The sequence below is a fragment of the Kutzneria chonburiensis genome, assembly GCF_028622115.1.
GTDB classification, from domain to species: Bacteria; Actinomycetota; Actinomycetes; order Mycobacteriales; family Pseudonocardiaceae; genus Kutzneria; species Kutzneria chonburiensis.
Genome location: NZ_CP097263.1, coordinates 8,854,025 through 8,911,373 on the forward strand (window position 1 = coordinate 8,854,025; position 57,349 = coordinate 8,911,373).

Below are 57,349 nucleotides of genomic sequence, written 5' to 3' on the forward strand. Positions count from 1 at the left end.
CGGCGAAGGAGCGGAACCGCTCGGGGTACTTGGCCACGATGCCGGCGTACTCGTCGTTGACCAGCTGGGCGGCCCGCACGGCGCCGGCCTCGTCGGCCACGTGCGGCGAAACGGGTGGCACGGACAGCACTTGACGGTCCACACCGGCGGCGTCGAGCTGGGCGAACCGGTCGGCCAGCTCGGCCTCGGTCGACCCGGCCCCGGTGCCGCGCTGGGCCTGCGTGGGCACGCCGAGCTCGGTCATCAGGTCCAGGTAGCTCTCGCTCCACAGGTGGGCGTGCACGTCGATGCGCATCTCAGGCCTCCGTTCAAATGAACTGTGCCGTACAGTTCACTTACGTGGTTGACGGTACGCTCAACGGCAGTGCTGTCAAGTGGGGGAGCAGACGTGACTGACGCTCGCGTGGACACGGTGGTCGACACCGTATTCGGACACCGGCTGGCCGACCCGTACCGGTGGATGGAAGAGGGGGCGGAGCTGCGCGAATGGGCGCTGGCCCAGGGGGCGAAGACCGCCGAGCACCTGGCCGGCCTGCCGCTCCAGCAGGAGCTGCGAGCCCGCATGGACGAGGTCACCAGCGACACGGTCGAGGTCACGGGCTTCGCGATGGCCGGCGACCGCGTGTTCTTCCTGCGCCAGACCGGCGCCGTGCCGGTGCTCGTGGTCCGTGAGGGCGACGAGGAGCGAGTGCTGCTCGACCCGGCCACGATCGAGGGCGACGAGCACACCACGCTCGAGTTCTTCGCCCCGAGCCCGGACGGCCGGCTGGTCGTCTGCGGCCTGGCCCAGGGCGGCTCGGAGCAGTGCCACGTGCACGTGCTGGATGTGGCCACCGGCGAGCTCACACCGACCGAGATCAGGCATTCGTTGCATGGCCACCCGGAGTGGCTGCCCGACAGCTCAGGCTTCTTCTGCCACCGCTACTCGACGCCGGACCCGGCAGTGCCGCCCGGTCGCCGCCGTGACGACAGCGCCACCTGGTTCCAGCCGCTCGGCGGCGAGCCGACGATCGCCCTGCGGCGCGGGCACAATCCGACGCTGCCGATGGAGCCGGTCGACCGCCCGTACATGCTGCTGCCCAAGGACTCCGAGCTGGTGTTCGCGCTGGTCTCGCACTCGGCGTCGAGCGGATCGACCACCGAGGAGCTGACCGCTTTCTCCTTGTACGCCACCGAGCGGGCCGGCCTGGCCGACCTCACGTCCTGCCCGTGGCGCAAGATCATCGACCGGACCGATGAGGCCAGCGCGTACGCGATCCACGGCGACACGATCTACGTTGTCACCCACAAGGATGCCCCGCGCAGCGAGGTGCAGGCGTGGTCGCTGACCGACGGCACGCGCCGGACCGTGGTGCCCGGCGGCGACCGGTCCGTGATCGGTGTCAAGGTCATCGGCGACCATCTGGTGATCCGCGACATTGAAGCCGGAACCGCCCGCATGCGGCGAATGTCGTTGAACACCAACGAGATCGAGGACGTTCCGCTGCCGGAAGGCGGCATGGTCGCCCAGTGGACGGCCCACCCCGACGGCAAGTCGGCACTGATCGTCTTCAGCTCCTGGACCCGGTCGGCCACCGCCTACCGCTACGACGGCGAGCTGCACGACACCGGCTGGATCCCGAAGTCCACAGTGGACTTCTCCGGCATCGAGATCACCCAGCTGCGCGCACCGGCCCGTGACGGCGTGCTGATCCCGATGACTGTGTTGCACCGCAAGGGAATCTTGCTCGACGGCAGCAACCCGACCATGATGAGCGGCTACGGCTCGTACGGCATCCTGCTGCGCCGTGCGTTCAATCCCCGGCTGCTGCCGTGGCTGGAGCGCGGCGGCGTGTACGCGCTGGCCGGCATTCGCGGCGGCGGTGAGTACGGCGAGGAGTGGCACCAGGCCGGCCGTCTGCTCAACAAGGAAAACACCATCACCGACTTCGTCGACTGCGCCGAGCACCTGATCAACACCGGCTACACCAGCTCGCGGCGGCTGGCCGGCCACGGTGGCAGCGCCGGCGGCATTCCGACCGGCGGCGCGCTGGTGCGTCGGCCGGACCTGTTCGCGGCCATGGTGTCCGAGGTGGCCGTGTTCAACTGCACCCGCAAGGAGTTCAGTGCGAACGGGCCGGTCAACGCGCCGGAGTTCGGCTCGGTGAGTACCGAGGACGGCCTGCGGGCGCTGCTGATCATCGACAGCTACCTGCGCGTCGTGGACGGCACCGAGTACCCGGCCGTGCTGCTCACCGCCGGTCTGAACGATCCTCGGGTGGCGGCGTGGCAGCCGGCCAAGATGGCGGCTCGGCTCCAGGCGGCGACCTCCTCGGACCGGCCGGTGCTGCTGCGGGTCGAGGAGCACGGCGGGCACGGTCTCGGGTCGACCCGGGCCCAGCGCAATGGCGTCATGGCCGACATCTTCGCGTTCCTCGCGACCGAACTCGAGCTTTAGTGGAATTCACCTCAAGAGTGGCAGCCTCGATTATCCAGGCCCGGTCGAGACATATCGGCGGCTCGTCGCTGAGCGTATCGGATCGTGCCGTGAAAAGTGCGGCCACCGGCCGCTGTAAACGAGGAAAACGCGAAGGTTGCGGCCATATTCGCAGGTAATCGGGCTGCGTAGCGTCACGTCGGACCCCGCCACGAACACCGTTCGTGGTGCGGGCCCGCGGCGTGACACCCCGCTGTCCGCTGTGGCATCCTTTCTCGTAGCCGCAGGTGATGGGCTATGTCCGGACACAAATCCGGGATGTTCCATCCTTCCGCTGAAAGGGTGGATCTGGGGGAGGAAACGGTATGGGCGTGCAGCTGCTCGGCCCGCTCGAGTTGGTGGTCGACCGTCGACCGGTGGACATCGGAAGTCCGCGCCAGCGCGTCGTGCTGGCCATGCTCGCGCTGAACGCCAATCGGGTGACGACCGTCGACCAGCTCATCGACGCGGTCTGGGACGACGCGCCGCCGGCCTCGGCGCGCAGCCAGATCCAGATCTGTGTTTCGGCGCTGCGCAAGCTGATGAGCCCGGAGTTCACCATCACCACCCGGCCGCCGGGCTACCTGCTGGAGATCGACCGGGCCGAGCTGGACAGCGAGCGGTTCACCCGGAAAGTGGCCGCGGCCAAGCAATTGGCCGAGGACGGAGAGCTGACCGAGGCGGCCGACGCCCTGCGAGCGGCGCTGGCGCTGTGGCGCGGCCCGGCGCTGGCCGGCGTGGACAGCGACGTCGTGCAGCGCGACGCGGCCCGCCTCCAGGAGCGGAAACTCCTGGCCGAGGAGGAAAGGCTCCGCATCGAGCTGGCGCTGGGCCGGCACGAGCAGATCACCGGCGAGCTCAAGGCCCTGATCGACGACCAGCCGTTCCGTGAGCGCCCGTACGCCTTCCTCATGCTGGCCCTGTACCGCGCCGGTCGGCAGACCGAGGCACTCGAGGTCGGCCGGCGGGTCCGGGCCACGCTGATCGAGGAGGTCGGCATCGAGCCCGGCCAGGAGCTTCAGGACCTGGAGCGAGCCATCCTCAACCGCGACCCGGTGCTGCTGCTACCAACTCCCGCCGTGGTGGCGTCGCCGAAGGCGACGGTGACCCCGCGCCGCACCGCCGACCCGGCCATCCCGCGCCTGCTGCCGGCCGGCATCGCCGACTTCACCAGCCGCGAGGACACGGTCGCCGAGATCAAGCAGGTGCTGGCCGACGGCGACGACGTGGCGCTGCGCATCGTGGCCATCTCCGGCATGGGCGGCGTCGGCAAGTCCAGCCTGGCGATCCGGGCCGCGCACGAGCTCAGCGACACCTTTGTCGACGGTCATCTGTATGCCGACCTGCGGCCGACCGGGGCCGACGAGGACACCGCCGCGCTGCTGGCCCGGTTCCTGCGGGCGCTGGGCGTGGCCGGCTCGGCCATCCCGGACGGGCTGGCCGAGCGGGTGGAGATGTACCGCAGCAAGGTGTTCGGCAAGCGGCTGCTGGTCGTGCTGGACGACGTGACCAGCGAGCCGCAGATCCGGCCGCTGCTGCCGGGCAGCCCGACCTGCGCGGTGATCGTCACCAGCCGCACCCGGCTGTCTGAACTGTCCGGTGCACATCGCGTCGACCTCGACCTGTTCGACGAGGAGCAGTCGCTGCGCATGCTGTCCCGCATCGTCGGGTCCGAGCGCATCGACGCCGAGCCGGAGCACGCCCGCGAGCTGGTCAACTTCTGCGGCCGGCTACCGCTGGCGCTGCGTATTGCCGGCGCGCGGCTGGCGTCCCGCCCGCACTGGCGGGTGGTCAGCCTGACCCGGCGGCTGCGCAGCGAGGCACACCGGCTGGACGAGTTGACGCATCGCGGCCTGGTGCTGCGCACCAACATCGGGCTCACGTACCGCAGCCTGTCCCGTAGCGCCCAGCAGCTGTTCCGGCGGTTCGCGCTGGTCCAGGCGCCGGACTTCCCGGGCTGGGCGGCGGCCGCGCTGCTGGACACCGACCTGTTCGAGGCCGAGGACATCCTGGAGACGCTGGTCGACGCCCAGATGCTCGACACCGTGCTGTACCCGGGCGAACAGTTGCCGCGCTACCGGTTCCACGACCTGATCCGGGTGTACGCCGCGGAACAGCTGTTGGCGGTGGAGAGCGCCCAGGAGCGGGAAGACGCGCTCGGGCGGCTGCTCGGCGCCTGGCTGGCGCTGGCCGAGCAGGCGCACCGCATGGAGTACGGCGGCGATTTCACCGTGCTGCACGGCGATGCGCCGCGTTGGACGCCGCCGGGCGAGGCCGAGATCATCGACAACGTCGTGACGTGGTGGGAAACCGAGCGCCGGTCGCTGGTCGCGGCGATCAAGCAGGCCGCGGCGGCCGGGCTGGACGAAGTCAGCTGGGACCTCGCGCACACCGCCGTCACCCTGTTCGAGACCAAGGGCTACTTCGACGACTGGCGCGAGACCACCCAGCTGGCGCTGGAACTGGTGGAGCGCAAGGGAAACGATCGCGGCCGCGCGGCGATGCTGTACTCGCTGGGCACGTTGCACATGTCGCAGCAACGATTGGACGAGGCCGACGCGTGCTTCACCACGGCGCTCGGCCTCTTCGACGCCGTCGGCGACGTGCACGGGCGGGCCATGGCCCTGCGCAACATGGCCTACGTCGACCGCATGTCCGGGCGGCTCGACCGGATCCGGGCCAAGTACACCGAGTCTCTTGAACTGATGCGTTCAGTTGGCGACCGGGTCGGCGAGGCCCACGTGCTGTGCAACCTGGCCCGGATCCACGTGGACGACGGTGACCTGGACGGTGCCCGTGAGCGGCTGGAGCTGGCGTTGCGGATCAGCCAGCAGGTGCGCTGCCTGCGCATGGAGGCGCAGGTCCTCAAGCAGTTCTCGACGCTGTACGGGCACACCGAGGACTTCGAGCTGGCCCGGCAGATGCTGCACCGGGTGCTGCGCATCGTGCGGGACGTGGGCGACTGGATCGGCGAGGCGCACGCCCTGTACAGCCTTGGCCTCGTCCGGCACGGAGAGGGGCGGCTCGACCTGGCCGAAACCACGCTCCAGCATGCCTTGACCGCGTCTCGACGTGCGGCGCAGGAAAAGCTGGAGACTGAGGTGGTGCACGCACTGGAGCGGCTCGCAGCGGCCATGAGCGATCGTCCCGAGGCGATAACCGCAGCTCAGGGCACGTGATAGTCACGCGATAGCGATCGCACAGCGCGTCCTTCCAGAGTCGTGGCCATAGATCCCTGGTTCCAGCGGGGAGGGCCTCGGCAAGGGGAGGAACCCAGTCATGTCGCACCGACTCTGCACGTCGCCGCACTGCTCCGTGCAGCCGCGCCACGCGGCGCCCGGCCGGAACCTGTGCACGCCCTGCCGTGACCAGCTGGCCGACGTGCTGACCGTGCTGGCCGACCACTACGACGAGTGCGCGCACGAGCTGCGGCTGGGCTGGCGGCGCAGCGGGGAGCGGGTGCGCGGCGGCATGATCGGCGGCATCCGCCTGTCCGACGCCATCCTGGACGTGCGGGCCGACATCCTGTCCATCCTCACCAGCTGGACCGCGATGACCGTGCACGAGCGGGGCCTGCCGGCGCCGAGCCGGGACGTGCACGCGATGACCGCGGTGCTGCGCCGCAACATCGACTGGCTGGCCGCGCATCCCGCGGCCGGCGACTTCGCCGACGAGATGACCGACCTGCTGGCCTGCGCCCGCGAGGTGGTCAACCCGGACCGCGCGCCGCTGCTGCACCTCGGCCCGTGCCCGCAGCCGGGCTGCGAGCGGCCGGTGCACGCGACCGTGCAGACCAAGGACCGCACCTCGCGGCCGGTGATCAGCTGCGCCGCCGGCCACACCTATGACGCCGACCAGTGGCGCGCGCTCGCGGCCTGAGAGGGGAGACCGTTATGACCATTGTGGACATGGGGATCGCCGGTTTCGGCCTCGCGTTCGGGCGGGACCAGAGCGTGGCCGACACCGCGCCGCACTACGTGCCGGACCCGGAGCGGGTGCTGAAGTGGGGCTGTCACACCTATCACCGCGCCGACGACGACGTGCACGCCACCGATCTGGCCGCGGCCGCCGCCGAGGAGGCGATGGCCCAGGTTTCCGTTACGCCGGACCAGGTCGACCTGGTCGTGCTGGCCATGTCGGAGATGCCGGAGTACGCGCACTACGACAGCGCCGCCGCGCTGGCCCGCAAGCTGAAGATCGAACGCACGCAGACGTTGCTGCTCAACGAAGGCTGCGGTTCGGGGATCACCGGCCTGTACTACGTCGCCTCGTCCATGGTGATGCAGCCGGAGATCCAGACCGCGCTTTTTGTTGCCGTGAACCGGGTCGGGGAGTTCCACCGGAACCGGATGAACGTCAACAACTCCGTGCACAGCGACGGGGCGGTGGCGACTCTGGTGCGGCGTGGGCATTCCTCGTACCGGTGGCTGGCCACCGAACAGTTCACCGACCCGGAGTACTGCGACCTGCTGCGCACCGACTTCGGCGGGACGCGCTTCCCGACGCCGCCGGACGGGCGGTTCGGCGTCGACACGCCGTCCGGCTACGAGAAGATCCACGAGCACTTCGACCGGGACCCGCGTCGGCTGCGCAAGTTCCTGACCCAGCGCAACGAGCGGATCCTGGAGATGATCGACCGGGGCTGCGAGCGGGCCGGCATCAGCCGGTCCGACGTCGACCACGTCATCTACGTCAACGACAGCGAGCAGGCCATCGCCGCCATCGCCGACCCGCTGGGCATCCCGCCGGAGCGGACCAACGCAGCGATGTCCCCGGCGCACGGTCACATGGGAGCGGCCGACCAGCTGGTGTCGTTGGCGCTCAAGGCTCGTGGTGACGAGCTCAAGCCGGGGGAGATCGTCGCGCTGTGCGGCATGTCGACCGGAATGCACTGGTGCGCAACGCTCATCCAGGTCTAGGGGGACCGATGGAACTGCTCGACACGCTACGCGAAGCCGTCCGCGACGGCCGCGCACCGGACGCGGCCACCCGGGCCGCGCTGGCGCAGGTGACCGATCCGGCGGTGCTGCGGCGCGCCGGGAAGACGTTGGCCGGCTTGGGATCCGAGGTGTCGGGGTTGCGGCCGTTCCGGGTGGCGGTGCTGTGCACCGGCACGATCGGCCCGTACGAGCCGATCCTGCGGGCCACGCTGGTCGCCGCCGGCCTGCTGCCGAGCATCGAGCCCGGCCGCTACAAGATGTTCGAGATGTCGTTGGGCTCGGCCGAGTTCGGCGATCCGGATCTGGTGTCGTGCCTGCTGGACGAGTCGTACTTCCTGCCGTCACAGTGGTCGGCCACCGACATCGAGGGCCTTGGCGAGTACGTGGCGCAACGGCTGGTGTCATTGAGGTCCACTTTGGACGCCGCGACGGACCGTTCACCGGCGACGATCCTGTTGCACACGCTGCCGTTGCCCGGCACCATTCGGGACGCGGTGATCAGCTGGCGGGACCGGGCCCGGCTGAGCCGGATCTGGCACCAGCTCAATGGGGAACTGCTCGCCCTGGTCGACCAGAATCCGCAGGTCGCGGTGCTGGACCTGGTGAGTGTGCTGGGCGACAAGGCCGTCGCGGCCCGCGACGACCGGCTGCACCGCTACGGTGACCTGCCGTTCAGCGACGGGGCACTGGCCCTGATCGCCGACCAGACCCGGCGGTTCGCCCAGGCCAAGTCCGGCCTGTCGCGCAAGGTGCTGGCGCTGGACCTGGACAACACGTTGTGGGGCGGGGTGATCGGGGAGGTGGGTGCGCAGGGCGTGCAGCTCGGCGGCCTCTACCCGGGCAACTGCTACCGGCAGCTCCAGGAAACCGTGGCCACGCTGCGGGATCAGGGCGTGGTGCTGGTGCTGGCCAGCAAGAACGACGCCGACCTGGTGGACCGGACACTGGCCGAGCACCCGGAGGCGGAGCTGCGGCCGGAGGCGTTCTCGGCGCGGATGGTGAACTGGCAGCCCAAGGCGGCCAACCTCGCTACCGCGGCGGACACCCTCGGCTTGGCGGTTGGCTCGTTCGTGTTCATGGACGACTCGCCGTTCGAACGCGGCCAGGTCGCGTCGGAGCTGCCGGAAGTCGCGATCCTTTCTGCTGAAGGCGATCCGGCGCATCACGTGAGGACATTGGTCGAACACGGGTGGTTCGACGTGCTGGAGCTGACCGACACCGACCGCAAGCGGCCGGAGCTGTACCGGACGAAGGCGCTGCGCGCCGACTTCTCGTCCTCGTTCGGCTCGCCGGCCGACTACCTGCGGGCGCTGGACATCGAGCTCACGCCGGCCGAGGCGACCGAGTTCACCGTGGCCCGGATCGCGCAACTTGCCGGTCGTACCAACCAGTTCAACCTGACCGGCATCCGCTATGACGAAGCGACGACGGCTGCGCAGAGCGTCAGCCCGGACCACCTGGTGGCGTCCTTCTCGGTGCGCGACCGGTTCGGTGACGAAGGCGTGGTCGGCGCGGTGTGGGTGGACTGCGGCCCGGATGTCTGGGCCGTGACCAACCTTGTGCTCAGCTGCCGCGTGCTCGGACGTGACGTGGAAATCGCGCTGGCCGCGTGGATCGCGGCCAGGGCGCAGGCGGCCGGTGCGTCCATTGTGGAGGGACGGTTCGTGCCGTCCGGCCGCAACGGGGTGGCCGCCGATTTCTGGACCCGTGCGGGCTTTCACCGCACCGACAACGACGAGATCTTCCGGCTCGGTGTGGGCGACACCGTGCCCGCGCCGGACTGGGTCTCGATTTCCGAGAGGAGCGAAGTTCACTCATGACCACCTCGACCTCCGTCGAGCAGACCGTGCTCGACGTGCTCAGCCAGATTCTCGACACCACCGCCGACGAGCTGCGCGCACAACCGGCGCTGGCCAGCCACGACTGGGACAGCTTCAGCTCCCTGGAAGCGCTGGCCCAGCTGGAGTCTGCCCTCGGCGTCCGTTTCGACCTGCGGACGTTCAATGCAGCGGTCACCGTCCACGACGTGATCGCGCTAGCTGCTTGATTCTGTTCTAGCCAAACCGAAAGAGGCGTGACATGTCAGTCACGAAGACCACCAATCCGTGGACCGCGCTGGCGGCCCTGTGCGTCGGCTTCTTCCTGATCATGATGGACACCACCATCGTGAACGTCGCGATCCCCGACATGCTGGCCGACCTGAACGCGGACCTGAACGGGATCACCTGGGTCAACAGCGTCTACCTGCTGGCCTACGCGGTGCCGCTGCTGGTCGCCGGCAGACTGGGCGACCAGCTGGGCCGCAAGCGGGTGTTCGTGGCCGGCATGGCGGTGTTCACCGCGGCCTCGCTGTGGTGCGGCCTCTCGACGGGCGTCGGCATGCTGGTGGCGGCGCGGGCCGTGCAGGGTCTCGGCGCCGCCATCATGGCCCCGCAGACCATGGCGTTCATCGGCATTCTGTTCCCGGCCGAGCGGCGCGGGGCGGCGCTGGGCGCCTGGGGCGCGGTGGCCGGCGCGGCCACGACCGCGGGCCCGCTGCTCGGCGGGTTCCTGGTCAGCAGCCTGGACTGGCACTCGATCTTCCTGGTCAACGTGCCGATCGGCATCGGCGGCATCGTCGCCGCGCTGCGGCTGCTGCCCGGTCAGCAGGAGAAGCGTTCCCACCGGTTCGACTTCCTCGGGACCGTCCTGTGTGGACTCGGCTTGCTGGCGCTGGTGTTCGGTCTCCAGAACGGGGCCCAGTACCACTGGGGAACGGTCGTCGGACCGTTCACCGTGCCCGAGTTCATCGGTGTCGGCGTGCTGCTGTTGGTGGCTTTCGTGTTCTGGCAGCACAAGAACACAGCCGAGCCGCTGATGCCGCTGGGGCTGTTCCGCTACCGCAACTTCAACGCCGCGGTGGTGGCCACCACCACGATCTGCTTCTCCCTCATGGGTTTCTACCTGCCGCTCACGCTGCTGTTGCAGTCCGTGCTGTTGCAGACACCATGGCAGGCCGGCTTGTTGATGGTGCCGATCGCGGTCGGGGCCGGTGTGATGGGGCCGATCGCCGGCACGCTGTCCGACAAGATCAGCGGCAAGTGGGTGGTGCTGACCGGGTTCGTGCTGTTCGCGGTGGGCATCACCATGATCGCGCTGACCGCTTCACCGGGTGCGAACCTGGTGGTGCTGGTGGTTGCCCTGGCCATCTGCGGTATCGCCACCGGTATCGCGTTCGCGCCGATCGCCAACGTGGCCACCGGTGACCTGCCGCCGCAGCTGATGGGCGCGGCTTCCGGCGTGTTCAACCTGACCCGTCAGGTCGGCAGCGTCGTCGGCACGGCACTGGTCAGCGTGCTCCTCCAGGCCGAACTGGCCGGTGCACCGACAACGGATGTGGCGGCACGGCAAGGACTTGCGCACGCGGTCGGCAGCTCGCTGCTGCTGCCGGTGGCGGTGCTGGTCGTCGGATCGCTGGCCTGCCTGGCGATGACCGCCCGCAAGAAGGTCGAAGTTGTTGTGCCGACCCAAATCCCGGCGAAGGCCTCCGCCTGACGCCGATCCCGACTCCACGGAGGCCGATCGCCATGACACGTCAACTGTTGCCACCAACCGAGACCGTGCCCAGCAGCGAAGATCTGATCGCCCGCGCCGAGGCGCTGCGCGAGCAGCTGTGGGCGGACGCGCCGGAAGCCGACCGCACGCGGCGGCTCACCGACGCGGCCGTGGACGCCGTCACCGCCGCCGGGTTGAACCGGCTGATGACACCGCGACGGTTCGGCGGCTACGAGACCGACGTCCGGACGGTGCTCGACGTGAGCATCCAGATCGGCAAGGGCTGCGGCAACTCGGCCTGGGTCAACGCCGTGCACAACAGCGGCAACTTCGTGGTCGGTATGTTCCCGGACCAGGCAAGGGAAGACGTGTGGGGCGACAACCCCGACGCCCGCACGTCCATGGTGCTGGTCGCGCCGTCGGCCACCGTGGAGCCGGCCGACGGCGGGCTGGTCGTCACCGGCAAGTGGGGCTTCGCCTCGGGTTCGCTGCACGCCGAGTGGATCCTCGTGCTGGCCGGACAACCCGACTCGCAGCTACTGCTGATCCCGTTGTCGGACTTGACGATCGACGACACCTGGCACGTCGCCGGCATGCGCGGCACGGGTTCCAACACGGTGGTCGCGGACCGGGTTTTCGTGCCGCAGCACCGAGCTGTGCCCTACCGGCCGATCCTGGACGGGCAGCTCCCGGTGGTCCGCGAGGACGAGCCCCTGTACCGCACCACGCTGTCCGGTGTGCTCCAGGTGTTTCTGCTCGGCGGCATGATCGGCGAGGCGTCGGCGGCGCTGGACTTCGTGCTGGACAAGGCACCCAACCGGGCGATCGCGTCCTCCACGTACGCCAGTCAGTCCGATTCCGTGCCGTTCCAGGTGTTGGTCGCCGAGGCGGCGGCGCTGATCGACACCGCCCGGCTGCACGCCACCCGCGCCGCCGACACGATCGACGCCCGTAGGCCGCTGGATGTGCCCACCAGGGCCCGGATGCGGATGGACGCCGCGTGGACCGTGCAGAAGTGTCGCGAGGCCGTCGATCTGCTGATGACCGCGCACGGGACTTCGGCCTTCGCGGAATTCAATCCGCTGCAACGGATCTGGCGGGACCTGGGCGTCGGCAGCCGCCACGGCGGCTTCGGCGGCCAGATCCCGCAGGAGGTCTACGGCAAGGCACTGCTCGGGCTGGACCCGCGGCAGGCCAGCTACCTGCTCTGATCGGAGGTGACACGATGATCGTGCGCATCGACCACGTCGGCTTCGCCACCGACGACCCCGCCGGCCTGGCCGGTCTGATGACCGACCTCGGCCTCGGCCTGACCGACGAGGGCACCGCCGACGAGTACGGCGTGGCCTGCGAGTTCTGGTGCGACCCCAAGGGAACCGCGCTGGAGCTGGTCAGCCCGACCCGGGACGACTCGGCCATCGCCGGCCGGCTGGCCGGTGCCGGCCCCGGCCTGTACCACCTCGCCCTCGAGGTCGACGACCTCGAGTCCGAAATGGACCGTCTGCGCGGCGCCGGCCTGCTCCAGGTCGACCGGCAGCCGTGCCAGGGCGCCCGCCCCGGCATGCGGGTGGCCTTCCTCTACGCCAGGCGACCGGCGGGACTGCTGGTCGAGCTCGTCCAATACCCCGCTACCACGAGGAGCTGACCATGACCACGCAGTACGACTTCGCCCGCGCCGACTTCAACTCCGTCTACCTGGGCGGCCAGCTCATCGAGGGCGCCGGCATCACCCGCGTGCCGTGGGACATCGAGGCCGAGCAGCCCGCGGTCGTCGACTTCCACAAGCTCGGCCGGTTCCGCGGCGAGATCCTCGACGTCGGCTGCGGTCTCGGCGACAACGCGATCTACCTGGCCCGCCTCGGCCACAAGGTGACCGCGATCGACGCCGCGTCGGCCGCCATCGAGCAGGCCCGGGTGCGGGCCGCCGGCCTGGACATCGAGTGGGCCGTCACCGACGCCACCGACCTGTCGGAGTACACCGGTAGGTTCGACACCGTGCTGGACAGCGCCCTCTACCACACCCTGGATGCCGTCAACCGCAAGCTGTACGTGGCGGCCATCCACCGGGCCACCGCGCCCGGGGCCCGGCTCAACCTGCTGTCCTTCGCCGCCGTGCCCGGCGGCATGCCCGAGCCGCTGGCTGTCGCCGAGCAGACTTTGCGCGACGACCTGGCCGAGGCCGGCTGGAAGATCACCTCGCTCGGGCAGACCCGGTTCGCCGGCGCCACCGAGGCCGTGATCGGCTTCCTGAACAAGGTCGGGGCCGAGCCGGTGTTCGACTCGCTCGGCCGGGTGACCTTGCCCGTGTGGACCGTGCAGGCCGACCGCGCCTGAGCTATCGCTTATCCAGAAAGGAAACCACTGCCGATGAGGGAACTCGCCGACCACGTGCGGGGCCCGGTGTTCCAGCGCGGGCAGGACGGGTACGACGACGAGCGCGCCGGCTTCCAGACCGCGTTCCACCACTCGCCCGAGGTGATCATCGGCGCGCTGGACGCCGAGGATGTGCAGGCGGCCGTGCGCTACGCGGCGGCCAACGGCAAGTCGGTCGCGGTGCAGTCCACCGGGCACGGCGTGTCCGTGCTGGCCGACGACGGCGTGCTGATCACCACCAAGCGGCTGGACAGCGTGCGGATCGATCCGAAGTCGCGGACCGCGGTCATCGGCGCCGGCGCCAAGTGGGCGCAGGTGGTCGAGAAGTCCGAGCCGCACGGCTTGGTGCCGGTGAGCGGCTCCGCCGGTCACGTCGGGGTCGTCGGCTACACGCTGGCCGGCGGTCTCGGGCTGCTCGGCCGGGAATTCGGTTACATGGCCGACTGGGTTCGCTCGGTCGACGTCGTGACGGCCGACGGCTCGCTGCGCCACGTGACCGCCGCGACCGACCCGGACCTGTTCTGGGCGTTGCGCGGCGGCCGGGACAACTTCGGTGTGGTGACATCGATCGAGGTCGAGCTCCAGCCGGTCAACGGCATCTACGGCGGCGGGTTGTACTTCGACTTCGCCGACGCGCCAAGGGTGTTGGAGTTCTTCCGGTCGTGGACCGCCGATCTGCCCGACACGATGACGTCCTCGCTGGGCACGATGGGCTACCCGCCGCTGCCGGTCTTCCCGGAGCCGTTGCGGGGCAAGCACATCGTGCACATCCGCTTCGCCACCACCGACAAGGAAGCCGGCCCGGCGCTGGTCGCCCCGTGGCTGGACGTCGCGCCGGTGCTGTTCAACCACCTGGGCGAGATCGCCTACAAGGACGGAGGTTCCGTCTACCGGGAGCCCAACTTCGCCCACTCCTACGACGGCAACAGCGTGCTGCTGTCGGAGCTCCCGACCGAGGCCCTGGACGCCATCCGGGAACTCGCGGGTCCGTCGGCCGAGGTCCCGGTGATCGTCGACCTCCGCCATCTCGGCGGCGCGCTGTCCCGTCAGCCCGAGGTACCCAACGCGGTGTCCTTCCGGCAGGCCAAGTACATCCTCCGGCTACTGTCTCCTTTGGACGGTCTGGACCTGGATGTCGTACGGGCCACGCACGACAAGGTCTACCGCGTCGTCGAGCCGTGGACGCTGGGCCGCTCGCTCAACTTCACCTACGGCGAGCGGGGTGCGACGGAGTTCATCGAGTCCATGTACGACAAGGCCACCTTCGAGCGGCTCCGTGAGCTCAAGGCGGTCTACGACCCGGGCAACCTGTTCCGCCGCAACCACAACATCGCGCCGGCCTAACACCACCCCCGCGAGTCCCGCTTAGCGTCACACCGAACTGCGTGAATCTGTTTCACGCAGTTCGGTGTGACTGTGGGCGGGACTCGCGGGGGTCACTCGTCTACTGGAAGGCATCCAGGTGCTCTTGCGCCCATTGGCCGATGGTCCGGGCCGGCTTGTCCGTCACGCGCTGCACGGTGTCGTGCACCGGCAAAGCGGAAGCCGGATCGGCCGCGGTCTCGGACCAGTCGCGCAGCAGGTCGGCGGCGATGCCGGGACGGAGGAACCTGCCCACGGAGTCCCGCCATTGGTCGGCGGTCAGCTCATCGAAGGTGATCTCCTCGCCCAACGCGGCGCTCAAGGCCTGCGACTGCTCGATCTGCGACACCTGAGCAGGTCCGGTGAGCATGTACCGCGCGCCAGCATGGCCGGGCTCCAGCAAGGCGGCGGTGGCCACATCGGCGATGTCGGCCTCGTGAATCGCCGGGCAGGTGGCGGCGGCGTAAGGCGCATGGACAACCCGTTCGGATTTGATCGACCGGGACCACCACAGCATGTTGGTCATGAACGGCCCGGGACGCAGCATGGTCCACTCGAGCCCGGCCGCCTCGACGGCGGCCTCGGCCTCGACGTACTGGGCGTACGTCCAGGATTCGCGGTCACGCAAGGAAAGCCCGGCCGTCCAAGCACCGGAGAGAAACACCACCGTACGCAGGCCGGCCTCCCGAGCCAGCTGTGCGATGGCCGGCACGACGTCCAGCACCGGGAACAGGTACAGGGCCTCGACACCGTCCAGCGCCCGCCGGACGGCGTCGAGATCGGTCATGTCGCCGGGCACGACGTCGACGTCCGCCGGCAGCTGTGCCTCCGCCGGCCGGCGGACCAGGGCCCGGACCGACGTCCCGGCCTCAAGCGCGTTGCTCACGATGTGCCGGCCGATGTTGCCGGCCGCCCCAGTCACCAGAATCGCCACGGAGCCCAGGCTAGGAACGAAAACCCCGGCGGCGGAGCGCAGTCCAGCCAGGCTCGACCGAAGCCTCAGTGGGCGGCGAGGTAGGCGTGCTGCGCGGCCAGCTCCCGGGTGGCGACGGTCAGCGGGAAAGCCGTGAAACCGTGCACGGCCTCGGCGACAACCTCCAGCTCACAGGGATTCCCGGCGGCCCGCCACCGTGCGGCCATGAACAGGGAGTCGTCGAGCAGCGGATCCCGCGTGCCGACGACGAACCGGGCGGCCGGCAGGTCGTGCAGGTCGGCGTAGAGCGGGGAGATGTCGGGGGAGTGCAGCTCGGCCTCGGACAGCCCGGGATAGGACTGGGCCCGGAACCACTGTTCCGACAAGGTTCCGGTGACCAGGTTCTGCTCGCCGAACGCCCGGGCGCTGGGTGTCAACGCCATATCGTATACACCATACGAGAGATGGGCGGCGCTGAAGGCCCGGTGCTGCCCGGACTCCCGCAACCCGAGCAGCACCTGCACCGCCAGCTCGGCACCGGCCGACTCCCCGCCGAGCAGCAACCGGGACGTGCCGAATTCGGCCTCCGACGCGGAAATCAGCCACTTCGCCGCGTCCAGGCAGTCGTGGACGGCGGCCGGGTGGGGGTTTTCCGGGGCCAGCCGGTAGTCGACGGACACCACGGCCAGCGAGGTGTCGACAGCCATGGCCCACAGGCGGACGTCCTGGTTGCGGGCGGAGCCGAGGACCCGCCCGCCAGGGTGCATATGCAGGTAGACGCCGCGAATGTCGGCCGGCTTGAAGACCCGCACGGAGACATCGCCGTCGCGACCGGGGACCACGCGATCCGCGCCTTCGTCGAGCACCTTCGGCGGCGGGAAGACGCCGAAACCGGCCCGGAGCTGGGCGATGTCCTCGACCTGATACACCCCGGGCACCGGTGCCAGCGTCTCGGCCAGCCGCTGGTTGAACGCGATGGTCTCCTCGGCCACGTCCTGGCCGGTGGTCACGATCGACATCGGGCCAGTATTGCCGAAGCAGTCACGCCACCGGTGGGTACGGGCGGATCACCTGCTCGGGTGAGCCCAGCACGCTCCACAGCACCCCGGCCCCGATCTCGTGCGGCACGCCAAGCGAAGGCGCGCTCACCTCGTCCAGCCGCGAGGCTTGGTCCGGGGTCAGCGTGACCTTCAGTGCGGCGAGATAGTCATCCAGTTGAGCGACGGTGCGCGGCCCGATGACCGGCACGAACGGAGTGCTAGCACTGCTAGCTCGATGCCGCAGCCAGGCCATGGCCACCTGAGCAGCGGAAACGTCCAGCTCAGCGGCTGTAGCGAGCACGGCGTCCACCACCGTGGTCTTCTGCGAAGTGCTCTCGGTGTGCACGGCCCGCTGCCAGTCGGTCAGCCGCCCCTGCTCGCCGACGCGGTACTTGCCGGTCAGCAGCCCGCCGCCCAACGGCGACCACAACGCCGCCCCCAGGCCCAGGGCGTCGGCCATCGGCAGCAGGTCACGTTCGGCGGTGCGCTCGACCAGGCTGTACTCGAACTGCACGGCCACCACCGGCGCCCAGCCCCGCAGCTCGGCGATGGTCACGCCACGTGACACCCGCCAGGCCGGGAAGTTGGACAGCCCCACGTGCAGCACCTTGCCCGCCCGCACCAGGTCGTCGAACGCCGCCAGCACCTCCTGCATCGGGGTCAGCGGATCGGCGAAATGGGCCCAGTACAGGTCCAGATGATCGGTGCCGAGCCGGCGCAGGCTGCCTTCCACCGACAGCCGCATGGCACGGCGGCTGTTGCCGGTGTCGAACACGCTGGGTTTGGCCGACGGGCTGCACGTGTACTTGGACGCCAGCACGAAATGGTCGCGGTCGGCGGCCAGGAATTGGCCGAGGTACTCCTCGGCCTCGCCGAAGTTGTAGCAGTCGGCGGTGTCGATCAGCGTCCCGCCGGCCTCGGCGAACCGGTCGAACACCTGCTTGGCCTGCTCACGGGAGGCGCCGCCGCCCCAGGCGTGGCCGAAGTTGGCGGTCCCCAACGCGTATTCGGAGACACGCAGGCCGGTGTGCCGGCCAAGAGCGGTGTAGCGCATGTGCGAAACTCCTGTCACGGCCAGTGGATGTCATCGGTGTGCGTGGAATGCGCGGGCGGCCAGTGGATGTCGTCGGCCAGTGCGGTGCCGGTCCCGGCGAAGAAGACCGCGCCCAGAAAGAACACTGTGGTGGCGATTCGGCTCTTGAGTGACATCTCGGCTCCCTGTCTCGGTGGCGTGCCATCAGGAAACGTCTCCCGGGTATCGGCCGGCCTGCGATCGGCTATCGCGGCGGCGATGGCGCGGCGATAGGCAGCCGACAGCCGCCGCGCCCAAAGTCGGTGGGGCAGGGACTCCTGTGCCCAAACGAAAGGCGACACCCGATGCGGCTCAGCGCTGAGGACCTCAGGGATGCGCTGGACTGCGTCGACCCGGTGGAGATGCTGATCAGGGCGACCGATTCGGCCGCAACCCTCACCCACTACGACACGGATCTGGTGCTGCTGGACGACCCCGGTTGTGGACTTCGCTGTGTGCTGCCGGAAACGTCTCTCCGTGACGCGTATGCGGCCAGCATGGCCGCCCTCGCGGCACGGTTGCTGATCGCTCCCGGCGTCGCCATCACGTGCGTGCTCGGCGGTTCCCGGCTGCATTTGTCGGTGCTCGCCCGGAATGTCAAGGCCATCAGCCACATCGCCGTCTGTGCCGGCGACATCGACACCCGACTGACCGAATACCTGGACCTGACCGGCATCGGATACTCGACCACCACCGATTTCCACGAGGCGGCACGCGGCGCGAACCTGATCCTGCTGACCGAGCCCGCGCCGGCGTTCCGACCGTGCGAGAGCGCGGTGCTGATCAACGCGACCGGCCAGCCGCTAGCAGCGCTAGCCGTCGACCGGGTCGTCACCGAGGACGACCTGCCTGGCCTCGTCGCCGGCGAGTACCCCGGCCGGATCACCCGTGCCGACACCGTGCTCGTCGAGCTGCACGGCCGCGGCCGGCTCAGCCCCCAACTGGCGGCCGACCTGTACTGGGCGGCCCTGGCCAGCCGTCCGACCACCACCGCCCACCGCTGACCCACGGCTGCGCGCCGGGAGGAGACCATGGCACACCCGCATTGCGTCGCACCCCTCTGCACCAAGGAGACGGAGGGTTTCCGGCTCTGCGCCCGCTGTCGGGACGAGCTGGTGGCGACCCTGTCCGAGCTGCCCCGCCTCTACCAGGGCTGCGAAAAGCTGCTGCGCGAGCGCTATCGGGTCGAGGCCGGCGGCGCGACGCCCAGCGCGATAGGGCTTTCCGAGGCGGTGCGGTTCGCCCGCCGTCACCTGCGGGAGACGTTGGCCGGGTGGTCGGCGCTGACCGCGCAGGAACGCGGCGAGCGCGGCCCGGACCCGAGCAAGGTGCACGCGATGACGGTGTTCCTGCGCAAGAACGCGAACTGGCTGGCCGCGCATCCGCGGGCCGGCGAATGGGCGGCGGAGCTGACCGAGCTGAGTGCCGGCGTGGGCCGCGACCACAGCAACCGGCGCCAGCACGTGGCGTGAGCAGAAGGGAGCCAGCGATGGCGCAGTTCGAGGCCCCGGCCACCGACGTCGAGCGGTCGGTCGCCCGGATCTGGGGCGAGGTGCTCAACCTGCCCGAGGTCGGCGTGGCCGACAACTTCTTCGACCTGGGCGGGCATTCCGTGCTGCTGCACATGGTGCACGACAAGCTCGGCGCCGGCTTCGCCGAGGTGCCGCCGGTGGTGGAGCTGTTCCAGTACCCGACGGTCCGCCAGCTCGCGCAGCGGCTCGACCGCGGCGCGGCCGCACCCGCGCGTATCGGCCGCCGCGCCCGGGGCGGGCTGAACCGGTTGCGGCAGAACAGGATCGGGGAGTGAGATGGACGACAACGCCATTGCCGTGATCGGCATGTCCTGCCGGTTCCCCGGCGCGGGGGATCCCGAGCAGTTCTGGGCCAACCTGGTCGAGGGCGTCGACTCGGTGACCCGCTACCCGAATCGGTCGGCCGCCACCCGCGAGTACACGCCGGCCCGCGGCGTGCTGACCAATCCCGAATGGTTCGACGCCGGCTACTTCGGTTACTCGCCACGGGATGCGCGCATCATCAGCCCGCAGCACCGGGTGTTCCTGGAGTGCGCGGTCGAGGCGCTGGAGAGCGCCGGCTACGACCCGGACCGGCATCCCGGCACGATCGGCGTGTACGCCGGCGGCACCGAGACGTACTACGGGCACCTGCTGCGGAGCCAACGCGACCAGATCCCGGGCATGACCGACTGGGAGATCCTCATCGGCACCGCCACCGACTTCCTGGTGTCGCGGATCGCCTACAAGCTGGGGCTGCGCGGCCCGGCCGTGACCGTGCAGGCCGCGTGCGCCACCTCGTTGGTCGCCGTGCACACGGCCACGCATGCCTTGCTGTCCGGTGACTGTGACATCGCGTTGGCCGGCGGTGTGGCGATTCACGTGCCACAGAAGGACAGTCCGTACGTGCAGGGCGGCATCATCTCCGCCGACGGCAAGTGCCGGACGTTCGACGCGGCCGCCGACGGCACCGTCGGCAGCGACGGGGCCGGGCTGATCGTGTTGAAGCGCCTGGAAGACGCTTTGGCAGACGGTGATCACATCCACGCGGTCATCCGCGGCACGGCGATCAACAACGACGGCGCGGACCGGATCGGGTACACCGCACCGAGTGCGACCGGCCAGGCGTCGGTGATCCGGGACGCACACGAGATCGCCGGCGTCGACCCGGACACGATCACGCTGATCGAGGCGCACGGGACGGCCACGCCGCTGGGCGATCCGATCGAGATCACCGCGCTGATCGAGGCGTTCCGGGACAGCACCGACCGGGTCGGGTACTGCGCCATCGGGTCCGTGAAGACCAACATCGGGCACACCGACGCGGCCGCCGGCATCGCCGGGCTGATCAAGGCGGTGCTGGCGGTCGAGCACGGGATCATCCCGGCCTCGCTGCACTTCACCTCGCCCAACCCGCGGATTCCCTTCGAGGGCAGCCCGTTCCGGGTTGCTTCACGCACGGAGAAGTGGGAGACGGACGGGATTCCGCGCCGTGCCGGCGTGAGCTCGTTCGGCATCGGCGGGACCAATGCTCACGTGATCGTGGAGGAGCCGCCGGCGTCGACGCATTCGCACTCTGCGGATGATCAACTCATCGTGTTGTCGGCCCGCACGCCCGAGGCCCTCGACGCGCTGGCCGCCGAGATCCAGAACGGCCCGTCGAACGCCGACATCGCATGGACGCTTCAGGTCGGGCGGCGGGAGTTTCCGTACCGGCTGTACGCGATCGTGCGGCCCGACGGCGACATCGTCGAGGCGCTGGCCAACGCGGTCCGCAACACCGAGCCGGCTGGTCGAATCCCGTTGGAGCAGGACGTTCGCGGCCTCGACCTGGCCCGGATCGGTGAGTTGTGGCTGCGTGGCGCGGACATCCCGTGGGACCGGCTGCACGAGGGCAGGCGGCAGAGGGTTCCGTTGCCGACCTATCCGTTCGAACGGCAGCGGTACCTCGTCGAAGCACCAACGGTCGAGGAGCTCGTTCCCCAGCAACGGGAATCAGTCGACTCGCAGCGCCCGACCGTCGAGCTGACGGCCCAGATCTTCGCCAAGATGCTGGACCTGCCCGAAGTCGGCCCGGACGACGACTTCTTCGACCTAGGTGGAGACTCGCTCGTCGGCACCTACCTGCTCGGTGAGATCCACGACGCGCTCGGCGTGGACCTGGAGCTGGAGTCGCTGTACGACGCGCCGACCCCGCAGGCGCTGGCCGAGCTGGTCGACCAGGGAGGAGTTGACGATGTCCCGTTGGCTGGCCAGCCGGCGCAAGGTGCCGGCGCCGACCTTGAATCTGTACTGCTTCGCCCATGCCGGCGGCGCGCCGGGTGAGTACGTCCTGTGGGCCGATCACCTGCCCGGTATCCAGGTTTGGGGGATCAAGCTGCCCGGCCGGGCAGCCCGGCAGAACGAGCCGCCGCTGCGCCGGATGACCGATCTGGTCGACGCTTTGCTGGCCGAGGTGACGTTCGAGGAGCCGTTCGCGCTGTTCGGGCACAGCCTCGGCGGCCTGGTGGCGTTCGAGACGGCCCGGGCTTTGCGTGACCATGGACTCCCGCAGCCGGAACAGTTGTTCCTGTCGGCCGCGCCACCACCGCCCTTGAGCCGCACGACATTCGTGCACACGTTGCCGGACAACGAGTTTCAGGCCGAGACCGAACGCCGCTGGGGCGCGTTGCCGGATCGCGTACGGGACGACCCGAAGCTGTTGGCGTTGGCGCTCAACACCTTCCGTAGCGACGTCGAGATCTTCGAGACTTACGAACCGGTCTTGTCCGAACCGCTCGACGTGCCGATCACCGCGCTTGTCGGCGATGAGGAACGCGACGAGCTGCGGATCGACCTGTGGGCCAACCACACCACCGGCCCGTTCGCGCTGCATTCGTTCCCCGGCGGGCACTTCTACCTCCGCGCACAGCGGGATCCGTTGCTGCGCGTCCTGTCAACCCGAGAAGTCGTGAGGACGGCATCATGACGACCTTTGCCACCGACGTCGAGCTGCGCGCGCACAACCGCGCCATCGTCGAGGACTACGTCAGCCGGGTCGGCGAGGGCCGGCTCACCCGGTACCAGCTGTTCACCGAGGACGGTGAGGGCGGGCTGTGGACCACCGACACCGGGCAGCCCATCGCCTCCCGTGGCCATGACCAGCTCAAGAAGCACGGCGCGTGGTCGCTGGAGGTGTTCCCCGACTGGCGTTGGTACAACGTGGAGATCTTCGAGACGCAGGACCCCAACCGGTTCTGGGTGGAGTGCGACGGCGAGGGCCAGATCCTGTTCCCCGGCTACCCGCCGGGCGTCTACCGCAACCACTTCATCCACTCGTTCACCTTCGAGAACGGGAAGATCAAGCAGGAGCGGGAGTTCATGAACCCGTTCGAGCAGCTGCGGGCGCTGTCCATTCCGGTGCCGGAGATCCGCCGCGAGGGCATCCCCGCATGACGGCCGAATTGGTCGGCGTCTGGCGGCTCCGGTCGTTTCACGACCTCGACGAGCATGGCGGGCGCTTGGAAGGCCCGCTCGGCGAGGACCCCGACGGCCTGCTGTTCTACACCGAGGACGGGCATGTGTCCGTCACCATGGCCCGTACCGACGGCGGTCAGGGGGAGGGGCCCGACTACCTCAGCTACGCCGGCACGTGGCGGCGTGACGGGAACCGGGTCTTCCACCACATCGGCTTCGCGCCCAACCCGGACTGGGTCGGCAGCGAGCAGGTCCGTGAGCTGGCGCTGGACGGCGATCAGCTGACTTTGACCGGCGCTGGCCTGCGTACCCCACACCCCAGGGTTTTGGTGTGGCAGCGAACCCCCGCGAGTCCCGCTTAGCGTCACACCGAACTGTATGAAACGGATTCGTGCTTTCGGTGTGACTGTGGGCGGGACTCGCGGGGGCGAGGTGGTGCTGCCTGGCGTGTCGCATTGCACTGTGACCCCGTGTGGACGTCGCAGCCGGCATTGCCTACGGTTCGGAAAGCAGCCTGAACAGGGGAGAACAATGTCCGAGACCAAGCCGCGGGTCGACTTCTACTTCGATCCCGCCTGCCCGTTCGCGTGGATCACGTCCCGCTGGATCCTGGAGGTCGAGCAGCACCGCGACATCGACCTGAACTTCCGGGTGATGAGCCTCTCGGTGCTCAACGAGCACCGCGAGATCGAGCCGTGGTACCGCGAGTTCTGCGACCGCGCGTGGGGCCCGGTCCGGGTCTGCATCGCGGCGGCCCAGGCGCACGGCGACGACGTGCTGCGCGACCTGTACACGGCGCTGGGCACGCGGATCCACAACGGCGGCAACAAGGATTACGACGCGGTGATCGCCGAGGCGCTGGCCGAGGTGGGCCTGCCGGCCGAGCTGGCCGCCGCCGCGCACAGCACCGACTACGACGAGGAGCTGCGCAAGAGCCACCACCGCGGCATGGACCCGGTCGGCGACGAGGTGGGCACGCCGACGATCCACATCGACGAGGTGGCCTACTTCGGCCCGGTGCTGGCCTCGATCCCGCGCGGCGAGCGGGCGGCCGAGCTGTTCGACGCGGCTCGGGTGCTCGCCGGCTTCCCGCACTTCTTCGAGCTCAAGCGCAGCCGCAACGCGGATCTCGACTTCAGCTGAGCCATCCCTTCAAACGGCCGTTCCCGCAAGGGGGCGGCCGTTTTTCATTGCCCGGAAACAGGGAGGAACGACCGATGCCCGGTCTGCCGACGATCGAGCCCTACCCGATGCCGAACGAGCGCGAGTGGCCGGCCAACATCGCCGGCTGGACGGTCGACCCCGACCGTGCCGTGCTGCTCATCCACGACATGCAGCGTTACTTCCTACGACCTTTCGCGCCGGGCACCTCGCCACGCGAGCCGCTGGTGGCCAACACCGTTGCGCTGCGTGAACTCTGTCGTGCACGAGGCGTGCCGGTGGCGTACACCGCGCAGCCCGGCTCCATGACGCCGGAGCAGCGCGGCCTGCTCAAGGACTTCTGGGGCCCGGGCATGAAGGTCGACCCGGACAACCGGGCGGTGATCGACGAGCTGACACCGTCCGAAGAGGACTGGTTGCTGACCAAGTGGCGCTACAGCGCCTTCCACCGGTCCGACCTGCTGGAGCGGATGAGGGCGCGCGGTCGTGACCAGCTCATCGTGTCCGGTGTGTACGCCAACATCGGCGTGCTGACCACCGCGGTGACGGCGTTCTCGCACGACATCGAGACGTTCTTCGTCGCCGACGCGGTGGCCGACTTCACCGCCGCCGACCACCGGCAGGCTCTCGCCTACGCGGCCCGCACCTGCGCCGTGGTCACCGGCACGGCCCAGGTGCTCGACCAACTGGCCGCGCGGTCGCTGGCCACCGCGTGACCTCATCAGAAGGGACAGACCATGGGCACTGACCTGCTTGAGCTGATCCTCGGCGGGCAGCCGCCGGCGTTCGCCCTGCTGCACCGGCCCGAGCGCACCGGTGCCGACGGCATCGACGTGCTGGTCGGCGAAGTGTCCGAAGTGGACACGCTGGCGGAGATCCCGCTGCGGGACATGGACGGGCACGACGTGCTGGCGATCATGCCGTACCGGCAGATCCGGGAGCGCGGCTATGCCAGCCCCGACGACGGCAGCCCACTGCTGGCGCTGACCGTGACCGGGCAGGAGGTCCGCTCCGTCGCGGAAGTGGCCAGAAGGCTGCCGGACGTGCCGATCACCATGTCCGGCGGGCGCTTCGACGTGGACGACGAGGCGTACGCCGACATCGTGCGGCGGGTGATCGGCGAGGAGATCGGCAACGGCGAAGGCGCGAACTTCGTCATCAAGCGGTCCTTCGTCGCCGACATCACCGACTACACGCCGCGTGCCGCGCTGACCCTGTTCAACCGGTTGCTGCACCAGGAGAACGGCGCCTACTGGACGTTCATCGTGCACACCGGCGAGCGCACGTTCGTCGGCGCCACCCCGGAACGGCACATCAGCGTGCACGACGGCACCGCGGTGATGAACCCGATCAGCGGCACCTACCGCTATCCGCGCACCGGCCCGGTGTTGCCCGAGGTGCTGGATTTCCTGGCCGATCCCAAGGAGACCGACGAGCTCTACATGGTGCTCGACGAGGAACTCAAGATGATGGCCAAGGTGTGCCCGACCGGCGGCACGGTCGTCGGCCCGTACCTGCGCGAGATGGCCCAGCTGGCGCACACCGAGTACTTCATCGAGGGGCGGACCACGTTGGACCCGCGCGACATCCTGCGCGAGACCATGTTCGCCCCCACGGTCACCGGGAGCCCGCTGGAAAGCGCTTGCCGGGTGATCGAGCGCTTCGAGCCCCAGGGGCGCGGCTACTACAGCGGAGTCATCGCGCTGATCGGCCGTGACGGCAACGGGCAGCGGTCGCTGGACTCGTCGATTCTCATTCGTACGGCCGACATCTCCGCCGCCGGCCGGCTCCAGATCGGTGTCGGAGCGACGCTGGTCCGGCACTCCCATCCGGAGAGCGAGGTCGCCGAGACCACGGCCAAGGTCTCCGGCTTGCTGGCCGCGCTCGGTGCGCGCCACCGGCAGAGCTTCGCCACGCACCCCGAGGTGCAGGCGGCGTTGGCCCAGCGCAATGCCGACATCGCCGGCTACTGGTTCGCGCAGCAGGAGTCCCGCGACGAGCCCGATCGCTCGCTGGCCGGCCGCGAGGTGTTGATCGTCGAGGCGGAGGACACGTTCACCGCCATGATCGAGCTCCAGCTGAAGTCCATGGGGCTCAACGTGACCGTGCGGCGGTATGACGAGCCGTACACGTTCGACGGCTACGACTTCGTGGTGATGGGCCCCGGCCCTGGTGATCCCGGCGACCTCCAGCACCCCAAGATCGCCCATCTGCACCGGGCCATCGACACGCTGCTGACCGAGCGGCGGCCGTTCCTCGCGGTGTGCCTGAGCCACCAGGTGCTGTCCAGCCGGCTGGGCTTCCGGCTGGCCCGGCGGCCGACGCCGAACCAGGGCGTGCAGCTGGAGATCGACCTGTTCGGCCGGCGCGAGCGGGTCGGCTTCTACAACGCCTTCGCCGCGGTCAGCCCGGCCGACACCGTCGAATGCGGGCCGGCCGGGCTGGTCCAGGTCTGCCGCGACGGCGTCACCGGCGAGGTGCATGCCCTGCGCGGCACGCACTTCGCGTCCATGCAGTTCCACGCCGAGTCCGTGCTCACGCGCGACGGCGTCCGCATCATCGGCACGCTACTGAAGGGGTTTTGGCTCATGCGCGTCATGATCGCATGGTGGGATCTCACTGAGTCGGGGCAGACCATCGAGTCGATGCGCGAGTACCTCCGCACCGAGGGCGCGCCGCCGTGGAACGGAATTCCCGGCCTGTACGAGAAGTTCTGGGTCTCCGACCCGGCGACCAACCGCTGGGGCGCGGTGATGATCTGGGAGCACGGCCCCGAGCCGGACCAGCCGCTGCCGCCGCACAAGGCGGCCGTGCTGATCGGCTATCCGCCGGTGCAGCGTAGCTGGTTCGACGTGGAGGCCACCGCGGAAGGCGGCCACTCACTGTCCACTTTGGCCGGTATCGGACTGGCCCTCGGCGTTGGGAGCCCGGCATGACGGCCATCGATCCCGGTATCTCGATCAGCGAGTTCGACTTCCCGCCCGAGGACCCGGAAACCGTGCTCCAGGCGTGGTTGCGGCAGGCCCCGGAGGCCGGCGTGAAGGTGCCGACGATCGTCGCGCTGGCCACCGCTGACGAGAAGGGCCGCAGCTCCAGCCGGATCATCCGGGCCCTGGAGGTCAGCACCCACGGCATCCTGTTCACCAGCCACAGCATCAGCCGGAAGAGCACCGAGATCCTGGCCACCGGCTGGGCTTCCGGCGTGCTGTACTGGCCGGAGACGGCCGAGCAGATCATCGTCGCCGGGCCGGCGTTTCCCATCTCGGACAAGGAATCCGACCAGCTCTGGCACTCCCGTCCGCCGGCCCTGCACGCGATGTCGACGGCCTCGCGGCAAAGCGCTGTGTTGGACGACGAGGACGAGCTTCGAAAGGCCGCACAGGATCTCGGCAGTGACGCGCTGCCGCGGCCCGACCGCTTCCTGGGTTATCGACTGGTGCCCAGCAGCATCGAGTTCTGGCGCTCCGGGCCGGGCGGTCTGCACCGCCGGCTGCGGTACGACCGCGCCGCGCACGGTTGGACCCACTGCCGGCTGCAGCCCTAGGAGAGATCATGACCGACATCCTCGACCTGCCCTTCGACGTCACGCCCGACCCGGACGAGTTCATCAAGGCAGCCATGGAATGGCACTTCAACCCGGAGACCGGGTCGCCGTTCTGGCTGCGCAAGGCCGAAACCCTGGACTTCGACCCGCGGGCCGACGTCAAGAGCCACCACGACCTGTGGCTGTTCCCCAACGTCACCAACGAACTCCGTGACGTGCCGGCCCGCGATCTGCTGCCCCGGGCCTACGGCATCGGCGACGTGCTCGGCGTGTTCGAGAGCGGCGGCACCACCGGCGCCCCCAAGCGGGTGCTGTGCACCAAGGACTGGATGGCCAAGCTGCTGGACTGGAGCTGCGCCAACCTGGACCTGTTCGGCTTCCCCCAGGACGCCGACTGGCTGGGCGTGCTGCCGACCGGCCCGCACATCGTCGGCGAGCTGTTCCGCCGCTCCGCGGCCGCCCGTGGCGGGCTGGGCTTCACCATCGACCTGGACCCGCGGTGGGTCAAGAAGGTCATCGCCCAGGGCCGCCAGCGCGAGGCCGACGCGTACGCCGAGCACCTGATCGACCAGCTGGAGTTCGTGCTGCGCACGCAGCCCATCGGTGTGCTGACGATCACCCCGCCGCTGCTGGAGCGGCTGGCCCGCCGGCCTGAGCTGGTCGACCTGGTCAACGACAAGGTCAAGGCCATCCGCTGGGGCGGAACGCAGCTCGACCAGGACACCCGGGACGTCTACAAGAACGACATCTTCCCGGACGTCACGCTGTACGGGCACTACGGCAGCACGATGATCCTCGGCATCGCCGGCGAGCGGGCCGGCCTGACCGACGACGACCCGTGTGTGTTCGACACCTTCTCGCCGTACGTGACCTTCGCGGTGATCGACCCCAAGGCCCGCCGGCCGGTGCCGTACGGCGAGCGCGGCCAGGTGGTGATGAACCACGTCAGCAAGGCGCTGTTCCTGCCCAACAACCTGGAGCGCGACCTGGCCACCCGGATCGAGCCGCTGCCCGGCAAGGTCGGCGACGCCGTCGCCGGCATCGCCCCGGTCACCCGGTTCGAGGAGGAAGAAGTGATCGAAGGGGTGTACTGATGGCCGACCTGGACGCGTTGCTGCCCAACGGGAACTACCGCTCCCGCACGCGGACCGCCGTCACCGACGTGACCGGGGCCGAGGTGGCGCAGCTGAGCTCCGTGCCGACGCTGTTGGTCACGCGGGCCATGGACACGTTGCGCGACACCGATCCGATGGAGCTGGACAAGCGGCTGGCAGCCTTGCGTTACGCTGGCGAGCTGTTCGCCACCGGCTCGGTGGACGGGATGCCGGCCGAGGAGTATTTCCTGCTGGCGGCCCGAATCGGCGGTCTGCCGATCACCGTGATTCGTGAGGGCGCGGAGGTCGCCGCTCGACGGTTGGCGCAGATTGGTGACAGCATCTCATTGGCCCGGCCCCATGGTGCGGTCGCCGATTGGCGGGATGCCCGGACATGCAAGGGAAGCGCGGTCTGGACCCGGCGCGGCGAGGTGTTTTCCGTGCACGCATCGGGCACGCACCCCGGCGCGCACAGCCTGTGGCCGGAAGCGTTGGCGCTGGGTTACCGGGTCGCCGTGCGGCCGACGCGACGTGAACCGCTGACGCCGTACCGAATGGTGGCGGCGCTGCGGGCCGCCGGCTTCGGCCCGGACCAGGTGGTGCTGCTCCCGACCGATCAGGCCGCCGGCGATGCCATCCTGGCCGGCGCCGATCTGGCCTACGGCGGCGACGACATCATCCGCAAGTACGCCGACGATCCCGCTGTCCTGCAACAGCAACCGGGCCGGTCGAAGATCTTGATCACCGAGGACGTCGACTGGCGCGACTACGTCGACGTGATCGTGTCGTCAGTGGCCAACCACGCCGGCGGTGGTTGCGTGAACACCACAGGCGTGTTGGTCGAGGGCGATCCGACGCCGCTGGCCGAGGCCGTGGCTTCGCGGCTGGCCGAGTTGCCGAGCCTGCCACCGGAGCACCCGGACGCCGTGCTTCCCGTGCAGCAGCTGGCTTCCGCGCAGGCGCTGGACCGATTCCTGCGCAGCAAGGCCGAAGGCACGCGTTCGTGGCTGGGCGGCGACGGCATCCTTCACGACCTCGGCGACGGCAGCGCCGTGCTGCGGCCGGCCGTGCACCAGGTCGACCGGCCCGATTCGCCGCAGCTCGGCGCGGAAATGCCGTTCCCGTGCGTGTGGATCGGGCCGTGGATCAGGGCCGACGGCATCGAGCCGTTGCAGGACACGCTCGTGCTCACCGTGGCCACCGAGGACGAGCGCCTTGTCGACCAGCTCATGGCCGAACCCGGCATCGGCAACGTGTTCGTCGGCCGGCATCCGACCCACTGGACCGAGCCCGGCCTGCCGCACGACGGCTACCTCGCGGACTTCCTGATGCGCACCAAGAGCGTCATCCGCGGCTGAACCAAGGAGGATTTCGTATGGCTACAGTCGTCGCGGTCGACCGGCATCGCGCCGGCACGCAGGCCCGGCGCTACGTGGTGGCCGACGTGTTCGCCACCACCCCGCTGCTGGGCAACCCGGTGGCGGTGTTCCTGGACAGCGAGGGCCTGTCCACCGAACGCATGCAGCAGATCGCCCGTGAGATGAACCTGTCGGAGACGACTTTCGTGCTGCCGCCGGACAAAGGCGGCTATCGGCGGGTGCGGATCTTCACGCCGGTCAACGAGCTGCCGTTCGCCGGGCATCCGCTGCTCGGCACGGCTATCGCGCTGGCCGACGCGGATCCGGTGGACAGTATGGAATTGGAGACCCACGAGGCCACGATTCCGTTCACCTTCACCCGATCCGTGGAGGGCGTGCTGTCCGCGACCATGCGGCAGCCGGTGCCGGAATGGCAGCCGTACGAGCTGTTGGACACGCTGCTCGAAGGGATTCATGTCACGGATCCGATCCTGCCGGTCGAGGTGTACCGGAATGGTCCTCGGCACGTTTTCGTTGGCGTTTCGGATATTCCAGCCCTGAGTGCGATCCGGCCCGACCTGCTGGTGCTGGCCAAGCTGCCGAACGTGGCGGTGAACTGCTTCGCCGGCAGCGGATACCGTTGGCGCAGCCGAATGTTCTCGCCGGCTTATGGAGTCGCCGAGGACGCTGCCACCGGGTCGGCCGCCGGTCCGCTGGCCGTGCACCTGGCCCGGCACGGGCTGATCGAGTTCGGCCGGCAGATCGAGATCAAGCAGGGTGTCGAGATGGGGCGCCCGTCCACCATGCTGGCCACCGCCTTCGGCTCGGCGAACCGCATCGAACGGGTGGAGGTGGCGGGCTCGGCGGTCGTCGTGGCCCGCGGTTCGCTCTACGTCTAAGGGAAGGCCCATGGCTAGAACTGTTCCGCAGCCGGTGTAACCGACAATCGAAGGGGCACAACCCATGGATGGGACCGCGGACGCCGAACTGGCCCGGCTGCGCGCCCGACTCGACGGCATCGACGAGCAGTTCCTCGACGTGCTGCGCGACCGGATCTCGGTCTGCGTGGAGATCGCGCACGTCAAGCGGCGGCACGACGTGCCGATGATGCAGCCGCACCGGATCGGCGTGGTGCAGCAGCGTGCCGCCCGCTTCGCGGCGGCCTCCGGGGTCGACGCCGACTTCCTGCGCCGGCTCTACGACCTGGTCATCGCCGAGACCTGCCGCGTGGAGGACGAGGTGATCGGCGCGGCCGAAGGGAAGGCCTCATGCGAACACTCCTGATCGACAACTACGATTCCTTCACCTACAACCTCTACCAGCTGCTCGGCGAGGTCAACGGCACGCCGCCGACCGTGGTGCGCAACGACGTGGAGTGGGCCAAGATCCCGCTGCACATGTTCGACGCCATCGTCGTGTCGCCCGGGCCGGGCAGCCCCGACCGGGCCCGGGACTTCGGTGTCAGCGCCGACGCAATCCTGAACAGCGGTCTACCCGTGTTGGGCGTTTGCCTTGGGCACCAAGGAATCTGCCACCTGTTCGGTGGGCGCGTCACCCACGCCCCGTCGCCGATGCACGGTCGGGTCTCGGCCGTGCGGCACACCGGGGACGGCGTTTTCGCCGGCCTGCCGTCGCCGTTCAACGTCGTGCGCTACCACTCGCTGGCCGTCACCGACCTGCCCGACGACCTCGAAGAGGTCGCCTGGACCGAGGACGGCGTGGTGATGGGCGTGCGGCACAAGACGAAGCCGATCTGGGGAGTGCAATTCCACCCCGAGTCGATCAGCAGCGAGCACGGTCGCGAGCTGCTGGCCAACTTCCGCGAGCTGGCCCTGCGGCACGGGAACAAGACGCAGGGCTATCGGGTGCACGTCCGCACCTTGGACCACGCGCCCGACGCCGAAGCCGCCTACGAGGCGCTATTTTCCCGCGCGCAGCACAGTTTCTGGTTGGATAGCAGCTCGGTGATCGACGGTTTGTCCCGGTTCTCCTTCCTGGGCGACGGTTCCGGCCCGCTGGCCGAGTACCTGACCTACAGAGTGGGTACTCGGTCGGTCACCGTGCACCGGGCCGGCGTTGAGCCGGAGGTCGTCGAGCAGCCGTTCTTCGACTATCTCGACGAGCAGCTGCGGACCCGTTCCGTGCCGAAGCCGCCGGGCCTGCCGTTCGACTTCAACCTCGGCTACGTCGGCTATCTCGGCTACGAGCTGAAGGGCGAGACCGGCGGCTCGGTGGCCTACGCCGCCGCCGAACCGGACGCCGCCCTGCTTTTCGTGGACCGCATGGTGGCCGTAGATCACGTGGAGAACCGGGCTTATCTGCTGTCCTTGACCGAGGACGACCCCTGGCTGGACACCACTTCGGCGTTGTTGCACGACCTGCCCGCGCACCCGGATTCCTTGGCGGACAAGCCGGTGCTGGTGGGCATGACCTCCGCTCCCGCGGCTGGCTTCGTCGAGCTGCGGCACGAGCGGGACGCCTATCTCAAGCGTGTGCACGAATGTCTGGAGGAGATCTACCACGGCGAGTCCTACGAGATCTGTCTGACCAACCAGGTCCGGCTGCACCGGCGCGTCGATCCGTTGACCACCTACCGCGAGCTGCGGCGAATCAGTCCCGTGCCGTACGGCGCGTTGCTCGACTTCCCCGACGTGGCCCTCCTTTCCGCCTCGCCGGAGCGGTTCATGACCATCGGCACCGATCGTGTCGTCGAGTCCAAGCCGATCAAGGGCACCCGTCCGCGCGGCGCAACTCCCGCCGAGGACGCCGAAATCTGTCAGGGCCTGCTCGACAACGAGAAGGACCGCGCGGAGAACCTGATGATCGTCGACCTCATCCGCAACGACCTCAACGTCGTCGCCGAGGTCGGTTCCGTGCACGTGCCCCGCTTGTTCCAGGTCGAGACCTACGCCCCCGTGCACCAGCTCGTCTCCACCATCCGCGGCACCCTCCGACCCGGCGCGTCCATTGTGGACTGTGTCCGTGCCGCCTTCCCCGGCGGTTCCATGACCGGCGCCCCCAAGCTCCGCACCTTGGAGATCATCGACCGCCTCGAGGAGGGCCCTCGCGGCGCCTACTCCGGCACCATCGGTTGGTTTTCCCTCTGCGGCGCAACCGATCTGAACATCGTCATCCGTACCCTCGTCGTCACCCCCGACCAGGTCACCTTCGGCGTCGGCGGCGCCATCATCGCCCTGTCCGACCCGGTCGACGAGTTCGAGGAGACCGTGGTGAAATCCCGCGCCATGGTCACCGCGGTGTTGCACACGACCACCGATTCAGACACCACCGATTCCCTGCTCGACGCCGTCCCCGACGCAACCCTCTTCTTGCCCGATCCGGACCCCGCCCGCCACTCCCCGACCGACACCGACACTGCTCGCCATTCCCAGACCGGCACCGACACTGCTCGCCATTCCCCGGCCGACACCGACACTGCTCGCCATTCCCCGGCCGACACCGACACCGCCCGGCATTCCCCGGCCGACACCGACACCGCCCGGCATTCCCCGGCCGACACCGACACCGCCCGGCTCTCCCCGAGCGACCCCGGCACATCCCGCCCATCCCCGTCCGATTCGCCCGTCGGCACCTTGGTCGACTCTCTGCATGCCGGGGAGTCGTGACACCGCGACCCCGGTGCGTGGTGGTCGGCGGGGCCGGTGCGGTGGGCACGCTCTTCGCTGAGCTGCTCGCCGGCTCGGGCTGGGCAGTGTCCGCAGTGGACAAGCAGTCACGCCCGATTCCCTGTGCCGACAGTGTTTCCGGTGATATTCTCGATCCACAGCCACTGCTGCGCGCTCTTCTGGCCACCGCCGACGTCGTCGTGCTGGCGGTGCCCGAGCCGGTCGCATGCTCCGCGCTGTTGCCCCTCGCCCGGAGCATGCGACCCGGCGCCCTGATCGTGGACACGCTGTCGGTCAAAGGCCCGTTCGCCGCCGAGGTGGCCCGGACCCAGATCGAACAGCAGGTTCTCGGTGTCAACCCGATGTTCGCCCCCAGCCTCGGATTTTTCGGCCGCCCGGTGGCGGTCGTGGAACTCCGGGGCGGGGACCGGGCGACGGCGTTCACCGAGCTGCTGACGTCGTGGGGCGGCCGGGTGATCCGGGTGAGCGCCGATCGGCACGACCGGCTCGCGGCGGCCAGCCAGGCTCTGACCCACGCTGCCGTGCTGGCCTTCGGGTCGGCGCTGGCGGCGCTGGACGTCGGCATCGAGGAGCTCACCGCGATCGCGCCGCCACCGCACCGAACTCTGCTCGCCCTGCTCGCTCGCATCACCACCGGCACGCCCGAGGTGTACTGGGACGTACAGTCCGCCAATTCTCTTGCGCCGCAAGCCCGACGCGCGCTGGCGGCGGCCGCCCGCGACCTGGCCGACCTCGTCGACGCCGGCTCGCCCGAGGATTTCACCGCGCTGCTGGAGGGGTTGCGCGGCTACCTCGGATCGACCGTCTCGCTGCACTCCGCCGCCTGTGCGCGGTCGTTCGACGCCATCCGCTGACTTCAACTCCGTGAGGTGTCTCGATGACCCTGTCCGTTGACACGATCCTGTCGCCGCAACAACGCGCCGCGCTGGCCGCCGACCCGGCCGTCGGCGGCGGCAACCTGCTGCCCTCGGCGATCAAGGCCAATGCCCACCCGGATCAGCCTTTCCTGCACTCGGTCCGCCCGATCACCACCACCGACGGGCAGCCGCAGCACACCTTCACCTTGCTGGAACTGGACCAATTGGTCCAGAGCTGGTCGGTGTTCTACCTGAGCAAGGGCGTGCAGCCGCGCGACCGCGTCGCCGTGCACATCGAGGACTCGTACGCCTACTCGGTGCACTTCCACGCCCTGGCCCAGATCGGCGCCATCGGCGTGCTGATCAACAGTCGGGCCAGCGAGTTCATCGCCCGGTCGCTGCTGGCCCAGACCACTCCGGTCGGCCTGTACGTCGACCGGGAACGCCTCGCCCAGCTGGGTGAGCTGCCCGAGCTGGCCTGGGTCGTCGTCGCCGAGGACGTCCCCGCGCCGCCGGCCGCCGAGCTGGCCCACGCCGACCGTTTCCGGCACGTCGCCGAGGACCCGGTGGTCATCCTGCACTCCTCCGGCACCACGGGCGTGCCCAAGCCGACCATCCACACTCATGAGTCCATCGCCGCCGGGCCCAAGTTCCGGTTGGTGGACCACAAGGAGCGGCCCGGCGCGGTCACGCTGACCGGTCTGCCCCAGTCGCACCTGGGCTGCATCGCGTACAGCACCTACGCCGTGCTCGCCGGCGCCAACACCATCGCCGGCCGTGACTACAGCGGCGCGGATCTGATCGACGCGGTTCTCGAGCACCGGCCGACGGCCGTGATGTCCTTCGCCCACGCCTATTCCGAGATTCCCGCCCTGTCCCTGGAGCCGGGAACCGTTGACTCCGTTGACTTCTGGGTGTCCATCGGCGACGCTGTGCACGAGGCGCACATCCATCACCTGCTGCGCCAGCGATCGTCGGACCGTCCCGAAGCGACCTTCCTGGACCGGCTCGGCACCACCGAGCTCGGCTGGGGCGCGCTGCTCAAGGCCCGGACGTTGAGCACCGAACGCAACGACCGCTGTGCCGGCCAGCCGGTCGGCGTCTCCGAGGTCGCCATCCTGCGCAAGGACGGCTCGTTCGCCGACGCCAACGAGGTCGGCCTGCTGGCCGCCAGGGGCCCGGCGATCACGCCCGGCTACTGGGGCAACTCCGACCTCACGTACCGGTTCCGGCTCGGCGGCTACTGGCTGACCGGCGACAACGCCTACCGCGACGAGCACGGCGACCACTTCCTGGTCGACCGGACCGTGGACGCCATCGAGACCCCGCAGGGCACCGGCTACTCGGTGTTCATGGAGGAGGCGATCCTCTCCGACGTGCCCGACGTCGTCGATATCGCCGTCATCGCCGGCCGGGCCGGTGCCGCGGTGGTGCCGGTCGCCGTCGTGACCGTCCGGGCCGAGGTCGAGGCCGAGAAGCTGTTGCGGCTGGCCAACGAGGCCCTCGCGGCGGCCGGGCACCTCCAGCTCGGGGTGCTCGAGATCGCCGCGGGCGACGAGGACCTGCCCGTCGGTGTCACCGGCAAGGTGCTCAAGCGCCAGCTCCGCGAGAAGTACTCCGATCTTGCCACTTATGTCTCCACCCACACCGGGGCGGCGGTCGCCGTCCAGGGCCAGCTGTAGCGACCGCCTCCGTCAGGGAAGGGATAACCCCCATGTCCAGCACCGTCATGGTCTTCGACACCGCCGTCTCGGACGAGCAGATCCAGGCTTGGCAGCACCACTTCGAGCTGGCCGGCGCCCGCTCCGCCGCGTACCGACTCGGCTCGACGCCCGTGCTCGTCGCCCCGGACGTGCCGCACGACACCGCCGTCTCCGGCTGGCTGCCCCGTCCGATCCGCGAGGTGCCGCTGACCGGCGAGATCCGCCTCCCCGACCGGGCGCTGCGTCCCGAGGGGACCGTGGTGCGGATCGGGCCGGCCACCATCGGCGACGGCACCATCAACGTGTTCGCCGGGCCGTGCGCCGTCGAGACCCGCGAGCAGCTGTTCGCCAGCGCCGACGCCGTCGCCCAATGCGGTGTCGTCGGCCTGCGCGGCGGGGCTTTCAAGCCCCGGACCTCGCCCTACAGCTTCCAGGGCCTGCGTTGGGACGGCCTCGACCTGCTCGCCGAGGCCCGGGAGCGGACCGGCCTGCCCATCGTCACCGAGGTCGTCCAGCCCGACCACGTGGAGCGGGTCGCCGCCACCGCCGACGCCCTCCAGATCGGCGCCCGCAACATGCAGAACTTCTCCCTGCTCACCGCGGCCGGCCAGGCCGGCATCCCGGTCGTGCTCAAGCGCGGCTTCGGCGTCACCATCGACGAGACCCTCGGCGCCGCGGAGTACCTGCTCAACGCCGGCAACGACCAGGTCGTCATCTGCGAGCGCGGCATCCGCACCTTCGAGACCGCCACCCGCTTCACCCTCGACCTGTCCGCGGTCGCCGTCTTCAAGCAGCGTTCCCACCTGCCGGTCATGGTCGATCCCAGCCACGCCGCCGGCATCCCCTCCCTGGTCGAGCCGCTCACCCTGGCCGCCGCCGCGGTCGGCGCCGACGCCCTGCTCATTGACGTGCACATCCGTCCCGAGCAGGCTCTGTGCGACGGCAAGCAGGCCATGCTGCCGACCGACTTCGCCCAGCTCATGGGCAAGCTGGAGATGCTGGCCATGGGCATCGGCCGCAAGATGGGCAACGTCGCCCGAGCCGACATCGGCGAGCTGCTGGCGCAGGTCTGACCCGCCGCCCCCAATGTCACATGCGCGTCATACTTGCCTCCCAGCGGCACATCCGGACCGCATGTGACAAAAGGGGTGGCGTTGACCTGCTGGAATGCGTGCGCGATCGGGCACGCGGGCTCGCTCACTCGGTAAACTTCGCCTCCGTGAGCGAGCCCACCCGGCAGCGGACCCTGTGGCAGCGCGGCATCGCCGCACCGATCCGGGCGTTCCTGCGCACCGAGTCGGCCAGCGCCGGCGTGCTGGTCGCGGCGATCGTGGCGGCGCTGCTGTGGTCCAACGTGGACACCGGCTCCTACGAGGCGTTCTGGCGGACCACGCTGTCGGTGCGGCTGAGCGGCGCGGAGGTCTCGGCCGACCTTCGCGAGTGGGTGAACAGCGGCCTGATGACGCTGTTCTTCCTGGTCGTCGGCCTGGAGGCGCGCCGGGAGTTCGACCTCGGCGACTTCCGCGACCGGCGCCGCTTCCTGCTGCCGTTCAGCGCCGGCCTGGTCGGCCTGGCCCTGCCCGCACTGATCTACACCGTGGTCAACCTCGGCGGCCCCGGCGCCCACGGCTGGGGCGTGGCGATGTCCACCGACACGGCCCTGGCCCTCGGCCTGCTCACGCTGCTCGGCCGCGGTGTCCCGGACCGCGTGCGAGTCTTCCTGCTCACGGTGTTCGTCGTTGATGACCTCGTTTCCCTGTTGGTGATCGCGATCGCCTACAGCGAGCAGATCAGCGTCCTGCCGCTGATCGTCTCGGTACTCGTGTTCGCCGTGCTGGTCGTCCTGCGCGTGATCGGCGTACGCAGCGGCGTCGTGCATGCGCTGCTCGGCGTGATCTCCTGGCTGGCTCTGCTGGAGAGCGGCGTCGACCCGGTCGTGGTCGGGCTCGGCGTCGGCCTGGCCACCTCGGCCTACACCCCGGCCCGCGACGACCTGGAACGGGCCACCGGCCTGTTCCGGCTGTTCCGCGAGCAGCCGACGGCCGAACTGGCCCGTGAGGCCACCGCCGGGCTGAACCGAAGCCTGTCGCCCAACTCCCGGCTGCAGAACATGTTCCACCCGTGGACCAGCTACGTCATCGTGCCGCTGTTCGGCCTGGCCAACGCCGGCGTGGCCATCGACGGCGGCTTCCTGGTCCGGGCCTACACCTCGCCGGTGACTCTCGGCATCATCCTCGGCTACGTCGTCGGCAAGCCCGTCGCCGTCGTCGGCACCACGTGGCTGATCACCCGGCTCAGCCACGGCCGGATCCGGCCGCCGGTCGGCTGGCTGGCCGTCGCCGGCAGCGGCACCATCGCCGGCATCGGCTTCACGGTGTCACTGCTCATCGCCACGCTTGCCTTGCGGGGCCAGGAACTCGACCAGGCCAAGGTCGGCGTGCTGTCAGCGGTTCTCCTCTCGTCCGGTGTCACATGGGCCGTCTACCACACGACCCGCTACCTCTCACCCAAGAAGAAGGCCCTGGCGCTGCTCGGCACCTCCGAGCAGCTCATCGACCTCGTTGACGAGGTCGACCCGGACCGCGACCACATCCGCGGTCCGGCGAACGCCTCCGTCACCGTCGTCGAGTACGGCGACTTCGAGTGCCCCTACTGCGGTCTCGCCGAGCCCGTCGTCCGCGACCTGCTCGCCGACACCGATCTTCGCTACGTCTGGCGTCACCTCCCGCTGACCGATGTCCATCCCCGGGCCCAACTCGCCGCCGAGGCGGCCGAGGCCGCGGCGGCGCAGGGCGCCTTCTGGCCCATGCACGACCTGCTCATGCAGCGCCAGGACAATCTCCGTATCGTCGATCTCCTTTCCTACGCCGAGGAACTCGGCCTCGACCGCGAGCGTTTCCACGACGACCTCAAACGACACCAGCACGAGGCCCGCATCGCCCAGGACGTCCAGTCGGCCGACCTCAGCGGCGTCTCCGGCACGCCCACCTTCTTCATCAACGGCCAGCGCCACTACGGCTCGTTCGACCTCGAAACCCTCACCGCCGCGGTGAAGACGGCCAGGGCCCGCGCGGTCATCGAGCGCCACCAGGCCGCCCGCAGCGCGTAAACCGATTGCCCCCACTGCCTAGCCTCAACGCATGGGGCGGACAGTGGTGACGACGTCGATCCCGTACGTGAACGGGTCGCCGCACATCGGTCACGCGCTGGAGCTGGTGCAGGCGGATGTTCTTGCGCGGCACCGGAGACAGCGCGGCGACGAGGTGTGGTCGCAGACGGGGACGGACGACAACGCGCTGAAGAACGTGCGCAGCGCGGAGGCGGAGGGCATCCCGGTCGCGGACTACGTCGCCCGCATGGCGGACCGCTTCGTGGCGTTGAACGAGGCGCTGGACCTGTCCTTCGACGACTTCGTGCGCACCAGCACCGATCCTCGCCACCGACCCGCCGTCGAACGGCTGTGGCGGGCCTGTGAACGCAGCGGCGATCTGTATCGGAAGTCGTACACGGGACTGTACTGCGTTGGCTGCGAGGCGTTCGTCGACGGCGACTGCGCGGAGCACGAGGAGAAACCGGAACTGGTATCGGAGGACAACTGGTTCTTCCGGCTCAGCCGCTACCGGGACCGGCTGGCCGAGCTGATCGAGGCCGATGCCGTCGAGATCGTGCCGGCGACCCGGAAGCGAGAGGTGCTCGCCTTCCTGGCCGGCGGGCTCGACGACTTCAGCGTCAGCAGAAGTGTTGCCCGTGCTCGTGGTTGGGGGATTCCGGTGCCCGGCGACCCGGGCCAGGTGATCTACGTCTGGTTCGACGCCCTCGTCAACTACCTCACCGGTGCCGGTGATCGTTGGCCTGACAGCGAACGCGTCCATGTGATCGGCAAGGGCATCATTCGCTTCCACGCCGTCTACTGGCCATCCATGCTCCTCTCGGCCGGTCTTGAGTTGCCGTCCCGGTTGCTGGTGCACGAGTACCTTACCGCGAACGGGCGCAAGATCGGGAAGTCGCTCGGCGGGACGCCCGATCCCCTATATATAGCAACGCAAGTCGGGGTCGACGCGCTGCGCTGGTGGCTGCTGGCGGACGTCGCAAGGACCGGCGACACCGACTACTCGGAGGACCGGCTGGCGGCCCGGTTCAACGAGGACCTGGCCAACAATCTCGGCAACCTGGTCAACCGTACGGTGTCGATGGTGCGGAAGTATCGGGACGGCGTGGTTCCCTTGGTACAGGAGCAGAATTTGCCGGCGGAGACGCTGAGACGGGCTCGAGCCGAGGCGGCCGGGACGATCGACAGCGCGCTCCGGGACTTCGACTTCCGGCGCGCGGTCGAGGCGGTGACACGCGTCGGCGACGAGGCCAACCGGTACGTGCACGCGACAAAACCTTGGCAGCTCAAGGAAAAGCCGGCTGAGCTGGACGGCGTGCTGGCGGAGTTGGTTGCGGCCTGCCGGGACATCGCCGAGCACCTGACGCCGTTCCTGCCGGCGGCGGCCCGGCGCATCTCCGAGCAGTGCGGCGGCGAGATTCTGCCGGCGCCGAGCCCCGTGTTCCCGAGAACTGTCAGACCCGTTCCCTAGCATTCGACGCATGGACATCGACTACGCCACACCAGGTGTGTTCACCGCCGTGGCGTCGGAGCAGGTCCCGCTGACCAAGGGCCTGCCCGACGATCCGATCGGCATCTGCGCGGCGGTGCAGCACCTGTTCATCCAGCCGACGGACGCGCCGGCCGCCGGCGTGCCGGAGAAATGCCTGGCCGAGCGGAACATCCGCCCGGCCACTGACCTCATCGACGCGTTGACAGCGATCGACCCGGCACCGCTGGACGTGCCGCGGCCGCCGGACCGACGTGTGGTCGGCACCTGTCGACACTGGTCGACGCTGGCGACGGCGCTATTACGGCAGCGGGGCATTCCGGCTCGGGCCCGCTGCGGCTTCGGCACGTATTTCGTGGCTGGCAAGAACCTTGACCACTGGATCGTCGAGTTCCGACGGGACGACCGGTGGGTGCGCGTTGACGTCGAGCACCTGCACCGGCCGTACGTCCCCCAATCGGACGACCTGCCGCCGGGCGCGTTCCTGACCGGCGGCGAGGCCTGGCAGTGGTATCGCACGGGCGAGGTGGACGGCAGCCTGTTCGGCGTCCATGGTGTCGACTTCGCTTGGGGCGTAGGGGAGATCCGCGGCAACCTGATCCGCGACCTGGCCTCGTTGATGAAGATCGAGACGCTGCCCTGGGACGAGTGGGGGCGCATGGAGGACTCCTACCAGGGCCGCACCGGCGACGAGTTCGACCAGCTCATGGATCGGATCGCCGCCGCGTGCGCGGGCGACGACCCGGCGGCCGTCAAGGCCGCGTACCAGATCGAGGACCTTCGCGTTCCTGAGGAGTTGATGCGATAACCATTGGGGGACAAGTGAATATGGGCCGGCGGACCGGACACCCCGGCCGGTCCGCCGACGTGCGGATCAGCGCCGGACCCGGTACGTGAGGTGGGTGACGCCCTGGCCCTCGACCACGGTCGGGCCGTCCAGCTGCACCGGGCCCTTGGCCAGCTCGCCGAAGAACGGGATGCCCTGGCCCAGCAGCACCGGCACCAGGTCGACCTGCACGGCGTCGAGCAGCCCGGCGTCCAGGCACTGCTGGACGACGGTCGGGCTGGCCACGGCCACGTTCTTGTCGCCGGCGGCGGCCTTGGCCTTGGCCACGGCGCTCTCGATGCCGTCGGTGACGAAGGTGAACGGGGCCTCGGGGTGGGCCCAGTCGGTCGGCTCCTGGTGGGTCACGATGAACACCGGCACGCCCATCGGGTGCTGGCCGTTCCAGCCGCTGGCCAGGTCGAACAGCCGCCGGCCGCCGATCAGGGCGCCGATGGTGGCCAGGCCGTGCCGCAGCACGCCGGCGCTGGCCTCGGAGGTGCGGAAGGTGGCCCATTCGACGGCGGTCGGCACGGCCACGTCGCCGCTGCCGTACCAGCCGAAGACCTGCTCGATGCCGTCATTGGTGTCGGCGACGAAACCGTCGAGCGACATGGACATGTTGGCGATGACCTCGGACATCTCGTGCTCCCTGAGTCGGTGTCGTTGTTGCTGGTCAAAGCCTCGCCGAGCAACGTGGCCGATAGATCTGCCAGGTGGCCGACATGGCCGACACGGGTGGCTGATATCGCCGCGCCTGGCAGGATGACCAGGCATGTCCGTGACGTACCTGGTCGCCGATCTCGATCCGCTCGGCGCGGCCGGTCCGAACGACCCGGCGCAGGCGACGCGAAAGCGGCTGGAGCTCCTGCTGGACGCCACCAACGGCGCTTTCGTGGCAGCGGCAGCGGCCGTCGAGGCGGCTGCTGAGCTGCGCCGGGCCTTCGCCGAGGAGGACGAGCCGCAAGCCGGGCGGCTGCGCGTCGCGCTGCACACCGGTGACGAGGGCGAGCCGACGATCCGCCGGGCCCGGCGCCTGTGCGAGATCGCCAACGGCGGCCAGACGCTGCTCACCGCGGCCACCGCCGCCGGCCTGCACCGGATGCGGCTTCACGACCTCGGCGTGCACCGACTGCGGGATCTCCTGTCCCCGATCCGCCTGTACGCGATCGACGACGACACCCCGCCGCGCTCGCTCGACCAGGTGCCGAACAACCTGCCGGTGCAGTTCACCAGCTTCGTCGGCCGGCAGGCCGAGCTGTCCGCGCTGCGCACCCTGTTGCTCGGCGAACGCCTGGTCACGCTGGCCGGACCGGGCGGCAGCGGCAAGACCCGGCTCGCCGCGCAGCTGGCCGCCAACCACTCGGAGTTCTGGCCCCAGGGCGCCTGGTGGGCGGACCTGTCCGAGCTCACCGACCCGGCGCTGGTCGCCGACGCGGTGGCCGACGCCGTCGGTGCCCTGGTCGGCTCCGGCCGCCTCGCGCCGCAGCTGCGCACCAGCCGGCTGATGCTCGCCCTGGACAACTGCGAGCAGGTGCTGGACGGCGTCGCCGACCTGGCCGCCGAGCTGCTTCGCAGCTGTCCCGAGGTGACGGTGCTGGCCACCAGCCGCGAGCCGCTGGGCATCCCCGGCGAAGTCGTCTGGCGGGTGCCGCCGATCGCTGCCGACGAGGCCCAGGCCCTGTTCGTCGAACGGGCCCGGCTGGTCGTGCCGGGGTTCGAGCCGGACGAGGCGAGCCGCGCGGCCGTGGCTTCGATGTGCGAGCGCCTCGACGGCATGCCGCTGGCCCTGGAGCTGGCCGCCGCGTGGCTGCGCACGCTCACCCCGCAGCAGATCAACGACGGCCTCGACGACCGGTTTTCCCTGCTCACGAGGGGTCCACGCGGCGTAGCGAGCCGGCAGCAAACGCTTGCGGCCTCCGTGCAGTGGAGCCACGACCTGCTCGACGACACCGAACGCACGGTGTTGCGCCGCCTCGCGGTCTTCCACGGCGGATTCACCCTCGACGCCGCTCGGGCCGTCGCCGATCGGGACGTTCTCATCACGCTGGCCGGACTTGTCGACAAATCGCTCGTCGTCGCCGAGGACGGCCGCTACCGCCTGCTGGAGACGATCCGCGAGTACGCGTCGGACCGGCTGGAGGAGGCCGGTGAGGAGGAGGCGACGCGCGACCGGCATCTCGACCATTTCCTGGCCTACGTGACCGAGGATTCCTCGCCGGACAAGGATTCCTGGCGGATCCGGATGCGAGTCGAGTACGGCAACCTGCGTGCCGCCCTGGAGTGGGGGCTGACCGCCGCGGACCCGGCCAAGGGGCGTCGGCTCGCGGCCGGGCTGCCGTGGCTGTGGCACCTGCACGGTCCCGGCCACGAGGGCATCGATTTCCTGCGCCGGGCCGTGGATCGGGACCCCGCGGACACCTCGCCGCTACAGTCCCGGCTGCTCACCGGGATAGCACTGGTCACCGACGTCGCCGGGCCGGTCGACCTGGGCTATGACGTGCTGGACCGGGCGCTGAAGTTCGCCGCCGACGAGCGTGACCGCGGGCTGCCGCTGGTGTTGCAGGGCGTCGGCCGGATCTTCGGCGACCTGGACGGCGCGTGGCGACAGAGCCTGGCCGCGCTGGCGTCGGCCGAGATCTCCGATGACGAGTTCGTCCGGGATTCCTCCCTTGCGCTGCAAGGAATTGTGCTGCACCTACGGGACGATCACGAGCAGGCTGTGCCGCTGCTGGCCAGCTCGTCCGCCGAACTGCTGCGCCGTGGCGACCGGGGCGTCGCCGCGACCGCACTCTGTTTTCGCGCCATGAGCGCGTTGCTGACCGGCGAGCTCGACCTGGCCCGGGACGTCGCCGAGGAAGCCGTGCGGATCGCTGCGCCACTGGGCGACTACAACCGGGTCGGCACCACGCGCAGCATGCTCGCGACCGTGCACAGCTGCACCGGCGACACCGACGCCGGCCTGGCGCTGATGGAGCCGGTCCTCACGCTGGTCCGCAACGCCGACCGGCCCGTGGTCGTGCCCGGCATGGCCGTCGCGATGGGCAGCCTGCACCTCGCCCGGTCCGAGTTCGCCGAGGCCGAACCCTGGCTTCGCGAGGCGGCCGCGCCGACTGAGCACGTGTCCTGCATCGCCGTGCAGTCGCTGCCGCCGCTGGCCGCCGCGCTCATCGGCCTCGACCGTCGCGACGAGGCCAAAGCGCTGCTCGACCGGGCCGTCACCATGGCCGGCGAGCTGCGCATGCACCGTGTCCTGGCCGACGCCTACGAGCAGCAAGGCTTCCTCAGCGGCGACCCCGACCTGCACCACCAGGCCCTTGCCATTCGTGTCACCCACGGCCTTCGGCTCGCCTGCGTGGACAGTCTTGACGCGATCGGCGGGCTCATCGGCGCCGATCACGTCCTCGCCTCGGCCACCGCCCTCCGCGAGCGCATGGGGTATCCAAGGCGTGCTCCTGTTGCGCCACACGCCACCAACTCCACACTCATGGCACTCGACGAGGCCGTGGAGTATCTCCGTCGCACCCGAGGCCCCAGGTCGAGGCCCTCCTCCGGCTGGCACAGCCTCACCCCGACCGAGCTCAGCGTGGCCAGGCTCGTGGTGGAGGGCCTCAACAACCCGGACATCGCCGCGAGGCTGTTCATGAGCCGGGGAACCGTGAAGACGCACCTGTCGCACATCTTCACCAAGCTCGGCGTGGGCAACCGCACCGAGCTCGCCACGGTCGCGGCCGGCCGGTTGGCCGGCGGCAACCAGTGACAAGCGTCAGGCCACGATGCCGAATGAGAGCTTCATGCGGTTTCCTTTGCGCTAGGCGATGACTGCGCACCACGATGGCCATCGCCGCCGGGGCGCGTCATCGTGGCGGGCACGGAAGGTGCCTCTCCGTACTGGCACGGATGTGCTCGGCGGCTGAGGGCCCTACAGTGAGCCGGTGCTGGGGGTTCGAGGGCTGGCGACGGTATTGGCGCTGGTAGCCGGGGTGATGGTGATGGCCGCCGCGGCTGTGCTCGCGCGGTCGCCGGATGCGGCGGACATCGCCTCCGCGACTGTCGATGTCGTCATTGCGCTCCCGGCGGTCGTCCTTGGCCTGGTGGTGGCACGCCGGCGGCCGAACCAGATGGTCGGTGCCCTGCTGGTGGGAATGGGATTGGCCCCGTGCGTCGTGGTGCTGCTGGACGCGGTGGCCAGGACTTCCGCGCGCGTGCCCGATGTGGTTCCCGGCGCCGGTCTGCTCGCTGCGCTGGACAACGGCGTGTGGATGCTGTGGTACCTGCCTGTCGCGTTGCTCGCGCTGTACTTCCCGGATGGCTCGTTGTCGTCCCGACGATGGCGACTGGTCGCGATCGGGCTGCCGGTGGTGGCGGTGGCGTTCGAGATCCGCGAAGCGATCGACACCAGGGATGATCCGGACGCCTTCGTCCTGGCCCTGTTGGCCGCTTTCCTTGGGCTGCTGGTCGCTGCGGCGACCGCGCTCGTGCGTCGCTACCGCCAGGCCGACGCCGTACGCGGGGCACAGCTGGCCTGGATCGCGCTGGCCATGATGTTCCTGCCGATCACGTTGCTGCTGTGCTGGTCGAGCTACCTGTTCCTCGGCCGGGCGGACCTGGTGCTGATCGGCTTGGTGCTGACCTACCTCGCGATTCCCGCCGCCACCACGATCGCGATGCTCCGCCACGGGCTCTACGACTCGCGGCGGGCCCTGTCCACGACGGTCGCCTACACCGTCGTGACGGCCGGTCTGCTCGGGGTTTTCGCCGCCACGTCCGCGTTGAGCGGTGTCCTCGCCGGTCGCGATTCCGTGGTGGCGGCGGCAATCGTCACCGCGGCCAGCGTGTTGGCGCTGGCTCCGGTGCGGCAGCGGGTGCAGCGGGTGGTGGACCGCCGGCTCTATCCCGCCCGCCGGGCCGCATTGGCCGCTCTGGACGTTCTGCGTCAACAAGTCCACATCGGACAGTCGGTGCCCGAGCATGTCGAAACCGTGCTGGGCGAAGCATTGCGGGACTCGTCGCTGCGCGTCGGCTACCGCCTGCCCGGCCGTGACGATCTTGTCGACGCGAACGGTGTCGCGCTGCCGGCCGTCACCGGGCACGAGTCGGTGCCGATCCGGGTCGGGGACGTCGAGATCGGCGTTTTGCGTTGGCACGGCGGCAGTTCCCGCGAGCTGCTGCGCGAGCTGGCCGCCGCCTGCGCCCTGCTGGTCGAGCTGGTCCGGCTGCGTATCGAACTCGGGCAGGCGTTGCGGAACGTGGAGGCCAGTCGCGGCCGTCTGCAACACGTCAGCTACCAGGAACGCCGTCGGCTCGAACGCGACCTGCACGACGGCGCGCAACAGCGCCTCGTGACGCTGGGCATGGCGTTAAGGTTGGCACAGCGTCAATTGCGGGCCGGATCGGTCGACGTGGACGGGCTGTTGGACCACGGTGTGGCGGAGCTCGGCACTGCCGTCGCCGAGCTGCGCCAGCTCGCTCACGGTCTGCGGCCGAGCAGCCTCGACGACGGCCTCGGACCGGCCCTGGCCGGGTTGACCAGCACCATGCCCATGTCGGTGGTACTCGACGTGCATCCCGGCGAGCTGCCGGAGGATGTCGTCACGACCGCCTACTACGTGGTCGCCGAGTCGATCACCAATGCCGCCAAGCATGCCCAGGCCGAGCGGGTCCGAGTGCACGTCGAGCGGTGTGATGATCAGCTGCGGGTGGCGGTGACCGACGACGGCATCGGCGGGGCTGCCTTCAACGACGGCACCGGGCTGACCGGCCTGAGTGACCGGGTCGCGGCCACCGGCGGCACGCTCCGCGTGCACAGTCCGGCCGGTGCCGGCACGCAGGTCGAGGCGGTGCTGCCGTGCGCATCGTGATCGGCGAGGATTCCGTGCTGTTCCGCGAAGGACTGGCCCGGCTGCTCGAGGACGCGGGGCACGAGATCGTGGCCAAGGCCGGCGATGCCTCGGCGGTGCTGCGTGCTGTGCACGAAACCGAACCGGACCTGGCGATCATCGACATCCGCATGCCGCCCGACCACACCGACGACGGCGCCCGCGTCGCCCGGCAGGTGCGCGCCGACTTCCCGGAACTGGGCATTGTCCTGCTCTCCCAACACGTGGAGAGCCGGCATTCCGTCGAACTGGTGGCCAGCGGCCGTTTCGGCTACCTGCTCAAGGACCGGGTGCTCGACGTCGACGACTTCCTCGACGCGCTGCGCCGGGTCCGGGCCGGCGGGTCGGCGCTCGACCCGGACGTGGTCACGCGGCTGATCGGTGGCCGCCCGCCGGCGGAGCTGACACCTCGCGAACGTGACGTGCTCGCGCTGATGGCCGAAGGCCGCACCAACTCGGCCATCGCTCGGCGGCTGTGCCTGACGGCGCGGACGGTCGAGAGCCACGTGGCCAACATCCTGGCAAAACTTGATCTTCCGGTCAGCGACGACGACCACCGGCGGGTGCTGGCCGTGCTGGCCTATCTCGGCCGTCCGGTGATCGGGCCGCGGTGATCGGGTTAGGGTTGCTCGCCACCGTGCCGTCACACCGACAAGGGAACCGATGACCGAGAAGTCGCCCGAACGCCTGGTGTTCTTCACCGACGCGGTGGTCGCCATCGCGCTGACGCTGCTGGTGCTGCCGCTGACGGAGATCGTGCCGGAGCTGGTGGCGGCGCACGGCGAGCCGATCGAGGCGATCACGCGGAACCAGCCGAAGATCTGGAGCTTCCTGCTCAGCTTCGCGGTGATCGGCCGCCAGTGGTTCGGCCACCACCGGCTGTTCGAGCACGTGCGGGCCTACACCCAGACGCTGATGCTGACCAACATGGTCTGGCTGCTGTCGGTGATCGTGATGCCCTTCGCCACGCAGCTGGTCGGCGGCTTCGGCACCGACGAGTTCACCTGCCTGCTCTACATCGGCACGATCGTGGTGAACAGCGGGTGCATCTCGCTGATGACGCTGGCGGTGCGGGCGAACCCGAAGCTGCTCAAGGAGGGCGAGCGGCTCTCGGGCCGCTGGATGTACAACACGCTGGGCACGACGATCTCGATGCTGGCGGCGTTCGTCCTCGTCCTGCTGGTGCCGGCGGTCAACTACTATTCCCTGCTGCTGCTCCTGGTGCCGCCGGTGGTGGCCCGACTGGTGCACCCGGAGCCGGCCAAGCCGACGCAACTGTCCGAATAGGACTCAGTCGCGGGCCCGGCCGGTGGTAGCCCGGGCCTGTAGCGTCGCCTCCAGGGTCACGGGAGCGGGATCGGCGCCGGGATCATCCTGCTGGGCAAGGAGAAGCTCGGCGACGGCGGCCGAACCGAGATCGGCCAACGGGGCGGCGATGGTGGTGAGCGCGGGCGTGGAGTAGGCGCCGACCTTGGTGCCGCCCCAGCCGGTCACGCTGGTCTGTTCAGGAATACGCACGCCGAGTTGCAGCAGCCGGGCGACGACTCCCATGGCCATCTGGTCGTTGAAGCACAGCACGGCTGTGGGTAACGGTTGTCGTACGAGCTCGTCGGCGACGGCGCTGCCGCTCTCGTACGAGGCGGGCCCCATCGGCGCGATCGTCAGATCGAGGCCGGTTGTGGAAGCGGCCTTGCGCAGCGCGGCGAGCCGGTCGTGCGCGACCCACGAGTTGTCGGGCCCGGGGTAGTAGGTGGCGGCGGTGTGGCCGAGATTGGCCAGATATTGCGTGAGCAAGGACATTGCGTGCGGCGCGTCGACCAGCACGCTGCGATGCCCGGGCACGTGCCGGTTGACGAACACGAGCGGCCGCAGCGAGTCCACCGAGGCGATCTGCTCGTCGGTCAGCAGCGAGGAGAACAGGATCAGCCCGTCCACGTCCTTGGCCAGGGCGTGCACCAGCTTCTCCTCGTCGGCGGCGCTGTCGTCGCTGTCCGCGAGCAGCGCGGCCAGGCCGTGTTCGCGGGCGCCGTGCTGGGCCGCCTTGATCATCTCGGGGAACAGCGGATTGGCCAGGTTCGGCACCACCAGCCCGATGTTCGCGGTCCGCCCCGTGGTCAGCGAGGCCGCGTTCCGGTTGGGGGAGTAGTTCAACTGCCCGGCCGCGGTGTGCACCTTCAGCCGCGTCTCGTCGCGGAACAGCTCCGGGTGGGTGAACACCCGCGACACCGTGGAGACCGACACGCCCGCCGCCCGTGCGACGTCGCGAATCGTAGCTCGCGGCACCTTTGTCCTCTCGCCCTGCGTCCACCCCCTCACACCCAGTTTAGGACAGCGGGCGACGCCGTGCCCGCATCCTTGACAAGGCCGCGACGGCGGCACATTCTGAACCGTCCGTTCGGTCGGTAAACTGTGGAGTCGACGATGACGGCAGGATGGGGTGCGGCGCCGTCCGCGCGCGAGCTGACGGCTGCCGAGCAGCTCTCCGCCGACGAGCTGCGTGCGCTCCAGCTCGGCCGTCTACAATGGACTTTGCGGCACGCGTACGAGAACGTCCCCTTCTACCGCAAGAAGTTCGACGAGGCCGGGGTGCGGCCGCAGGACTGTCGGGAGCTGGCCGACCTGGCCGGTTTTCCCGTGACGACAAAGCACGACCTGCGGGACAACTACCCGTTCGGCATGTTCGCCGTGCCGCCGGACCAGGTCCGGCGCATCCACGCCTCCAGTGGCACCACCGGAAAGCCGACCGTGGTCGGCTACACGGCCGAGGACATCGACACCTGGGCCACGGTGATGGCCCGCTCCATCTTCGCCGCCGGCGGCCGGCCCGGGCACAAGGTTCATGTTGCGTACGGCTACGGCCTGTTCACCGGAGGCCTCGGTGCGCACTACGGCGCCGAGAAGCTTGGCTGCACGGTGATTCCCGCCTCCGGCGGGATGACCGCCCGGCAGGTGCAGATCATCACCGACTTCCGGCCCGAGATCATCATGGTCACGCCGACGTACATGCTGACCCTGTTGGACGAGTTCGAGCGGCAGGGCATCGATCCGGTGACCAGCTCGCTGCGGGTCGGGATCTTCGGTGCAGAGCCGTGGACCGAGAAGATGCGGGCCGAGATCGAGGCGCGGGCCGGGCTGCATGCCGTCGACATCTACGGGCTGTCCGAGGTGATGGGGCCGGGTGTCGCGCAGGAGTGCGTGGAGACCAAGGACGGGCTGCACATCTGGGAGGACCACTTCCTGCCCGAGGTGATCGATCCGGTGTACGGCAACGTGCTGCCGGACGGCGAGACCGGCGAGCTGCTGTTCACGTCGTTGACCAAGCAGGCGTTGCCGATCATCCGGTACCGAACCCGTGATCTCACCGCGCTGCGCCCCGGCACCGCTCGGCCGGCGTTCCGGCGTATGGACAAGGTCACCGGCCGCAGCGACGACATGATCATCCTGCGTGGGGTGAACGTGTTTCCCACGCAGATCGAGGAGATCGTGCTCGGGACGGCCGGGTTGTCCCCGCACTTCCAGCTTCGGCTCAGCCGTCGGGAACGGATGGATCACCTGACGGTCGTCGTCGAGGCCCGGCCCGATGCCGGGGGTGAGCAGCGGTCCGCGGCCGCGGCGGAGATCGTCGGGCGGGTCAAGGACGGCGTCGGTGTGACGGTGGCGGTCGAGGTGGTGGATCCGGAGACGTTGGAGCGGTCGGTCGGCAAGCTCAAGCGGGTCATCGACGAGCGGCCGAAGGATTGATCTTCGGAGCTGAGCAGCCCCCGAATCCATTCTAGTCGAGGCGGCGGGTGGGCTGCTTCGGCAAAGATCCACGGGGATGCGGAATCGGCGGGCTCACGGCGAGATGTGCTTGGATTGATTCGGGGGCGCCTGTTTTCGATCTTCAGGTCAGCGCCCGGTCCGACCGTCGATCAGCTCCCGCAGGATGTCGGCGTGACCGGCGTGCCGGGCGGTCTCCTGGAGCAGGTGGGTGAGCACCCACCGCAGGTTGACGGCCTCGTCGGTGAGCCGGCAGAGGTCGTCGAGATCCGACGCGACGACGATCTCGTCGACGGTGGTCCACGCCTCCTGATACGCGGCGAGGGCCTCGGCCAGGGTGTCGTAAACCGTGGACGACGGCAGCGGGTGACCGGCGAACCGGTGGGAGACCCACAGAATCTCGGCCCACGCGAGGTGCTCGACGAGCCACAGCAGCGTGGTCTCGGACGGCACGAGCCGCAGCCGCTCGGCCCCGGGCGGCAGCTGGGTGACCTTCCGCACGAGGCTGTCGCGCTGGTACTGGAGCAACGAGAGCAGCGTCTCGCGTTCGCCGACAGCTGAGCGCGGCGGCTTGAGATCGGCCATGACGGCATACTACGGCGGTGGACCGCGATCTTGTGCTGGCCGAGTTCGACCGTCAGATTCGCCGGGCCGAGGGGGAGGTGCTGATCGAGGACGACTGGGCCGGGGTCGTGGCCACCGACCTCGACGAGACCACCGCCGACGCGGCGATCGCCGGGCACGTGGCCAGGTTCGCCGCACTGCACCGGGAATGGGAGTGGAAGCACTACTCCTACGACCAGCCGGCCGATCTTGCCGATCGCCTGCTGGCGGCGGGATTCACGCCCGAGCCGACCGAAGCCCTGCTGGTGGCGGCGATCGATGAACTGCCGACCCACGCCGCGTTGCCGCCGGGGACGGAGCTCGTGCCGGTGACCGATGCCGAGGCGGCGGCGATGTTCGTGAAGGTGCACGACGAGGTGTTCGGCGGAGACTACGCGGCTGTGGGTCGGAAACTGTTGGAAGACAAGGAGAACCAGCGCGGCTTCGTGGTTCTGGCCGGGGGTGTGCCGATTTCCTGCGCTCGCGTGGAGTTTCATCGTGGCACGGACTTCGCCAGCCTGTGGGGCTGCGGGACGCTCAAGCAGTGGCGCGGCCGGGGGTTGTTCCGGGCGTTGGTGGCGCACGGCACGAAGCTGGCCGCGGACAGGGGATTCCGCTACTTCCAGGCCGACGCCTCGGACGACAGCAGCCCGATCCTGCAACGGCTGGGCTTCGTTCTGCTGGCCACCACGACGCCGTTCATCCACCCCTGACCCGGTCGGCCACACTCCGGGGTGAGGATCTCGATCGTCATTCCAGCTCCGCCAACGCTTTTCGCAGGTGCAGCGAGGTGATCTCCACCAGCGCCTCCCGATCCGGACCCTCGTAGCCGCGGGGCGCGCCTTCGATGAGCATGATCAGGTACAGGTAGGTGCGATACAGGGCCAACCGCCGCCGCGCGCGGTCCGTGAACTCGATGCCACCGTAGCCGTCAAGGAACGCGGCATCGTCCTCAATGGACGCGAACAGCGCCAGTGACACCATCTCCGCCAGCGGATCGCCCCAGAACGCCCGCTCACCGTCGACGATGCCGGTGATCTCGTTGTCGTGCACCAGGATGTTGCCTGCCCACAGGTCGAAATGCACCAGCACCGGCGTGGTCACGTCGTCGAGCGCGTGCGCGTTGGCCGCGATCAGCCGGCGGAGCTGCGACACCTCCCGTGGCAGCGACGTTTCCCAGTGCTCCGCGTCGGCCAGCAGGGCGTCGAGCATGCCAAGGAAGGCCACACGCCAGGAGGACGACGTTTTCCCTTGCGGGTAGCCGAATTCCTCACCGGTGATCTGGTGCAGCGACGCCACCAGCCGGCCCAGATCGCCACGCAGTCGTCGTCGGTCGTCGTCGGCCAGCGACTCGCGTTGGCCGTACCAGTTGTTGCCGGGCAGCTCGGTCATCAGCAGGAAGTCACTGTCGAGCAGCGTGCGGGAGAAGTCCGCGTGCACCACCGTCGGCACCGGCAGCGCGGCGGCCGTGCGGTAGAACAGGGTTTCGGTCCGCATCAGGTCGCGCTCGTAGGACAGGCCCGGCATCGCCGGGTCCGGCGCCACCTTCAACACCAGCCCCGACCCGTCCGTCAGCCGCAGCCGATAGGCCGTGTTGTAGCTGGCTTCGCCCAGCTGCACCCGCTCGGCCAGCCTTTCGGCCCCAACGCCGGCCGCCGCCAGCACCTCCGCCAGCTGCCGGTCATCGACGTGCCGCTGGTAGCTGTTGATGCTGGTCATGGTGCCTCCCTGGCCTGCCGATGGAGGGCGTCCATCAGAGGTACGGAGAATAGGCTGATTACGCAACGTTACTTATGGTGACGCTGAAGGAAGCTTGCCAACCCAGACTGATAAACCTACCGTTACGAGTCGTGGCTGAGCTGACCGAGCTGCCCCCGGACCTGGTCCGGTCCGGCGTCGACCTGCGGGTCGCCGTCGGCCGGATCGTGCGCCGGCTGCGGCAGGCCCACGAGGTGGGCGACGTGACCCTGTCCGAGGTGTCGGTGCTGGCCCGGCTGGACCGGGACGGCCCGAACACGCCGGCCGTGCTGGCCGAGCTGGAGCGGATCCGCCCGCAGGCCATGGGCGTCACACTGTCCGAACTGGAGGGTCGCGGCCTCGTCCACCGCGAGCCCGACACGGCCGACGGCCGCAAGGTGCTGATGTCCGTCACGCCGACCGGTCGGAAGATGTTGTCGGAGCGGCGATCCGCCACCACCGAACGCATCACCCGGGCCCTGGCCGAGGAGTTCACGGCCGTGGAGCGCCGCAAGCTGCTGGCCGTGCTGCCGCTGCTGGACCGGCTGGCGGAGCGGTTGTGACGGCGGTCGAGCAGGCGCCGGCGGTCGGCGACCGGTACAAGTGGATCGCGCTGTCCAACACCACGATGGGCGTGTTCATCGCCACCGTGGACGGCTCGATCGTGATCATCTCGCTGCCGGCGATCTTCCGCGGCATCGGCCTGGATCCGCTGGCCCCCGGCAACATCAGCTACCTGCTGTGGATGATCCTTGGCTACCTGCTGGTGTCCGCGGTGCTGGTGGTGGCGCTCGGCCGGCTCGGCGACATGTTCGGTCGGGTCCGCATGTACAACATGGGCTTCGCCATCTTCGCCGCCGCATCCATTGCCCTGTCACTGGATCCGTTCATGGGCGCGCCCGGCGCGCTCTGGCTGATCGGCTGGCGCGTCGTGCAGGCGTTCGGCGGCGCGATGCTGACGGGCAACTCGGCGGCGATCATCACCGACGCGTTCCCGGCCAACCAGCGCGGAACCGCCTTGGGTATCAACCAGATCACCGCACTGGCCGGGCAGTTCATCGGCCTGCTGGCCGGCGGCTTCCTGGCCGTGATCGACTGGCACGCGGTGTTCTGGGTGAGCGTGCCCATCGGCGTGCTCGGCACGATCTGGTCCTACCGCAGCCTGCGCGAGACCCGTACGCCCCAGCCGGCCCGCATCGACTGGGTCGGCACGCTCACCTTCACCACCGGCACCGGCGCGCTGCTGGCCGCCATCACGTACGGAATCCAGCCCTACGGCGGACATGCGACCGGCTGGACCAGCCCGACCGTCCTAGGTGGACTCGGACTCGGCTTGGCGCTGTTGATCGTGTTCTGCATCGCCGAGACCCGCATCCGCCAACCCATGTTCCGGTTGGGCCTGTTCAAGGTCAGGGCCTTCGCCGCCGGCAACATCGCCGCGCTGCTGACCGCGGTGGCCCGTGGCGGCATGCAGTTCATGCTGATCATCTGGTTGCAGGGTATCTGGCTTCCCCTGCACGGCTACGACTTCGAGGACACGCCGCTGTGGGCCGGCATCTACCTGCTGCCGCTCACCTTCGGCTTCCTCGTCGCCGGCCCGATCGCCGGCTTCCTGTCCGACCGGTTCGGCGCACGACTGTTCGCCACCGGCGGCCTTGTCCTTGTGGTGCTGGCCTTTCTCGGCCTGCTGGCGCTGCCGGTGAACTTCCCGTACCCGCTGTTCGCGCTGCTGCTGTTCGTCAGCGGCGCCGGGCAGGGCATGTTCTCCGCGCCCAACACCTCGGCGATCATGGGCGCGGTGCCGGCCGCCGATCGCGGCGTCGCGTCCGGTATGCGATCAACCTTCCAGAACTCCGGAACGTCCTTGTCCATCGGCGTGTTCTTCTCGCTGATGATCGTCGGCCTTGCCTCGTCGCTGCCGACCACGCTCACCGCCGGCCTGACCGCGCAAGGAGTTCCCGAAAGCACCGCGCGATCCATCGCCGAGCTGCCGCCGGTGAGCACGCTGTTCGCGGCCTTCCTCGGCGACAACCCGATCGCCCACCTGCTGGGCCCCAGCGGCGTGCTGACCACATTGCCGCCCGAGCACGTCGCTGCCTTGACAGGTAAGGAGTTCTTCCCGCAGCTGGTGTCCGGTCCGTTCCATCAGGGCCTGCTGACCGTTTTCGGCGCGGCGGCGATCATGGCCACGATCGCGGCCCTGGCTTCGCTGCTGCGCGGCCGTAACGCCTAATCGGCAGGGCCGTTCGGCCCAATCCGACGTTCACACTCTTGACTGGTATAGACCAATCGGATTGAGTGGCCCTTGCCCACAGGGGAAAGCGTCGGTGCAGCCGCCACTCCCGCCGTGCTTTGTCCTCCCCGGGCCAACGCACCCCTGCGCGTCGAGGAGTGATCGGCTTGTCGTTACGACGAATTCTGGCGGGACTGGCCACCGTCGCCGTGGCCGCGACCATCGCGGTCGTGGCCCCCGCGACCGCGAACGCGGCCACCTGCGCCGCCGCGTACAGCGCCACCCAGGTCTACACCGGCGGCATGTCCGCGTCCTACAACAGCCACAACTGGCAGGCCAAGTGGTGGACCCAGGGTGAGGCGCCGAGCACCGGCGGCTCCGGAGTCTGGGCCGACCAGGGCAGCTGTACCGGCGGATCGGGCGGCGGCGGTGGCGGCGGAACCACCTGTAGCTACCCGGACTGGGCCGCCGGCACCAACTACGTCACCGGCAACATCGTGCGCTACCCGGCCAACAGCCAGTACTACCAGGCCACGCACGACAATCCGGGCTACGACCCGACCATCAGCACCTGGTACTGGTCGCCGTTCTCCTGCACCGGCGGTGGCGGCGGCGGTGGTGGCGGCACCGGCACGTTCCCGGTGAGCGAGACCCAGTTCAACCAGATGTTTCCGAGCCGGAACTCGTTCTACACCTACGCCGGCCTGACCGCGGCGATCGCCAAGTTCCCCGGCTTCGCCAGCACCGGCAGCGACACCACGCAGAAGCAGGAGGCCGCGGCCTTCCTGGCCAACGTGAGCCACGAGACCGGCCACCTGGTCTACGTGACGGAGATCGACAAGTCGGGCAACTACTGCGACACCAGCCAGTCCTACGGCTGCCCGGCCGGCACGTACGCCTACTACGGCCGCGGTCCGCTCCAGCTGAGCTGGAACTTCAACTACAAGGCGGCCGGCGACTACCTGGGCGTGAACCTGCTGGGCAACCCGTACCTGGTCGAGCAGGACGCGTCCGTGGCCTGGATGACCGGCCTCTGGTACTGGTTCACCGGCACCGGCGCGGGCGGCGTCACCTCGCACAACGCCATGGTCAACGGCAACGGCTTCGGCGCGACCATCCGGGCCATCAACGGCGGCCTGGAGTGCAACGGCAACAACACCGCCGAGATGCAGGACCGGGTCAACCTGTACCAGCAGTACGCCTCGATGCTGGGTGTCTCGCCCGGCGGCAACCTGACCTGCTGACCGACTGGCAACGGCAGTAAGGGGGCCTTCCTGCACTCCGAGTGCAGGAAGGCCCCCTTACTGTCATGTCGGGGCTCAGACGGCGGCGGGCTCGGGTTCCGCGGGCTCGGCCGGCTCCGGGGCCGGCGGGCGCTTGCGGGTGAGGATCAGCCGGATCAGGCCGATGACCACGGTGGCGACGGTCACACCGGCCTGCCACTCGAAGTTGTTCACCAGCGGCACGGTGAAGGCCAGCGCCTGGCTCACGAGCTGCGAGCCGAGGCCGGTGCCGCTCATCAGCATCGCCACCGGCGCCGCGGTGAACAGCAGGATCAGCGGCGGCTGCACCATCGGGCCGAACAGATTGCGCCGCCGCACCAGCAGCACGGCCAGCACACAGCCGCCCGCATACGCGCACTGGAACGGCAGGCCGAGGCCGTGGTTGAACGTCAGGTCCGCGTAGGCGCCGGCCGC

At 69.4% G+C, this 57,349-nt stretch carries 52 protein-coding genes (2 of these 52 cut by a window edge); 42 read left to right on the plus strand and 10 right to left on the minus strand.

Annotated features, from left to right (window positions below):
- Positions 1-295: the 5' portion of an amidohydrolase family protein gene (locus M3Q35_RS41115; RefSeq protein WP_273937982.1), read on the minus strand. The gene continues 641 nt to the left of window position 1, outside the view; 295 of the gene's 936 nt are visible here — the first part of the coding sequence; it begins with the start codon at positions 293-295; its stop codon lies beyond the left edge, outside the window.
- Between the two features lie 93 nt (positions 296-388).
- Here M3Q35_RS41115 and M3Q35_RS41120 point away from each other — a divergent pair, with 93 nt between their 5' ends.
- The 11 genes from M3Q35_RS41120 (at position 389) to M3Q35_RS41170 (ending at position 14,646) form a co-directional block, all read left to right on the plus strand.
- On the plus strand, positions 389-2,437 hold the full coding sequence (locus M3Q35_RS41120; RefSeq protein ID WP_273937983.1) for a prolyl oligopeptidase family serine peptidase: 2,049 nt from the start codon (positions 389-391) through the stop codon (positions 2,435-2,437).
- 344 nt (positions 2,438-2,781) lie between these two features.
- On the plus strand, positions 2,782-5,634 hold the full coding sequence (locus M3Q35_RS41125) for an AfsR/SARP family transcriptional regulator (RefSeq protein ID WP_273937984.1): 2,853 nt from the start codon (positions 2,782-2,784) through the stop codon (positions 5,632-5,634).
- 100 nt (positions 5,635-5,734) lie between these two features.
- Positions 5,735-6,334, plus strand: coding sequence for a hypothetical protein (locus tag M3Q35_RS41130; protein WP_273937985.1), 600 nt, complete (start codon positions 5,735-5,737; stop codon positions 6,332-6,334).
- A 14-nt stretch (positions 6,335-6,348) separates the two neighbouring features.
- On the plus strand, positions 6,349-7,374 hold the full coding sequence (locus M3Q35_RS41135) for a 3-oxoacyl-ACP synthase III family protein (protein ID WP_273937986.1): 1,026 nt from the start codon (positions 6,349-6,351) through the stop codon (positions 7,372-7,374).
- A gap of 8 nt (positions 7,375-7,382) precedes the next feature.
- On the plus strand, positions 7,383-9,215 hold the full coding sequence (locus M3Q35_RS41140) for an HAD-IIIC family phosphatase (RefSeq protein ID WP_273937987.1): 1,833 nt from the start codon (positions 7,383-7,385) through the stop codon (positions 9,213-9,215).
- The gene (locus M3Q35_RS41145) at positions 9,212-9,442 is read left to right on the plus strand and encodes an acyl carrier protein (protein ID WP_273937988.1); all 231 of its coding nucleotides are present in this window, start codon (positions 9,212-9,214) and stop codon (positions 9,440-9,442) included. The genes M3Q35_RS41140 and M3Q35_RS41145 overlap by 4 nt, the downstream gene beginning before the upstream one ends.
- Before the next feature lie 32 nt (positions 9,443-9,474).
- Positions 9,475-10,929: a DHA2 family efflux MFS transporter permease subunit gene (locus M3Q35_RS41150; RefSeq protein ID WP_273937989.1), complete on the plus strand. Its 1,455-nt coding sequence runs from the start codon at positions 9,475-9,477 to the stop codon at positions 10,927-10,929.
- 32 nt (positions 10,930-10,961) lie between these two features.
- Entirely contained in the window at positions 10,962-12,140 is a 1,179-nt protein-coding gene (locus tag M3Q35_RS41155; RefSeq protein WP_273937990.1) for an acyl-CoA dehydrogenase family protein, read from the plus strand.
- Positions 12,141-12,154: 14 nt separating this feature from the next.
- Positions 12,155-12,574, plus strand: a complete 420-nt coding sequence (locus M3Q35_RS41160; RefSeq protein WP_273937991.1) for a VOC family protein — start codon at positions 12,155-12,157, stop codon at positions 12,572-12,574.
- 2 nt (positions 12,575-12,576) lie between these two features.
- Complete coding sequence (locus M3Q35_RS41165; protein ID WP_273937992.1) at positions 12,577-13,263, plus strand: class I SAM-dependent methyltransferase; 687 nt, start codon at positions 12,577-12,579, stop codon at positions 13,261-13,263.
- A gap of 33 nt (positions 13,264-13,296) precedes the next feature.
- Positions 13,297-14,646 carry an FAD-binding oxidoreductase gene (locus tag M3Q35_RS41170; RefSeq protein WP_273937993.1) on the plus strand — a complete coding sequence of 450 codons (1,350 nt, stop codon included), beginning with the start codon at positions 13,297-13,299 and terminating at the stop codon, positions 14,644-14,646.
- Between the two features lie 100 nt (positions 14,647-14,746).
- Here the strand turns inward: M3Q35_RS41170 and M3Q35_RS41175 are convergent, their stop codons facing one another.
- The 4 genes from M3Q35_RS41175 to M3Q35_RS41190 form a co-directional block, all read right to left on the minus strand.
- Entirely contained in the window at positions 14,747-15,598 is an 852-nt protein-coding gene (locus M3Q35_RS41175) for an NAD(P)H-binding protein (protein WP_273937994.1), read from the minus strand.
- 65 nt (positions 15,599-15,663) lie between these two features.
- Positions 15,664-16,596 (minus strand): alpha/beta hydrolase fold domain-containing protein, encoded by a 933-nt coding sequence (locus M3Q35_RS41180; RefSeq protein ID WP_273937995.1) that lies wholly within the window; start codon positions 16,594-16,596, stop codon positions 15,664-15,666.
- Between the two features lie 22 nt (positions 16,597-16,618).
- Positions 16,619-17,671: an aldo/keto reductase gene (locus M3Q35_RS41185; protein ID WP_273937996.1), complete on the minus strand. Its 1,053-nt coding sequence runs from the start codon at positions 17,669-17,671 to the stop codon at positions 16,619-16,621.
- 14 nt (positions 17,672-17,685) lie between these two features.
- On the minus strand, positions 17,686-17,826 hold the full coding sequence (locus tag M3Q35_RS41190) for a hypothetical protein (protein ID WP_273937997.1): 141 nt from the start codon (positions 17,824-17,826) through the stop codon (positions 17,686-17,688).
- 168 nt (positions 17,827-17,994) lie between these two features.
- On the opposite strand from M3Q35_RS41190, the gene M3Q35_RS41195 reads away from it, so the two are divergent.
- The 22 genes from M3Q35_RS41195 to M3Q35_RS41300 all read left to right on the plus strand — a co-directional run bounded on the left by M3Q35_RS41195 (position 17,995) and on the right by M3Q35_RS41300 (position 41,426).
- Positions 17,995-18,693, plus strand: coding sequence for a hypothetical protein (locus tag M3Q35_RS41195; protein WP_273937998.1), 699 nt, complete (start codon positions 17,995-17,997; stop codon positions 18,691-18,693).
- 27 nt (positions 18,694-18,720) lie between these two features.
- The gene (locus M3Q35_RS41200; RefSeq protein ID WP_273937999.1) at positions 18,721-19,161 is read left to right on the plus strand and encodes a hypothetical protein; all 441 of its coding nucleotides are present in this window, start codon (positions 18,721-18,723) and stop codon (positions 19,159-19,161) included.
- Between the two features lie 17 nt (positions 19,162-19,178).
- A complete protein-coding gene (locus M3Q35_RS41205) occupies positions 19,179-19,496 on the plus strand; it encodes a phosphopantetheine-binding protein (RefSeq protein WP_273938000.1) in 318 nt (105 codons plus the stop codon).
- A 1-nt stretch (position 19,497) separates the two neighbouring features.
- Entirely contained in the window at positions 19,498-21,525 is a 2,028-nt protein-coding gene (locus M3Q35_RS41210) for a type I polyketide synthase (protein ID WP_273938001.1), read from the plus strand.
- Entirely contained in the window at positions 21,437-22,168 is a 732-nt protein-coding gene (locus M3Q35_RS41215; protein WP_273938002.1) for a thioesterase II family protein, read from the plus strand. Before M3Q35_RS41210 ends, M3Q35_RS41215 begins: the two co-directional genes overlap by 89 nt.
- Positions 22,165-22,635 carry a PhzA/PhzB family protein gene (locus M3Q35_RS41220; RefSeq protein WP_273938003.1) on the plus strand — a complete coding sequence of 157 codons (471 nt, stop codon included), beginning with the start codon at positions 22,165-22,167 and terminating at the stop codon, positions 22,633-22,635. The genes M3Q35_RS41215 and M3Q35_RS41220 overlap by 4 nt, the downstream gene beginning before the upstream one ends.
- Positions 22,632-23,018 carry a lipocalin-like domain-containing protein gene (locus tag M3Q35_RS41225; RefSeq protein WP_273938004.1) on the plus strand — a complete coding sequence of 129 codons (387 nt, stop codon included), beginning with the start codon at positions 22,632-22,634 and terminating at the stop codon, positions 23,016-23,018. Before M3Q35_RS41220 ends, M3Q35_RS41225 begins: the two co-directional genes overlap by 4 nt.
- A 169-nt stretch (positions 23,019-23,187) precedes the next feature.
- Complete coding sequence (locus M3Q35_RS41230; protein ID WP_273938005.1) at positions 23,188-23,799, plus strand: mycothiol-dependent nitroreductase Rv2466c family protein; 612 nt, start codon at positions 23,188-23,190, stop codon at positions 23,797-23,799.
- Between the two features lie 74 nt (positions 23,800-23,873).
- Positions 23,874-24,533: an isochorismatase family protein gene (locus M3Q35_RS41235; protein WP_273938006.1), complete on the plus strand. Its 660-nt coding sequence runs from the start codon at positions 23,874-23,876 to the stop codon at positions 24,531-24,533.
- A gap of 21 nt (positions 24,534-24,554) precedes the next feature.
- Complete coding sequence (locus M3Q35_RS41240; protein WP_273938007.1) at positions 24,555-26,753, plus strand: anthranilate synthase family protein; 2,199 nt, start codon at positions 24,555-24,557, stop codon at positions 26,751-26,753.
- Positions 26,750-27,361: a pyridoxal 5'-phosphate synthase gene (locus M3Q35_RS41245; RefSeq protein ID WP_273938008.1), complete on the plus strand. Its 612-nt coding sequence runs from the start codon at positions 26,750-26,752 to the stop codon at positions 27,359-27,361. Before M3Q35_RS41240 ends, M3Q35_RS41245 begins: the two co-directional genes overlap by 4 nt.
- 8 nt (positions 27,362-27,369) lie before the next feature.
- The gene (locus M3Q35_RS41250) at positions 27,370-28,455 is read left to right on the plus strand and encodes an acyl-CoA synthetase family protein (protein ID WP_273938009.1); all 1,086 of its coding nucleotides are present in this window, start codon (positions 27,370-27,372) and stop codon (positions 28,453-28,455) included.
- The gene (locus M3Q35_RS41255) at positions 28,455-29,813 is read left to right on the plus strand and encodes an aldehyde dehydrogenase family protein (RefSeq protein ID WP_273938010.1); all 1,359 of its coding nucleotides are present in this window, start codon (positions 28,455-28,457) and stop codon (positions 29,811-29,813) included. The genes M3Q35_RS41250 and M3Q35_RS41255 overlap by 1 nt, the downstream gene beginning before the upstream one ends.
- A 17-nt stretch (positions 29,814-29,830) precedes the next feature.
- Positions 29,831-30,712, plus strand: a complete 882-nt coding sequence (locus M3Q35_RS41260; protein WP_273938011.1) for a PhzF family phenazine biosynthesis protein — start codon at positions 29,831-29,833, stop codon at positions 30,710-30,712.
- Positions 30,713-30,776: 64 nt separating this feature from the next.
- Positions 30,777-31,097, plus strand: coding sequence for a chorismate mutase family protein (locus tag M3Q35_RS41265; RefSeq protein ID WP_273938012.1), 321 nt, complete (start codon positions 30,777-30,779; stop codon positions 31,095-31,097).
- Entirely contained in the window at positions 31,082-33,439 is a 2,358-nt protein-coding gene (pabB, locus tag M3Q35_RS41270; protein ID WP_273938013.1) for an aminodeoxychorismate synthase component I, read from the plus strand. The genes M3Q35_RS41265 and pabB overlap by 16 nt, the downstream gene beginning before the upstream one ends.
- On the plus strand, positions 33,436-34,314 hold the full coding sequence (locus M3Q35_RS41275; protein ID WP_273938014.1) for a prephenate dehydrogenase/arogenate dehydrogenase family protein: 879 nt from the start codon (positions 33,436-33,438) through the stop codon (positions 34,312-34,314). Before pabB ends, M3Q35_RS41275 begins: the two co-directional genes overlap by 4 nt.
- A 23-nt stretch (positions 34,315-34,337) precedes the next feature.
- Positions 34,338-35,999 carry a class I adenylate-forming enzyme family protein gene (locus tag M3Q35_RS41280; RefSeq protein WP_273938015.1) on the plus strand — a complete coding sequence of 554 codons (1,662 nt, stop codon included), beginning with the start codon at positions 34,338-34,340 and terminating at the stop codon, positions 35,997-35,999.
- Between the two features lie 32 nt (positions 36,000-36,031).
- Positions 36,032-37,093, plus strand: coding sequence for a 3-deoxy-7-phosphoheptulonate synthase (aroF, locus tag M3Q35_RS41285; RefSeq protein ID WP_273938016.1), 1,062 nt, complete (start codon positions 36,032-36,034; stop codon positions 37,091-37,093).
- Between the two features lie 146 nt (positions 37,094-37,239).
- Entirely contained in the window at positions 37,240-39,129 is a 1,890-nt protein-coding gene (gene nhaA / locus M3Q35_RS41290) for a Na+/H+ antiporter NhaA (protein ID WP_273938017.1), read from the plus strand.
- A 31-nt stretch (positions 39,130-39,160) separates the two neighbouring features.
- Positions 39,161-40,600, plus strand: a complete 1,440-nt coding sequence (locus M3Q35_RS41295) for a methionine--tRNA ligase (protein ID WP_273938019.1) — start codon at positions 39,161-39,163, stop codon at positions 40,598-40,600.
- A gap of 10 nt (positions 40,601-40,610) precedes the next feature.
- Positions 40,611-41,426 carry a transglutaminase-like domain-containing protein gene (locus M3Q35_RS41300; protein WP_273938020.1) on the plus strand — a complete coding sequence of 272 codons (816 nt, stop codon included), beginning with the start codon at positions 40,611-40,613 and terminating at the stop codon, positions 41,424-41,426.
- Between the two features lie 66 nt (positions 41,427-41,492).
- Here the strand turns inward: M3Q35_RS41300 and M3Q35_RS41305 are convergent, their stop codons facing one another.
- Positions 41,493-42,083, minus strand: a complete 591-nt coding sequence (locus M3Q35_RS41305; protein WP_273938021.1) for a dihydrofolate reductase family protein — start codon at positions 42,081-42,083, stop codon at positions 41,493-41,495.
- A gap of 133 nt (positions 42,084-42,216) precedes the next feature.
- On the opposite strand from M3Q35_RS41305, the gene M3Q35_RS41310 reads away from it, so the two are divergent.
- The 4 genes from M3Q35_RS41310 to M3Q35_RS41325 all read left to right on the plus strand — a co-directional run bounded on the left by M3Q35_RS41310 (position 42,217) and on the right by M3Q35_RS41325 (position 48,607).
- Positions 42,217-45,201 (plus strand): helix-turn-helix transcriptional regulator, encoded by a 2,985-nt coding sequence (locus M3Q35_RS41310; protein ID WP_273938022.1) that lies wholly within the window; start codon positions 42,217-42,219, stop codon positions 45,199-45,201.
- 175 nt (positions 45,202-45,376) lie between these two features.
- Positions 45,377-47,302 carry a sensor histidine kinase gene (locus M3Q35_RS41315; protein ID WP_273938023.1) on the plus strand — a complete coding sequence of 642 codons (1,926 nt, stop codon included), beginning with the start codon at positions 45,377-45,379 and terminating at the stop codon, positions 47,300-47,302.
- Entirely contained in the window at positions 47,290-47,934 is a 645-nt protein-coding gene (locus tag M3Q35_RS41320; protein WP_273938024.1) for a response regulator, read from the plus strand. Before M3Q35_RS41315 ends, M3Q35_RS41320 begins: the two co-directional genes overlap by 13 nt.
- Before the next feature lie 49 nt (positions 47,935-47,983).
- Positions 47,984-48,607, plus strand: coding sequence for a TMEM175 family protein (locus tag M3Q35_RS41325; RefSeq protein ID WP_273938025.1), 624 nt, complete (start codon positions 47,984-47,986; stop codon positions 48,605-48,607).
- 3 nt (positions 48,608-48,610) lie between these two features.
- Here M3Q35_RS41325 and M3Q35_RS41330 read toward each other — a convergent pair whose 3' ends face one another.
- Complete coding sequence (locus tag M3Q35_RS41330; RefSeq protein ID WP_273938026.1) at positions 48,611-49,603, minus strand: LacI family DNA-binding transcriptional regulator; 993 nt, start codon at positions 49,601-49,603, stop codon at positions 48,611-48,613.
- 138 nt (positions 49,604-49,741) lie between these two features.
- Between M3Q35_RS41330 and paaK the strand changes: the two genes are divergently transcribed.
- Positions 49,742-51,061, plus strand: coding sequence for a phenylacetate--CoA ligase PaaK (paaK, locus tag M3Q35_RS41335; protein ID WP_273938027.1), 1,320 nt, complete (start codon positions 49,742-49,744; stop codon positions 51,059-51,061).
- 147 nt (positions 51,062-51,208) lie between these two features.
- On the opposite strand, the gene M3Q35_RS41340 is transcribed toward paaK, so the two are convergent.
- On the minus strand, positions 51,209-51,664 hold the full coding sequence (locus M3Q35_RS41340; RefSeq protein WP_273938028.1) for a DinB family protein: 456 nt from the start codon (positions 51,662-51,664) through the stop codon (positions 51,209-51,211).
- Between the two features lie 17 nt (positions 51,665-51,681).
- Here M3Q35_RS41340 and M3Q35_RS41345 point away from each other — a divergent pair, with 17 nt between their 5' ends.
- On the plus strand, positions 51,682-52,395 hold the full coding sequence (locus M3Q35_RS41345; RefSeq protein ID WP_273938029.1) for a GNAT family N-acetyltransferase: 714 nt from the start codon (positions 51,682-51,684) through the stop codon (positions 52,393-52,395).
- A gap of 37 nt (positions 52,396-52,432) precedes the next feature.
- On the opposite strand, the gene M3Q35_RS41350 is transcribed toward M3Q35_RS41345, so the two are convergent.
- Entirely contained in the window at positions 52,433-53,401 is a 969-nt protein-coding gene (locus M3Q35_RS41350) for a phosphotransferase family protein (RefSeq protein WP_273938030.1), read from the minus strand.
- A gap of 131 nt (positions 53,402-53,532) precedes the next feature.
- On the opposite strand from M3Q35_RS41350, the gene M3Q35_RS41355 reads away from it, so the two are divergent.
- The 3 genes from M3Q35_RS41355 (at position 53,533) to M3Q35_RS41365 (ending at position 56,896) form a co-directional block, all read left to right on the plus strand.
- Positions 53,533-53,982, plus strand: a complete 450-nt coding sequence (locus M3Q35_RS41355) for a MarR family winged helix-turn-helix transcriptional regulator (RefSeq protein WP_273938031.1) — start codon at positions 53,533-53,535, stop codon at positions 53,980-53,982.
- Between the two features lie 65 nt (positions 53,983-54,047).
- Positions 54,048-55,652, plus strand: coding sequence for an MFS transporter (locus M3Q35_RS41360; protein WP_273944670.1), 1,605 nt, complete (start codon positions 54,048-54,050; stop codon positions 55,650-55,652).
- A 167-nt stretch (positions 55,653-55,819) separates the two neighbouring features.
- The gene (locus M3Q35_RS41365) at positions 55,820-56,896 is read left to right on the plus strand and encodes a glycoside hydrolase family 19 protein (RefSeq protein ID WP_273938032.1); all 1,077 of its coding nucleotides are present in this window, start codon (positions 55,820-55,822) and stop codon (positions 56,894-56,896) included.
- A gap of 75 nt (positions 56,897-56,971) precedes the next feature.
- Here M3Q35_RS41365 and M3Q35_RS41370 read toward each other — a convergent pair whose 3' ends face one another.
- A protein-coding gene (locus tag M3Q35_RS41370) for a DUF6542 domain-containing protein (protein WP_273938033.1) crosses the window boundary here: on the minus strand, positions 56,972-57,349 show its 3' portion. The gene runs 78 nt beyond the window's last position; only the last 378 of its 456 coding nucleotides appear in the window; its start codon lies beyond the right edge, outside the window; its stop codon occupies positions 56,972-56,974.

Bases quoted from the DNA above. Each gene is read 5' to 3' on its own strand.
- M3Q35_RS41125 (WP_273937984.1), top strand. From the start codon at position 2,782: ATGGGCGTGCAGCTGCTCGGCCCGCTCGAGTTGGTGGTCGACCGTCGA.
- M3Q35_RS41130 (WP_273937985.1), top strand. From the start codon at position 5,735: ATGTCGCACCGACTCTGCACGTCGCCGCACTGCTCCGTGCAGCCGCGC.
- M3Q35_RS41135 (WP_273937986.1), top strand. From the start codon at position 6,349: ATGACCATTGTGGACATGGGGATCGCCGGTTTCGGCCTCGCGTTCGGG.
- M3Q35_RS41140 (WP_273937987.1), top strand. From the start codon at position 7,383: ATGGAACTGCTCGACACGCTACGCGAAGCCGTCCGCGACGGCCGCGCA.
- M3Q35_RS41145 (WP_273937988.1), top strand. From the start codon at position 9,212: ATGACCACCTCGACCTCCGTCGAGCAGACCGTGCTCGACGTGCTCAGC.
- M3Q35_RS41150 (WP_273937989.1), top strand. From the start codon at position 9,475: ATGTCAGTCACGAAGACCACCAATCCGTGGACCGCGCTGGCGGCCCTG.
- M3Q35_RS41155 (WP_273937990.1), top strand. From the start codon at position 10,962: ATGACACGTCAACTGTTGCCACCAACCGAGACCGTGCCCAGCAGCGAA.
- M3Q35_RS41160 (WP_273937991.1), top strand. From the start codon at position 12,155: ATGATCGTGCGCATCGACCACGTCGGCTTCGCCACCGACGACCCCGCC.
- M3Q35_RS41165 (WP_273937992.1), top strand. From the start codon at position 12,577: ATGACCACGCAGTACGACTTCGCCCGCGCCGACTTCAACTCCGTCTAC.
- M3Q35_RS41170 (WP_273937993.1), top strand. From the start codon at position 13,297: ATGAGGGAACTCGCCGACCACGTGCGGGGCCCGGTGTTCCAGCGCGGG.
- M3Q35_RS41180 (WP_273937995.1), bottom strand. From the start codon at position 16,596: ATGTCGATCGTGACCACCGGCCAGGACGTGGCCGAGGAGACCATCGCG.
- M3Q35_RS41185 (WP_273937996.1), bottom strand. From the start codon at position 17,671: ATGCGCTACACCGCTCTTGGCCGGCACACCGGCCTGCGTGTCTCCGAA.
- M3Q35_RS41190 (WP_273937997.1), bottom strand. From the start codon at position 17,826: ATGTCACTCAAGAGCCGAATCGCCACCACAGTGTTCTTTCTGGGCGCG.
- M3Q35_RS41195 (WP_273937998.1), top strand. From the start codon at position 17,995: ATGCGGCTCAGCGCTGAGGACCTCAGGGATGCGCTGGACTGCGTCGAC.
- M3Q35_RS41200 (WP_273937999.1), top strand. From the start codon at position 18,721: ATGGCACACCCGCATTGCGTCGCACCCCTCTGCACCAAGGAGACGGAG.
- M3Q35_RS41205 (WP_273938000.1), top strand. From the start codon at position 19,179: ATGGCGCAGTTCGAGGCCCCGGCCACCGACGTCGAGCGGTCGGTCGCC.
- M3Q35_RS41210 (WP_273938001.1), top strand. From the start codon at position 19,498: ATGGACGACAACGCCATTGCCGTGATCGGCATGTCCTGCCGGTTCCCC.
- M3Q35_RS41215 (WP_273938002.1), top strand. From the start codon at position 21,437: ATGTCCCGTTGGCTGGCCAGCCGGCGCAAGGTGCCGGCGCCGACCTTG.
- M3Q35_RS41220 (WP_273938003.1), top strand. From the start codon at position 22,165: ATGACGACCTTTGCCACCGACGTCGAGCTGCGCGCGCACAACCGCGCC.
- M3Q35_RS41225 (WP_273938004.1), top strand. From the start codon at position 22,632: ATGACGGCCGAATTGGTCGGCGTCTGGCGGCTCCGGTCGTTTCACGAC.
- M3Q35_RS41230 (WP_273938005.1), top strand. From the start codon at position 23,188: ATGTCCGAGACCAAGCCGCGGGTCGACTTCTACTTCGATCCCGCCTGC.
- M3Q35_RS41235 (WP_273938006.1), top strand. From the start codon at position 23,874: ATGCCCGGTCTGCCGACGATCGAGCCCTACCCGATGCCGAACGAGCGC.
- M3Q35_RS41240 (WP_273938007.1), top strand. From the start codon at position 24,555: ATGGGCACTGACCTGCTTGAGCTGATCCTCGGCGGGCAGCCGCCGGCG.
- M3Q35_RS41245 (WP_273938008.1), top strand. From the start codon at position 26,750: ATGACGGCCATCGATCCCGGTATCTCGATCAGCGAGTTCGACTTCCCG.
- M3Q35_RS41250 (WP_273938009.1), top strand. From the start codon at position 27,370: ATGACCGACATCCTCGACCTGCCCTTCGACGTCACGCCCGACCCGGAC.
- M3Q35_RS41255 (WP_273938010.1), top strand. From the start codon at position 28,455: ATGGCCGACCTGGACGCGTTGCTGCCCAACGGGAACTACCGCTCCCGC.
- M3Q35_RS41260 (WP_273938011.1), top strand. From the start codon at position 29,831: ATGGCTACAGTCGTCGCGGTCGACCGGCATCGCGCCGGCACGCAGGCC.
- M3Q35_RS41265 (WP_273938012.1), top strand. From the start codon at position 30,777: ATGGATGGGACCGCGGACGCCGAACTGGCCCGGCTGCGCGCCCGACTC.
- pabB (WP_273938013.1), top strand. From the start codon at position 31,082: ATGCGAACACTCCTGATCGACAACTACGATTCCTTCACCTACAACCTC.
- M3Q35_RS41280 (WP_273938015.1), top strand. From the start codon at position 34,338: ATGACCCTGTCCGTTGACACGATCCTGTCGCCGCAACAACGCGCCGCG.
- aroF (WP_273938016.1), top strand. From the start codon at position 36,032: ATGTCCAGCACCGTCATGGTCTTCGACACCGCCGTCTCGGACGAGCAG.
- M3Q35_RS41295 (WP_273938019.1), top strand. From the start codon at position 39,161: ATGGGGCGGACAGTGGTGACGACGTCGATCCCGTACGTGAACGGGTCG.
- M3Q35_RS41300 (WP_273938020.1), top strand. From the start codon at position 40,611: ATGGACATCGACTACGCCACACCAGGTGTGTTCACCGCCGTGGCGTCG.
- M3Q35_RS41305 (WP_273938021.1), bottom strand. From the start codon at position 42,083: ATGTCCGAGGTCATCGCCAACATGTCCATGTCGCTCGACGGTTTCGTC.
- M3Q35_RS41310 (WP_273938022.1), top strand. From the start codon at position 42,217: ATGTCCGTGACGTACCTGGTCGCCGATCTCGATCCGCTCGGCGCGGCC.
- M3Q35_RS41325 (WP_273938025.1), top strand. From the start codon at position 47,984: ATGACCGAGAAGTCGCCCGAACGCCTGGTGTTCTTCACCGACGCGGTG.
- paaK (WP_273938027.1), top strand. From the start codon at position 49,742: ATGACGGCAGGATGGGGTGCGGCGCCGTCCGCGCGCGAGCTGACGGCT.
- M3Q35_RS41340 (WP_273938028.1), bottom strand. From the start codon at position 51,664: ATGGCCGATCTCAAGCCGCCGCGCTCAGCTGTCGGCGAACGCGAGACG.
- M3Q35_RS41350 (WP_273938030.1), bottom strand. From the start codon at position 53,401: ATGACCAGCATCAACAGCTACCAGCGGCACGTCGATGACCGGCAGCTG.
- M3Q35_RS41360 (WP_273944670.1), top strand. From the start codon at position 54,048: ATGGGCGTGTTCATCGCCACCGTGGACGGCTCGATCGTGATCATCTCG.